This is a genomic window from Paenibacillus sp. 102 (assembly GCF_039549175.1).
Lineage (GTDB): Bacteria > Bacillota > Bacilli > Bacillales > Bacillaceae_G > Bacillus_A.
Map to the genome: position 1 here is coordinate 1 of NZ_JBCGHT010000019.1, position 57,671 is coordinate 57,671.

Genomic DNA, 57,671 nt, shown 5'->3' on the forward strand with positions numbered 1-57,671 from the left:
GTGGAGCAATGCAAACAAATTGGCAGTCAATTAACGGTGCTTGGTATTACTTCAATGGAAGTGGAGCAATGCAAACAAATTGGCAGTCAATTAACGGTGCTTGGTATTACTTCAATGGAAGTGGAGCAATGCAAACAAATTGGCAGTCAATTAACGGTGCTTGGTATTACTTCAATGGAAGTGGAGCAATGCAAACAAATTGGCAGTCAATTAACGGTGCTTGGTATTACTTCAATGGAAGTGGAGCAATGCAAGCAGGATGGCTACAAGAAGGAAGTACATGGTATTATTTACAAACGAATGGTGTTATGCAAATAGGATTTGTCTTTATTAATGGAACAAAGTACTATTTTGATGAAAACGGTAGTTGGATTCCTGAAAATAATATTACCGCTACGTCATACATAAATCTTGATTTAACATATGCTTCAAATGTTACTGGTAAAGAAATTGATGCTGAAATTAAAAAGTATCATCCAGATAGTCCATTAATTGGACATGGTGATGATTTTGTTGCAGCTCAAGCTCAGCATGGTGTTAACGCGCTTTCTTTAGCTGCACATGCTATTTTAGAATCAGGGTATGGTAAATCTGAAATAGCATATCGCAAGCATAATTTATTTGGTTTACGAGCTTATGATGAGGATCCGTTTAAATATGCAAAATTCTTACCAACTTTCGGTGAAAGTATTGCATATAATGCAAATTATGTAAGGGAAAAATATTTAGAGGAAAATGGTTCGTATTATTATGGTCCAACATTAGAGGGCATGAATGTTATGTATTCAACAGATAAAGAATGGGCCAATAAAATTGCAAATATTATGGAACGTATTAAGCCTTTCAAAGAAGAAGACTATAAGTTTGCGAAAAAATTACCAAAAAATTCAAAAACTTCAAATGTTGATGTACTCTCAAGTAATATTCCTTATAAAACATATCCACAGGGAACGAAAAAAACTGTTAAACTAGCTGCATCCTATTACGTTGTACCATATCCATTTGATGGTACAATTAAAAGTCAGGCTGTTACAGAAAACTTCCAAGGTACCTTACCATTAGGTGAATCAGTATTTGTTTATCGCGAAGATCCAAACGGATGGATTGAATTCTCGTTTACAAATACAGGAGAGAAATACTGGGTATTAAAGACTAAATTGAACATGTAAACGGTACAGCCCTTTTAAATGAAAACTAAAAGGGCTGTTTTCATTTAAAGTAATCGTTTTTTATTAAACAGGTTATCAAGACGGAGGAAGACACCTGATGGGTCTTTTTTTTATATTCATCATGTACTTTCGTTTTGAAGAAAAAACAACCAATAGCAAAAGACCACCTATTTCCGTAGATGATCTCTGCCTCTTCAGCTTTATTGTACACATTTAAATTATACTGCTAATCGCATGCTAGATTTATATGCAATTGTGCATTAATACTATTTTTATTATAGTAATAGTGAAAAATATCTATACTAAATTTTAGGAATATTCCACATAAACATTATCAATTCACTGTATATTCTGTTAATGTTAAGCTTTAAGTGTAATATATATCTGTTTAAACCATGTCCCCTAATACAAGGTTTGAATAGTTATCTCAATACGCGAGTACAAACAGAGGAGAGGCATCTTAGGGTGTCTTTTCTTTAAAAAAATGAAACTTCAACACTTAGTTTACTTCCTCCAGTTGTCATTATTTTTAGCCTCAAAAAATAAACTACTATAGCTTGACAAGATAGAGAATCATAAAAACGTAGGTTGTCTACTTTCGAGATGACATGTTTACCAATAATAGATGAATTTACAGTACTTTTCTTGTCGAATAAGTGTTATTAAACGCCAATCCTTTGTCAACAGTGAAACTAGCTTTGGCCAACAACATATTGTTATCGATGTCGCATCACGGTTGTTGAATGATGTGTTTGGTAATATAGGTCAGCATACTCGTACACCAGTAGGTGTTAATTAACTTCCTATGAAATATTTAAAGAAAGACACTCGTGAGAGTGTCTTTTCTTTATGAAAAATTCCCACGCTAGATTTAGCGACTAAGCATAGTAATTTCTAGTATTTAAACACCTATGAATAAGGTTTATTGCCTATTCTAGTGTCTATAAGTGAAAAATGTTTGAAGTTGTCACTTTCCTGTAACAAAACAAGGATATTATACGTGTCTAACATAAAATATCAGAAAGAGGGAGAAGTTGTGAAAAAGATCTTATCAATAGTTGCATTAATAGGCATGATGGGTTTTGGCCTGCAAGAAAAGAATGTGCAGGCGGAAACTTATAAAAGTGTTGATTCTAAAATTGATTTTTGGAATTCTAAGAGAAAAGGTACTAATTTTATGAATAGTACTTCTCTACCTGAGAACTATAGAAGTGCGAAGGAAGCTAATATTGAATATGTTCGACTAGCACCTGATAAATGGGCAAAAGATAAAGATTTCTTGTTTGAAGACAAACCTGACAATTCGGGGAAAGATTTTCTTATAGGTAATGCAGACAACTATCAAGGATTAGTAAAAGAAGATGTTGTGAAATTAAAAGCAGACTTAGATGCAGCGCAATCACAAGGAATAAAAATTGTACTTACTATGCTTTCATTACCTGGTGATCGTTGGCGCCAATTTAATAATAATCAGAATGATGATCGAATTTGGGAAGAAGAGAAATATCAAGAGCAAGCAAGCCAATTTTGGAAGGATTTTGCTTCAGAATTAAAAAATCATCCTGCTGTGTTTGGTTACAATATTATAAATGAGCCACATCCAGAAACAGCTAAGAGTAATAGATATAATGATTTTTGGACAGAAGATTATGGGGAATGGTATTCAAAAGTGAAGAATACGACGGCAGATCTTAATAAATTTTACCAAAAAGTTGTGACCTCTATTCGTGAAGTAGACAAAGAGACACCAATTATTTTAGATTCAGGTTTATACGCTACCCCTTGGGCTTTTAAATATCTTAAACCTGTTAAAGATAATAAAACATTATATGCATTTCATATGTATGAGCCTTATCAATTAACAAATCAACGTGAAAAGCAAAATAAAGAGTATCAATATCCTGGAATTGTAAAAGTAGGGGATTTAGAGAAACCTGTGATGTGGAATAAAGGCGGATTAAATCAATTTTTACAGCCCGTTAAAGATTGGTCTAAGAAAAATCATATCCCATCTAACCGAATCATTGCTGAGAAATTTGGGATTAACCGTACTGTTCCAGGAGCACCTCAATATTTACAAGATTTAATTGATATATTCAATCAAAAAGGGTGGCACCAAGCATTCTATGCATACCGTGAAGATACTTGGACAGGGATGAATTATGAACTAGGGACAGGAAAAATTAAATGGGATGAAGAAGGCAAACCAATGCGTCAAGATAGCTTAATCTGGAATGTGTTAAAAAAAGATTTAGAATTTAACAAGAAGTAGGCGATATTTTGTAGAATTACAGATGTTCCGAACGAGAAAGCTCACTACAACTAATTATATGAAACAAAACTAAAATAAGTAAGGATTAGGCTTAAACAGCCTAGTTCTTTTTTCATATGGTGGTGATATAAGTATAGAATTTAGTTAGTTTTGTAAGCTTCAAATAGGGTTAATTCTATAAATTTGAATTGGATATTCACTACCTATGATATAAGTATGTTCTGCCATTAAAGAAATTTTCTAAGATTCTAGCTAGAAAAAGTGTTCTTTAATTTTGTTTGACAGGGAAATTTTCATTTGTATAATTAAGAAATGAGTTTATCTTGGTATTGCAATTTTATTTTTTATTTGATTTATAATGGTTTTTATTGTTTCTAACAACTCCAAATACTCCGGTATTTGGAGTTGTATTATCGTTAATTGTAAAATATAATAAGTAGCTGATGATTTTTTTATGAGAAATATATTGACTTTAATAAGCTTAGTATTTCTAATTACATTTAAAAATGTATTATTATAATATGTTGTATTTAAGAGGAGAATGAAATGAAGCAAAAAAAGAAAACTAAAAAAAGTAAGATTCCCTTTAGATTGAATATACTGTTTTTCTGCGTGTTTTTACTATTTTCAGCTATTATTATTCAGCTAGGAAAAGTACAAATCGTAGATGGAGAGAGTTATAAAAATCTAGCAGAAAAACAAGGGAATTCTACAATTAGTATTCCCGTTCCACGTGGACAAATTTTTGATAGAGAAGGGGAAAAAGTTGTTAACAACAATGCTATTCGTACTATTACATATACAAGGATGAAGGGTGTAAATTCAGAAGAAATTCTAAAAACAGCTAGAGATCTAGCAAATGTAATTGTAATGACGGAAGAAGACATAAATAAGTTAACTGAAACAGATAAAAAGGATTTTTGGATACAGCTAAATAAGGAAAAGGCTCAAAACAAGGTTACGAAACAAGATGAGGAAAAATTCCGTGCCAAAAATCTTGAAGGGAGAGAGCTTGATAAAAAAATAGAGCAATTAAGACGAGACCGTATCACAGCTGAAGAATTAAGTGAATTAACACTAAAAGATTTAAACATATTAGCTATTAAAAGTAAAATGAGTTCGGGCTTTTCCATGACACCTCAAGTTATAAAGAAAAATGTTCCTGAGAAAGAATACACAATTATTAGTGAAAATTTGGCTAGATACCCAGGTGTAGATACAACAGTTGAATGGGAACGTAATTATGTAAATGGTGATTTATTTCGTTCGATATTAGGTAATATAACAAGTTCTGAAGAAGGACTGCCAAAAGAGAACCTAGACTCTTATATGGTACGTGGTTACAGTCGTAATGATCGCGTAGGAAAAAGTTATATTGAACAACGATATGAAGATGTATTACATGGAACAAAAGCAGAAGTAAAAAATATTACTGATAAAGACGGAAACATTATTCGAACGGAAACTGTGTCTAAAGGGAAAAGTGGAAACAATTTAACGTTAACAATAGACATGAGATTACAGAAACAGGTAGAAGAGATTATTGAAAAGCATTTAAAAGCTTTTAAAGGTTCAGAACGCTTATTAGATCGGGCATTTGTTGTTATGATGGATCCAAAAACAGGACAGCTTTTATCTATGGCAGGGAAAAAATTAGTCAAAAAAGATGGGAATATAGAAGTAGAAGATTATGCTTTAGGTACAATGACAAGTACCTATGAGCTTGGATCCACTGTAAAAGGAGCAACACTTTTAACAGGATATGAAACAGGTGCTATAACACCAGGAACATATTTTTATGATGCACCAATGAAATTTAAAGGAACAAGTAAAGCTAAGAAATCTTGGAAAGACTTTGGAACTATTGATGATGTAAGAGCATTACAAGTTTCATCTAATGTGTACATGTTTAATACAGCTTTAAAAATTGCAGGCATAAATTATGTACCGAACAGCTCGTTGGATATTAAAGCGGCTACATTTGATAAGATGAGATATTATTTTGGGCAATTTGGATTAGGAGTTTCGACTGGAATTGATTTACCAAATGAAGCATTGGGACAAAAAGTAACGAAAAATTATCAACCAGGTTTCTTACTAGATTTAGCTATTGGTCAGTTTGATACATATACGCCTTTGCAACTTGCACAGTATGTTTCTACCATTGCAAATGGCGGATACCGAATGAAACCACAGATTGTACGAGAAATTCGAGAGCAAACAATGAAAAAAGAAGATATTGGTAAAGTTGTACAAACTATGGATCCTGTTGTGCTGAATCGCGTAGATATGAAAAAGGAATATATCGATCGAATACAAGAAGGCTTTAGGCAAGTGTTCCAAGAAGGTGATGGTACTGGTGTAAAAACCTTCAAAAATGCGCCTTATAAACCAGCTGGTAAAACAGGAACAGCACAAACAGTTTATGGAGGCGAGGATCCAATTGGTAGAGATTCAGAAGGGAATCGTATTCCTTGTTACAATTTAACTTTAGCAGGATATGCCCCATATGATAATCCAGAAGTCGCATTTTCTGTTGTTGTACCATGGGTAAATGATGATAAAGGCGGAATTAATTCAATGATCGGTAAAGATATTTTAGATGCATATTTCGCTTTAAAAAATAATCAAGGAAATAACGTTTCATCATAAACAAATTAATTGAATGCTACAAGTAAATATATATAAACGCCCCTACATTTAAATTTTGTAGAGGCGTTTTTTATGAAAATAATCAATAAGGAATGGAAAAACATGAAGCAAAACACACCCAAATACTGGCGTAATATAACATTGTTTTTATTGATTACAGTGATGTTTGTCATAATAAGTTTAAATTTTTTATTATGTAAAGTAGAAGGTAAATCTATGTATCCTACTTTACAAAACGAAGAATATATACTAGTTAATAGAGCAGGTTCAGCAATCTTTCCATTACGTCATGGAGAGATTGTTATTATAAAAAAAAATAATGACCCTAAGTATTATGTGAAAAGAATAATTGGGCTGCCAAAAGACAAAGTAAAAATGGAAAATGATATTCTGTATATTAATGGAAAGGAGAAAAAAGAAAACTATATTTATAAAGATTTAAGTAATACATCTAAATATCTTGCTAATTTTGAAGAAAGAGAAATACCTCCAAATAAATTATTTGTAATGGGGGATAACCGTTACCACAGTAAAGATAGTCGAAATGGTCTGGGATATATTGATACATCTAGTATAGTAGGAACAATAACATTTCAATTTTAATGAATTATCTGAAAGAATTCTCCTTCCTCAAGCGTGTGCAGGGCGATAGGTGGGAGATGAATTTCGGTTTGGCGTAGCTAAAAAGCACTTAACTTTGCTTTTTATTTTTTTGCTCTGATATAATCAGTCTTATAAAATAGAAAGGTTGGTATAACAGTGAAATTAGATAGTAATAATCATTCAGTATTCCTATTGTATTATCACCTTGTATTAATCGTGAAATACAGAAGAAAAGTATTTGATGATGATATGTCAGACTATGCAAAAGGCATGTTTGTACGGTTATCTGAGAAGTACAATATGACATTGGTAGAATGGAATCATGATATTGATCATGTACATATCTTGTTCAGGGCACATCCTAATACAGAAATGACAAAGTTCATCAATGCATATAAGAGTGCAAGTTCTCGATTAATAAAGAGGGACTTTCCTCAAGTGAAAAAGAAGCTTTGGAAAGAAATGTTTTGGTCAAGAAGTTTTTGTTTGATTACTACAGGTGGATCACCACTAGGCGTAGTAAAGAAATATATTGAAAATCAAGGCGAAAAGTGAGGTGTAGAAAATGTTGAAAGCATACAAATATCGTATCTATCCAAATAAAGAACAACGAATGTTTTTTACAAAAACTTTCGGATGTGTTCGGTTTGTATATAACAAGATGCTTACTGATAGAATCGAATCTTATCAAGAATCACAAGATAAACCTGATAAATCTATCAAATTAGCCTTTCTGCAACGCTCTTTATCACGCAAAAAGAAGGGTTCAAACAATCGAAACAAAGTTAGGTTACAAGTCGCAAGACTTCATGAGAAGGTTGCTAATCAACGTAATGACTTTCTTCACAAGATAAGTAATGAAATCACAAACGAAAATCAAGTAATTGTGATTGAGGACTTGAAAGTGAAGAATATGAAAAGGAATCACAAGTTAGCCAAAGCACTCAGCGAAGTATCTTGGTCTAAATTCAGAGAATACCTTGACTATAAAGCAAAATGGAAAGGGCGTGATTTGATAATCGCACCTAAGAATTATGCAAGTAGTCAACTATGTTCTGGCTGTGGCTATAAAAACAAGGAAGTCCAGAATCTAAACCTTAGAGAATGGACTTGTCCTGAATGTAATAGTCATCATGATAGAGATGTAAACGCAAGTATCAACTTACTAAAACTAGCCATGTAATTGGTATTTTCTTTAGGGGCAGGGACTGCCCTTATAGCTTGGTAAATATAGATAGCTAATAAAAGTATCTACTTCCCAAGAAGCCCCCACTTCAAACAGTCCGTAAGGACGTTAAGTTGCGGGTAGTTCACATTTGTGAGTTGAAATTATGGAAGACGAGGAAAAACGCGAAATATTGAAAAGAAACAGTTACAATAATAGATATTCAAAATCATGAGGAATAGATAAAAATACTTTACAATACTTGATGAATAGTAAAAAGCCCTAGCTAGGTGCAAGGCTAGGGCTTACAGGTTAATTAGATTGCCGACTACTGACTATCTAATTATTAAGTATAACATGGAATATTTTAAATTTTAATAAATGAATTTTACAAAATAATGAACAAAAAGGACTGTATAAGTCAAAAAAATTCCTTCATTCAAGCCGATGAATGAAGGGAAAAATCCATATGATTAAGGGTATGCATGAACTTGGTGTACCAATTGAAACATTAGTAAAAACAAGTGATTTAAGAGCAGAAGAAATAGAATGGATTCTTTAAGTATCAAAAAAATCTCCATTAGAGGTCTTGGTAGGCGGAGAAAAAACGATTTTAAAGAAGTATCAATCTGGTGGAGTGTGTTCTGTCACAGGAGAAATTTTAAACTGCTAGTAGATGAGACGGAAAGGTTACGATAAGCCAAAAGGTGCAGAGTGCTTAGTAGAGGGATTAAAATAGCACTTAATAGAATAATCAGCGTCTTTAAGTTTTCTTAGATCAAATTAAATAATTTCACGTACCTTATTTATTAATAAAATAAAAAAATATTAAATAGGGAAATTATCTTATCACCATCTAGCTAAGATTATGTTGGTTTAATTCTAAGCGAGATTCTTCTTCTTTCTACAAACCTCTTGTAGATTGTTTGAAAATTTTGCGCCAGAGCCTTAAATAATTTGTCTTGTTCTATATCAATTAAAATTGTGTTTTCACCTCTATGTAAGGTAAGCAGGTGGAAATTATGTTTGAACACTATGTTTGTAATAAGCAATTCGATCAATCGGATCTTAATTAGTAAATTATTAACCTCTAATTATGTAATTTTGCATAATATTACATAAATTTTATATTTTCTCTTTTTTTCGACATAAATAGACAGTATAATTTTTATAAGTTAAACATTTCAGAAAATTATACGAGGTGAAAAACATGAAAAACAAAAAAACAATAGCTACAGTTGCATTAACAACAGGATTAGCTTTATCAACTGTAGTGCCAAATGGAGTAGCTCATGCAGAGGAAAAAGATCAATTACAAGTTCAAATTCAGGAGGACTCGTTCCGCACAGGTGAACTTACACAACCATCACAAAAATCACCAGAGAATGTAGTGAAAGATGCTCTTAAGGAGAAAACAGAGCAAGCTTTATCTCCAAAACAAGTTAATGGAGAAATAGGAGTAGATTATAAGGTCCTTCAAAAGCGTGGCTCTTATGATGGGACAACACTTGTGCGTATGCAACAAACATATGAAGGAAAAGAAGTATATGGGCATCAATTGACAGCACACGTTGATAAAAAGGGTGTTATTAAAAGTGTATCAGGAGATAGCGCCCAAAATTTACAACAAGAAGATTTAAAGAAGTCTATTAATATATCAAAAGAAGAAGCGAAACAATATATTTATACAAAGTATGGGAACGGTATCAATTTTATTTCTGAGCCAGAAGTAAAGGAAGTTATTTTTGTTGATGAAAATAATGGCCAAGCCAGCAATGCATACCAGGTTACATTTGCTGCTGCAACACCAAAATATGTATCAGGGACTTATTTAGTGAATGCTAATAATGGTGAAATGTTAAAAAATATGGTACAAGAATCAGATTTAAAAGCAAGTGAAAAGCTTGTTGGGGCTTTAAAGGAGAGTAGAAAAAGCAATCTTACATCAATAACTGGAACAGGAAAAGATGATTTAGGTATATCTCGTACATTTGGTATTTCTAAACAAAGTAATGGGAAATATGTACTTGCTGATTACACAAGAGGGCAAGGAATTGAAACGTATGATGTGAATTACAAAGATATTACTACAGAGGAAAGCTATTACCCTGGTACACTAGCAAGTAGCACTTCAACAACATTTAATGATCCAAAGGCGGTAAGTGCTCATTACTTAGCAACAAAAGTATATGATTTTTATAAGAATAAATACAAGCGTAATAGTTTTGATAATAAAGGGCAAAAAGTAGTATCAGTTGTACATGCTTGGGATTCTGGAGATACAAATGACCCGAAAGATTGGCAGAATGCAGCAAGTTATAATAATGGCAGCATGCTTGTATATGGAGATCCTATTGTAAAGGCATTTGACGTAGCAGGGCATGAATTTACACATGCGGTTACATCTAGCGAATCTAATCTTGAATACTCAGGAGAATCCGGTGCGATTAACGAGGCATTATCGGATATTATGGGAACAGCTATTGAGAAATACGTAAACACTGGGAAATTTAACTGGACAATGGGAGAACAAACTGGATCAGTGTTCCGTGATATGGCAAATCCATCTTCAATCACTTCTTCAGCTGGTGTACCTTATCCGGATGATTATAGTGAATTTAACAATTTTAATGGATGGGATAATGGAGGAGTTCATTTCAATTCAAGTATTATTAATAAAGTTGCGTATCTAATCGCAAAAGGTGGTACTCATAACAGTGTAACTGTAAAAGGTATTGGCGAGGATAAAATGTTTGATATTTTCCACTATGCAAACACTGATGAATTAAACATGACTTCTGATTTCTCAGAATTGAGATCGGCATGCCTTCGAGTTGCAACAAATAAATATGGGGCAAACTCAACTGAAGTTCAAGCAGTTCAAAAGGCTTTTGATGCAGCGAAAATTAAGTAAACAGAAAGTCTAGGCCTTATTCCTATTAATGAACTCAATGCATGATAGTTGTATAAATAAGAGGTAGGATATGCTCTTCTATTCTTTTGATTAAAATATGGAAAGTGGAATGGTGCATTAATTATTATCTCAATTTGAATAAAATAAAACATGAAAAATTCGATTCTTTTGATAGTGATTTTATTTGAGTTCGAACGAAATCTTCATACGATAAAAGAAATTAATAATCCATAAAACAGGATCAGTACCAACGTAACTACGATTAGGGGCAAAGTAATACTTTGCTACAAAAATAATTAGGTCATAGTAGCCATGATACTGTATTATTGAGATAATCAACTTGTAGATACAATGATTAAAGATAGTCTGGAAAAGGTAGGGAAAATGAAATAGAAAAGGCGTATTCCATAAACAGGATACGCCTTTTCTATTTCATTGCTTATATAATATAAACAATTCCTTATCATTAGTTAAATTTAGAAAGAGCGAATTTAGCCGTAAAATTCATTTTCTTCATAAATGAAGAATTTACTCCCGCTTGAAATTGTACAGAAATATTACCGTCTTTTTGTGCTTTGAATACGCGTCCATAAGGTGAATTAGCATTGTATGTACCAATTACTTGATTATCTGCATCAAAGACTGTATAAGAAATCGGGAATCCTGAATTAGTTACAAAGACTGCAAGTTCTTCTCCTTTTCTAAGATTAAAAGATTCTTTTTGAGATATTTCGTATGAAATCAAAGAATAATGTTTAGTAACCTCTTGAATTTCTAACTCCATAGTTGCTGCACTAGCTGTTGGTGCTTCTAATCCTGGTAAATTCATACCCGAAAGTACTGCAATTCCTAATGCTCCTGCTAAAATAACTTTTTTCATAATTATAAATCCTCCTTTAATATTTTTTCATAAAAAGGCATCAACAAGTTTTAAATTTACTTGTTGAAACCATTATAGTTACAATGAGAATAATTATCAATATAAAATAGTATGCAATTTTGCATACATAGGGTATCACTACATCGCTATCAAGTTAACAAAATAAAATCCCTCAAAATAATTTCATCTAAGTTTGATAAAATTCCCCTACAAAAGTAGTAGAAATTTCATTTGAATTTGCTATCATAATCGGAGTTGTTATATTTTAATGTAATATTTAATAGATGTAAAATCTCCTCTTAAATGACGTAATTCTACGACGAGTTTGCTTGTTGAAGTTTCATATATAATCTTGGTTCAACTAATTGTCAAGAATGTTTGAAAATTTCCTGATTATTAGAAATAAAGGAAATGATTTTACTGGATGTTGCATCAATCTAAGACGATGCATACGAAAGATTCTTGCCGCAAAAGATAGTTAATGACGAAAGGAAGTGACTCGCAATGATTACCAAACCAAAAGACCGAATTAGGACTTCGCAAGCGGTTGTTGTCGTTGTTAATTTTATACTCGGAACAGGCGTTCTCACCCTGCCTAGGGCAGCTGCCGAAAAAGTGAAAACACCAGATGGTTGGATAAGTGTAATTTTAGGTGGGATAGTTGCGATGATTGCAGGAGTAATTATTGTCAAACTAGGGCAGCATTTTCCACAAAAAACTTTTTATCAATACAACCAAGAAATTGTAGGGAAATGGATAGGGAGGTTACTTAGTTTACTTGTCGTGTGTTATTTTCTTACAACTTCTGGGTTTCAAATCCGTTCAATGACAGAAGTAACTGGCTTTTATTTGTTGGAAGGAACTCCTATGTGGGCCATTATTATGCCGTTTATGTGGATAGGCCTCTATTTAATTATGGGCGGTATCAACTCAATTGTCCGGCTGTTTGAAATCATATTACCTATTACGATTTTAGTTTTTTTACTAATTACATTGATGAGTCTCGGAATATTTGAGATAGATAATCTCCGGCCCGTACTAGGGGGAGGAGTTATGCCAGTGCTAAATGGGGTAAAGACAACAATTCTCGCATATACAGGTCCTGAAGTCATGTTGATTCTTTTAATGTTTATGGAACAACCAAATAAAGCAGTAAAAGTCATTCTAGTTGGAATATCTATTCCATTAATCTTTTACGTAATAACTATTGTAATGGTCATGGGCGTATTTTCCGTCGATGGGGTTGTAGTAAGAACCTGGCCGACAATTGATCTCATGCGCAGTTTTGAAATACCCGGTTTGATATTTGAACGTTTTGAGTCTTTGTTGCTTGTAATATGGATTATGCAGATATTTGCTACCTTTACGATTTCCTATTATGCTGCTGCTATGGGATTGGCGCAACTTTTCAATAGGAGCATCTATCCTTTTATGTTTAGCTTGCTTCCGATTATTTATATTATTGCTATGACTTCAAAAAATACCAATGACCTATTTAAATTCGGAGATATGCTTGGAAATACTGCGTTGTTTTTATTTGGTTTACTACCACTGCTTCTTTTCGTTGTCATGAGATTAAAGAGCAAAAAGCATAAAATAAAGCCTTAATTACTCTATATTCTTCTCTATTTGCTTCGGATATATCAAAAACTAAAAATAACAATTCAATTTGAGATATTTTCATAAATTGATTAGAAGTAGCGCCATATTGCAATTAAGCTATTATTTTGAAGTGCTCCTAAAATAAAAATTTTATTATTTTACAGTTATTTATGTGTACGCAAATAATAAAAAGAAGCTCTGACAGGACGTTAGAGCTTCATACATCTATGGTATCTGATTATCAGATCAGATGAATCGACTTAGAAATAGTAACATAAATTTATTGATATTATTATACATAGATGTTACGAAATGATGAACAGAGGGAGAAATGAGAATTGAAGAAAACGACATGTGAGTTAAGTGAAGAGTTAATAAAACGTAAAGGAATTATTTCATTGAACCTGAATCCGTATGAAGAATGCGTAATGACAACTAGCAGCACTGCTTAAGACGGCTCATGTTGAGGAAGTTGAGGAATGTATTGGTGGAGTTAGATCGACTGGATTGAATTAATACCAAATTTGAGTTTTACTCAGGATGAAAATTTAATGCCATAAAAAATAATGAATAAAAGAAAAAATCCCTGGGGGACAGGGATTCGATAAGGGAGATATTGTTGTCGTACAGTGTCGAAAATTGGCATATTCAACATATTAATATTATCATGAATTTTCAGGGGATTGTGATAGTGGATGTGTCAAAAATGTGTACGGGTTTCATTTGAACTACTCACCACTTAACGTCTTACAGTCCATAAGGGCGTTAAGTGGTGAGTAGTTCGAAATTGCTTTAATATTTATGGGTAGTGCAACAACCTTAAAAGAACAAAAGAAAATAAGAGTGTTATTCTTTTTTTTGTAAGAATCATTAAAATAATGTTTTTTAAGAGATTTAGGAAAAATATCTAGTTTTTGAAAGGGAAATTAATTATTAACCGGAGAATATGAATAAATAGAAAATAGGATTTATTTATCGGAAAGTATTTTTATTGTTAAATAGGCATGTTAAAGTGCCCAGGAATATATTTCTCAATGATGAAATGAGCTAATCATATGAAATATTAAAAAGGATTTGTTTATAATAGACTCTAAAGTGAACTACACAACACTCAGCGAAGCTTGAAGTGGGTGCTTCTTGGGAAGTAGATACTTTTATTAGCTATCTATATTTACTAAGCTATCCCCGTCGCACCGACGGTTAGTATTTGCAGCACAAAAAATACCAATTTTAGTTCTTGGTAAGAACCCACCGCATTTGAGCGATTATGACTGTTTTATCCATATCAACGTCATGGCTTGGTTTTCGCTATTTTGATATGGTGACGAGTTGATTGAAGATTTTACGATACGAATCTTTTCTCATATCAACCTCATATCTTCAGTTTTCAAAGAACAATCTGTATGTAATGAGTTTACTACAATCTTTTGGCTAGTGCCAAACCGAAATTCATCTCCCACCTACCGTTGAGCTATCGCCTGCACAAACTTGAGGAAGGAGACTTCTTTCGGAAAACGTTAAAAAGCCAATCAAATATTAATTTAACTTTGTTAATGATTTTGAAAGGAGAGAGTATTATGGCGAATGTACTTGTAATAAATTTTCCTGGAGAGGGTCATATCAACCCGACATTAGCAGTTGTAAGTGAATTAGTACACAGAGGAGAAAAAGTTGTTTCGTATTGTGTAGAGGACTATAGAAATAAAATTGAAGCAACCGATGTTGAATTTCGAGCATATGAAAATTTTCTCCCACAAATCAATATTATGAATAGAATTAATGAAGGCAATAGTCCTGTCGAAATGTTGTCCAATATGATTGCAGCAACAGATCGTATTGTAAACCAGATTCTAGAGGAAATAAAGGAAGAACAATATGATTATATTATATATGATAATCATTTCGCAGTAGGTCGCATTATAGCAACTGTTTTACAGTTACCTAAAGTTTCTTCTTGTACAACATTTGCTTTTAATAATTACATTACTTTTAATGATGAATCCGAATCGAGAAAAGTAGATGAAAGTTCTCCATTATATCAATCCTGTTTATTAGGAATGAAGCGATGGGAAGAAAAATATGGGATTAAGTGTAATAACTTGTATGATATTATGAACCATCCTGGAGATATAACGATAGTATATACATCTAAGGAATATCAGCCATTTTCTCAAGTATTTAATAATTCTTTTAAATTCGTTGGGCCATCAATTGGAGTGCGTAAAGAGATAGGAAGCTTTCCAGTAGACATTTTAAAAAAGAAAGTTATTTTCGTTTCTATGGGGACAGTCTTTAATGAACAACCGGATTTATATGAGAAATGTTTTGAAGCCTTTAGAAATATGAATGCAATGGTTGTGTTAGTGGTCGGAAAAAAAATAAATATCAGCCAATTTGAAAATATTCCTGAGAATTTTAAAGTGTTTAATTATGTACCTCAATTAGAAGTATTACAGCATACAGATGTATTTGTTACACATGGTGGTATGAATAGTTCTAGTGAAGCGTTATATTATGGCGTCCCGTTAGTTGTTATTCCCGTTACAGGGGATCAGCCATTAGTCGCAAAACGAGTAACTGAGGTGGGAGCTGGAGTTCAGCTTGACCGTAGAGCATTAACTCCTGAAATGTTGCGTAAGGCAGTAGAAAAGGTAATGAATGATAAGGTATTTAAAGAAAATAGTCGTAGGATTGGAAAGTCCTTACGTGATGCTGGTGGTTATAAACAGGCGGTTGAGGAGATTGTAAAGTTCACTTCCAATTGTCATGTATAAACACTAAAGTAACTATAAACTTAAAATGACAACTGGAAATCTGCTCTAATAAAAATATATAGAAATGGAGAGGTTTTTTATGTCAAAAGTGTTAGTTATAAATTTTCCTGCAGAGGGTCATATCAATCCTACAATTGGTCTTGTTAATGAGTTAGTGAATAGGGGAGAAGAAGTTATTTATTATTGCGAGGAAGAATATCGTCATAAATTACAGAATATAGATGTTGAATTTCGAAACTATGGAGATTACTTAAAAGACATTAATTTGAAAAATAGAATGAAGGATATGTTTCACCCTTTGCAAATGATGTATAGGTTTTTAAGGGTAACAGAGAATGCTCTTCCTTTTCTTTTTGAAGAAATTACTCGTGAAAAGTATGATTATATGATCTATGATCAGCATTTTCTTTTAGGCAGAATTCTTGCTGAAATGTTACCTATACCTACAGTTGCATCCTGTACAACATTTGCTATGAATAAAGAAATGTTAGAGGAAATTCCACTGGGAAACATCGAATCTAATCCTACTTTACCATTAGTTGAGGAATGTAAAATGATTGTAAATAGAATTAGTAATCGTTATAGGGTGAACGTTGAATCATTAGAGCAACTTTTTCATTATGAAAGTGACATGACATTAGTTTTTACTTCTAAATATTTTCAACCTCACGCTCATTATTTTAATCATACTTTTAAGTTTATAGGTCCTTCTATCAATTTGCGGCAGGAAATAGTAGAATTTCCTCTTTATAGGTTAGATGGAAAAGAGGTTATTTACATTTCGATGGGAACAGAGTTAAATAAACAGCCGGAATTTTATAAGAAATGTTTGCATGCATTTAAAGAGTTTAATGGAATAGTTGTAATCTCTGTAGGTAAGGAAACAGAGATGGGACGATTTCCTAATGTTCTACCCCATTTCATTATTCGTCCTTATGTTCCACAGTTAGAGGTTTTAAAATATACGGATGTCTTTATTACACATGGTGGTATGAATAGTGTAAGCGAAGGATTATATTATGACACGCCTCTTGTTGTTTTACCAATTACAAATGATCAACCTTTTGTAGCAAAAAGAGTCGAGGATTTAAATGCTGGTTTGACTTTGGATTATACAAAAATTACATCTGATTTATTAAAAGAAACGGTAAGGAATGTACTTAATAACAAAACTTATAGGGAAGGAAGCAAAATAATTGGTCAGAGTTTACGTGAAGCAGGTGGATGTAAGAAAGCAGTTGATGAAATATTTCAGTTTAAAAGAGAATTTTTGTCTAGTTCCCTTGATAAATGAATTGACGATAAGTACTTTGAGCTCTACTCATTAATAAATAAAGATAATTTGTGTTTTGGGTACATTTCCATAAAAAGCAGGTTACTATTTTCTTATGTTAATGAGAAAATAGTAACCTGACTGAATTTTTAAAATAATCTTAATATGTAAGGTGATGAATGTGGGGAAATACACCATGCAAATCAATCTGAAAAGTTTACCCCGAAAATGATAAAGATGAATTTTCTTTCTATCACAGACAAAGTTTTTTACTTTAATAATATTTTAATTTAATGGTGGTTAAGTGTTCTCCTCTTTGTAAAAGTATGAGTAATTAATATAGATATTTTGTCTAGAGACTTCGACTGCTAGGTAAAGAAAAGTGCGAAAAATTCAATGAATTTATCATTGTAATCAAGAAGCCCCACTCCTTTAGAGGGAGTAGGGATAGTGAGCAATTAGTTTTCATCTGTGTTCTGTAAATAACACTCATATAAGTGCTTTTCGACAATACTTTGCTTATCTTGTAGTTTTTTAAATTGTTCAATGAATTCTTCGAAATTACTATCTTCTTTTGTAATTCGATTCAGAGTATAAAAAGCATCGTGGAGAATTTTAGACTCCTGATGAGCATCACAGTAGTCCATATAGGCTTTAAATTCTGGTGGAAGATAAAGATAAGGAACGTTAGAAAAAGAACCTTTTAGTCCTGCTGAAGTAGAAAATAGGAGTATATCTTTGTCTTGTATATATTCCGTTTCACTATTTTTGTGATATTGATAAGAGAGGTTTGCTATATACTTTGTATCATAATCAGTTTTCACTTCAATTATAGTTACAAAATCATTAATTTTTAAAGTGCCACCTTGGTATGTAAACTTCTTTGCTTCTTTAACGTGTGCATTATTATATGATAATTCTTTTATAGATTGAATTTCAAATGTACTATGACCATTTGCCTTATCATTTTTATTAAGATAAGTACTACAAATAAGGACAAAGTCATTTTGAAATTTTTTTGTTTTAGAATTATAGGGTAAACATTTTATTTCTATTATTGAATACTCACACATACTGTTAATGTTATTGGGGAAAGTCATTATTTTTATAATTCTCCTTTATGTTGATTTCGGGTAAAGAGCAGTTACTCTTCATTACCTTTATTTTAAATAAATTATAGATTAATAGTAACCCATAATCCTAAAAATGTATAAGGAATCATAAAAAAACGCTTCAATTACTAATATCCCGTCTAAAATGAATTTATAACATTTCTATACAATATTTATGCTTAACTATAGTTAATATATTAATATAACCATATGATCTACGACCATTAATTATAATGGATACTTTTTTCTAAAAGGGATAAGTTGAGTAATGGAATAAGATTCTTGCTATCAAAGGCTAAATACATTTCTGTTATCGTTAACTTATAAGAAAAGATGAGAATACAGTACCTGTGGTGTTTTCTCTATATTTAACCCTAGCTTCCTGACCATATTTTAGTATGTTCCATTGTAAAAAACAATTTTTTCGTGACTAAAATCCTATATTAGTTTTCCTATATCGTAATATGTATAAAACGGTAATGCTATTTTAGAAATTAGGCTCTTCTTTTATGAAATACATTCAAAAAGAAGAGCCTAATCTAGTATAATTGTATTTTTCATACTTTATTACGTGAATGGGGAAGTAGCCCTCGATGAAACTGAGAGCTACTAAGGAATCCTATGAAATGAATTTTATACAACTTTTTACAGTCGTACACACGCAATGTTGCCTTAAGTAAAAAAAATTTACTTAAGGAAATTTTATGTTTATTTCTATTTTAGGTCAATACAAATAAATATTTATCAATATTAATAAGTAAAAACAAATTTAATTTCCATTCCTATTTGTTTAGTAGGACTAAGATGTTACGATTATTTAAAAATGTTTGCGGTAAGTATACACTTATATTAATGCTGAAGTATAGAGAACTCTTATCTCTAAAGCTGGTTAAATTAAACAATCAGCTACTGGATTTACATAAAGATAGCAGGTGAGTGAATTCACTTTAGTTAATTTCTTTAGAATGAATTTTGGAGATGTTGCTTGAGAATAAAAAATTGTAGCTGTTTTTATAATTTTTTGATATAATTTCGTTGAATTGATTTATTATGAAATATAAATATTAATGGGTAGGTAAAGAATTATATGCAAGATATAAAGTTAACAAGATCACAAGAAGAATTAACCATTGAATGGCAATCTGCAGAAATCAATATTCTATTGGAGGAAATTATTGAGATTATTGAAGATAGCAACTATGTTCCTGAAAAGGACAAAATAGTAAAGATAGGTATACGTAATGACGAATCAGACTGTATATTAATTAGAACTAAAAAATTAAATTATGCATTATTTACACTTGATAAGAATTCACTTTTAAATAAAATTAGACTATAAGCATTTCGTGAACTACCCGCCACTTAAATTCTAACGAATTTTGAAGTAGGGGATTCTCAGTTCCACGACGAAATCAGCCTTTTGTCTTCCTGAGCGTTACTTCGGGCTATTAGATGCCCAAAACTTGAGCATTATTTTTTTCGGTGGATATTTTTCGCAGGGACTGAACGGCTTGGTTATTGCACTGTATTTTCTGCCTGCAGCCCTATATATCAAGTTATCAAAGAACTATATGTGCTTTTGGAATTAATGATGAAGGTGAATTTTGCAAGATTTCTCATTATGATTGGGACGCTTATTTAAATGAAGAGTGTTAAAATGAACAAGTAAAGGAGCTTAAATTGCTCCTTTTATATTATTGGTAATGTTATTTTCCTTGCCGATTTTTATTGTTTCTACCCATTAATAGAAGCAGTTAAAATAATCTAGGAATCTATAAATTTTATATTAACATTAACAATGTTATATATAAATATAACGAATTAAATTATAGAGCTTTCATTTTTTAGACATTTTTCTGCGCTCTTTTGCAATAATGCAAGACATTTGGCTTTGCTTCATCATACGAACAATTAATATATCTAGCTCTTGGCTAAATTCTAGTACTTTAGGATGATGAAAACCATTGTGTTTAGCAAGTTCAATTAATTCTCTTTTTCTTTTTTCGATTAAATTATGTAAATTTCTCATCTCCATATTCTATTATAAACTCCTCTATTCCCATAATATTACTTAGAAAATTATAGACTAATTTCTTGAATAAGGAAATAGTATAATTAAACAAATTTAAACATTTTTATGAAATTTCATATACAGATGGTTTAAAGGTGGTTTTTGTCTAAATTTTGCGAAAATATAAATTTAAATTACTAGACTTATATCATATCTATAAAAAAGAGTCATACACTTTACAAAGAAAAACTTTGAAAGGGTGAGAGTATGATTTCATTGTATTTAGTAAGATATATTCTAGTAACAGGAAATACTTTTATAAAAAAGGTGGCCAAGGTATATGCGTCCTCTGAAATCTTCGCTGTTGAAAAAATAAGAAAAGAATTAGAGAGACGTTTTTCACGGCCTACAAAAATAGAGGTTTATCCTGCATAATAATATTTAAAAGACCAAAATCAAAGAACGGCTTGGACCCTTAATATTGATTTACAAGATTTTTTTGTTATTTAATATATAATTATTATACAATAAGAATCAAATTATTTTTTCTGTTTCTTATTTCCTCTTAAGAAGGAGTTACCATATCAAAATCCTATATAACAATCCCTACATGATATAGATACCCCTCAGGTAATCAATAACGTATATGTTTCACTATATTTAAAGTTTTATATACAATCTTAGTTACCGTATTCTACTTAGCAATATTATAAAAATCTATAAAAGGTTCTTTCAGAACATCGCGTCTTTTTTATAACCGCCTTAACTTAGATAAAGAGAATAGGTAAGGTGCACTTTGTGGAACCTGTCTAACGTTTTTAAAAAAGGTAAAGAATATTTAAACGCCAAATAGCATACAGAAAGCTATCATTTTTAATAGTTCAATTAAAGTGATAGCTTTCTCTTAATTCCAATTTACTTTTTTAATGACTCCATATAACTTCTCATTGCTTGAAGTAAGAACTCTTCCTGACCCAGTCCAGCTTCTGAAGCCATTTGTATTACTTTTTGTTTAAATTCATGATCCGCATGAAAAGTTAAAGGTTCTACATTGCTCTTAAAGTAAATACCCTCAACATGTGGTAGTATTGAGCCGGTTTTCATATGAGAATGCAAGTACTTAATCTCCTCTTGTAAATTCAATGGATCCACTTTTAGGATATATGGCTTAATTTCTACATGGATTGTGTCCTGTATAACGGTTACTCGCATATTTGTAACACTAATCTCTTTATATAATAAGTTAATTAGATTATAAGTGATTGAATGAAATAATTGAGGTCTTTTGAAAGTAAAAGACAAATACCCGCGTTTTGTAATGACTGCTTTTTTTTCAAAATACTCTGCTGTGTAGCCGCGATCTTTGTATTCGGATAAAGAGAAGATTTCTTCATCTTCTGTTATTACTTTCCCATCATTCCCATTTATCTCTATCACACGAGCAATTTTCCCTGTCTCTTGATGTGTAAGTAATTGATATAAGTAGATTTCAGTATCTTGGATCTTGCTGATAAAAGTTTTTCGTTCTTTCTTAGTTGTTTTTTCATAATTAAGCTGAAAAATTTCTAAATCTTCTTCATCAATGACATACACTTGTTTTCCGCGCTTTTCCATCATTGTTGCTGGTAATTTTCCTGATTTAATATAAGTAAATATGGTAGATGGTGCCACATTTAAAAGTTTAGCTACTTTTTTTGTACTTAAACCTTTCGTTTCTTCTTTATTCATTAATCGTTCAATATCTTCTAAGTAAAATATTTTGCTTCCAAATTGTTTCCAATTATCTTTATATACACATTCAAGTAGGCCTTCTTTTTCTTTCTTTAGAATGGTTTGTACGGTAACACCCATTAAATCAGCTGCTTCTTTTGTAGTAACCGTTGGCTTTGTAATAAACAATAAATCTTGTGTCATGAAAGTACTACCTCCGTGCTTAATTTCAATAATCTACAAGCTATAAATATAGTATATCAAAGTGTTATGGACATATAAAACCTGATTTAAATATATTTTAAATTTTATATGCAATGTACATTTTAAGATGATTTAATACTAAATTCTAATTTGATTTAAATTTGAATATGTATTTAAGTGTATTTCCAATGTTATATGAGATTTAATGTCTTTAAAAATATATATAATTAATAATAATTTATTAAAAATTATATGTATAGTCTAATGGAGAAGAAGAAGATAAAATTAAACAATTATTTTAAACATTGTTTGATTGTTCAGACGGTGTTATACGTGTTTATAGCGTAGAAATTAAACAGCTTTATTATCATTACACAACAGGAAGAAACAAAACAACACCTATTTGATTAGGTGTTGTTTTGTATTATTTTATCATTCTCCGACAGAAGACTCCCTCCTCAATTTGCGTGAAGGTGCGATAGTACCAGCAATGGGAGATGAATGTTGGTTGGCCTAAGCCAACACGTTTGCTACTATATACTTGTACAGATTGCTCTTTGAAAACTGAAGATATGAGGTTCATTGCAGAAAAATCGTTGCAATCGTAAAATCTTCAACGTTCTATCGCCCCACCCTTGCCGAAGTTGCGAAAACCAAGCTAAAGTAGGAAGCATGGTGAGTCAACGTACAAGATACTTAAGTTCTCACCGTAGGAACTACGGGCAGAGCCTGCTAAGATAACTGGTGAATACATCGGTGTTCGCAGGATCTCCCACTTCAAACAGACTGCAAGGTCGTTAAGTGGGGGTAGTTCAAGAAAGCTAACCTTGGACTGAATTTGAACTCTTCCTTATAAATCGCTTCACGCCTAATATGAAGAGTGACATAATGATGCCCCCAATAATAATCATACCGACAGCAACAAATAATCCACCAAGTCCGAGCACTGAGTCGTGGTAGGTTACAATTTTGGGAACATCATATCCATTTTGGAAGATAACAAATCTGGCAACCTCTAGGTATGTAAGGTGAAAACCAATTGCTGTCCAAAGACTCCCAGTCCAGAGCCGAAGCAACTGCAAACATATCCCAAAGCATAAAATTAATATGATATAAGAAAGGTCAATAGAGTTTCCAGGAGCGAGTCCAACGATAGCTTGAATCTGGTTAACTACTATAGGGATAGATAAAAATAACAAAGTTTGAAATAATACTGCTAGCCAAGCGACGAAACGATGGCGTAATACATCATATATCAACCCCCGTAATGCCAATTCCTCCGGCAAAGCTTCATAAAAAAAGGCAATGAATATATTTATCAATAGCGCTGTAAACCAATAATTTGGTGCATGCCATTGTTCAATGACGATCCATCCTTTGAAAGAAGTAATTATAAATCCTAACGAAGCGAGTACAGTGGCCAGAAGTGCTCCTGTTATAAAGTGATAGGCATTTTTCCATGAATAGACCAGCTTTTTTGGTTTTGTACCCGTGAGCAGGTAGACACGCTGATATAAATACAGAATAGCCGGAACCACCAGTCCACTCATTACGATTCCCTGAATTAACAATTTGATATTTCTAGATAAGTTGAATTGTTGTTCAGCAATTGTACCAGAAAGAGAACCTAAGAACAGACCGGCAGTTAATGTTATCCATCCTGCGATTAAAAGAAGTATCCATCTCATATACTGTTTGCCTCTTATATAGTGATTTACCTCTTGGACCTAATTAAGAATAGCGATTTTTCTTGATAATCATATATCCCTTCGCAGCGCCCACCGTTTTCATAAGTTCAAACTGATATTTTAATAAGGTAACTTCTTTAACTAAATTCATATTCTCCCCCCCATATTTTCCTATATTAACCATCCTATCACATCTATGTTTATCTCAAAATATGAAGATTCATCATGTAGAATCTATACAATTTTAGTTAACATAAAACTACTTATTGGTACCTAGGGCAGTAACGCCATAATTACACAAAAAGAATCCCTTGTGGTTTATTTTTTGATTTGAAATTTACTCACACAAATGATCTGCACATCAATTCAGCTTTGATATACAGTTCATTTTTACTCTTAAGTTGATGGGTCAAATTGTTATAAGTAACTATAGTTAAAAGTTTTCGTTTAAGGGGCACTTCATAACCTGAGCTTGATAGAGATGGATCTGTACCCCTAAAAAATACTTATTGGTAAATAACGTATCATTGTAATCTAATTTTACACGTATCTCGGCTAAACCCAGCGCAAATAAAAATTTTTCTTTCTTTACAGCTAGCAATTTATAAGAGCACATCTTATTTAAAGCTTTATTCGGATATGCAATTTTGCATATCTAAATAAAAGAGATTAATATGCAGAGTATGATTAAATTATATTAAACAATAATTAAATATTATTAAATATCACTTATTGATTAAAATTATTATTTTTTAATCAGATATATCAAGTTGTAACTATTATAATTACTTAAATGATATTAAATAATAACTATATAAGTATAATATTTCTTCTAACATTAATACGCAATAAATAAATTATTAAATATAATCGACAAAATTCTACTATTTACGCATTAAAAGTTTAATGTTTTAATAAAGGTGTAATTGGTAGGACCACTAAGGGGAGGAGAAAGTTGTAATAATAAAAGTACAATAAAGCTGCAAGTAACATTATGTCAAATTAATTTTCGTAATAATCAGTTAATTAAGTTTGGTAATAATCTAGAATCAAAAAAGTATCACATTTGTAAAAAATAGAATTCAAAGTCTCTACAAAGCAAGAATAATCTTATTTTATTCTGAGGTGAAAGTATAAGCAATGTACAGCATAATTTTATCTTTTGTAATCTTGTAGGGATCTTGCTGACAAAACTAAGAGGGATATTATGAAATTACTATCAAAAAAGTCATGGCAGGGTTAGCTGTAGGAGCAATGGGTTTATCTATCTGAGCTCCTGCAAGTCAAGCAGCAACTCCAGAGAAAAATAAATATTCTATTTTTCATTTGACTGCTAATTCAAATATAAGTGATGAGATTTTATTGTTTACTTGTAAAAACATAGTGTTAAATGAAGGGATAGTAAGGTTCTTACATTCTAAAGGAAGTAAGTAATAACGAGAGTTTCACACTCTATCCAAAAGTATTCTCCTTCCTCATGAGTGTGAAAGAAAAGAGCCTAGCGTTAGGTCCTTTAAGATGTATGAATAAGATTGTAAACAGACAATAGTGAAGGAGTGTACGGAATGAAAAATAAAATAATTAAAGGATTTTTAATAACATCCATTGTTACTGGGGCGACTATTCCTATCAATACTCTCGCAACACCAATCGTTCAAGCAGAAACGCAACAGGAAAACACGGATATTTCTTCATCATTACGAAAATTAGGTGCACAATCGAAATTAATCCAAACATATATAGATCAGGCTTTAATGAGCCCTAATGTACAACTAGAGGAAGTTCCAGCTTTAAATACAAACCAATCCCTAATCAAGCAAGAGATGAAAGAATGGTCATCAGAACTTTATCCAAATTTAATTCTATTAAATTCAAAAAGTAAAGGATTTGTGACTAAATTTAATAGCTATTATCCAACATTAAAAACGTTTGTAGACACTAAAGAAGATAAAGAGGGATTTTTGGATAGACTAGAAGTTCTTCAAGATATGGCTATGACGAACCAAGAAAACGTACAACGTCAGATTAATGAATTAACAGATCTTAAATTCCAGCTTGATAAAAAACTTCAAGATCTCGATACTGATGTGACAAAAGCGCAGGGTATCCTAAGTTCAGATGGAACAGGGAAAATAGATCAGCTAAAAAATGAATTATTAAATACCCAAAAATCAATTCAAAATGATTTACAACAAATCGCATTGTTACCAGGAGCTTTAAATGAACAAGGGTTTGTTATATTCAAAGAAGTCTATAACCTTTCAAAAGATATCATTGAACCTGCTGCTCAAACAGCGGTGGCAGCGTATAACAAAGGCAAAGAAATTAACAACTCTATTTTAGAAGCAGAGAAAAAAGCAGAGCAAGAAGCGAAAGAAAAGGGTAAATCTGCTCTAGAGATTGAAGCTGCCAAAAAAGAAGCTCGTGATGCAATTGAGAAAAGCAAACAAGCTGAAATAGCTGCAGCTGCAGTTACACAAACAAAAGAGTATGACCTTACGAAAGTTATTGACCCTGAACAAGTTAAGAAAACATATAGTGCCTTCGCTGAGGTAAATAAACTAACAGCAGAACAGCGAGCACATTTAGCAGATTTAGAGACACAAAACCAAAAATTTTATGATTTAACAAAGAACCTAAAAATAGCAGATTTACAAAAATCAATGCTTCTTATTATGCAAAATGATTTACATACATTTGCAAATCAAGTAAATGTAGAACTTGACCTACTAAAACGCTATAAAGAAGATTTGGATCTAATAAAAAATAGTATTACAAAATTATCTACTAATGTTGATACAACTAACCAGCAGTCTCAAAAAGATACATTAAGACAATTAAAAAATGTAACAAGTTATCTTGAAGAACAAGTTTATAAATTTTAATATTATGTTTTTAAAGATATGCAAAGATTATAAGAATCTATCGAAAGACTAAGGAGGAGAATAGATATGAAGAAATTTCCATTTAAAGTGTTGACTTTGGCCACTCTGGCAACGGTTATCACTGCTACTACCGGTAACACTATTCATGCATTTGCACAAGAAACGACCGCTCAAGAACAAAAAGTAGGGAATTATGAATTAGGGCCTGAAGGGCTGAAGAAAGCATTAGCTGGAACAGGATCTCATATTCTTGTAATGGATTTGTACGCAAAAACTATGATTAAACAACCAAATGTAAATTTATCCAATATTGATTTAGGTTCAGAAGGAGCAGAATTAATTAAAAATATTCACCTTAATCAGGAACTGTCACGAATCAATGCGAATTATTGGTTAGATACAGCGAAGCCGAAGATTCAAAAAACAGCACGTAATATTGTAAATTACGATGAACAATTTAAAAATTATTACGATATATTGGAAGCTGCTGTACAAAAGAAAGATAAAGCAGAGTTAAAAGAGGGCATAAATGATTTAATCACTACAATTAATACAAATTCAAAAGAAGTCACAGAAGTAATTAAGATGTTAAAAGACTTCAAAACAAAACTGTATGACAATTCTATAGGATTTAAAAATAATGTTGGTGGCCCAGATGGGCAAGGTGGATTAACGGCACTATTAGCTGGAAATAATGCACTGATTCCACAACTTCAAGCTGAAATTGAGAAGCTACATTCTACTCAGACAGAGCATTTTAACAATGTATTAGCATGGTCAATTGGTGGTGGATTGGGAGCATTCATTTTAGTTGCTGCAGCCATTGCAGGAGGAGTAGTAATTGTTGTAACTGGCGGTACAGCAACACCAGCAGTTGTTGGTGGCCTTGCAGCTCTCGGTGCAGCTGGTATCGGTTTAGGAACAGCATCTGGTGTCACGGCGTCTAAGCATATGGACTCCTATAACGAAATTTCTAAAAAAATCGGTGAACTAAGTACGAAAGCCGATCTTGCTAGCCAAGCAGTTATTTCGCTTACTAACGCAAAAGCAACTTTGACAGATCTGTATCAAACAGTGGATCAAGCGATACTGTCTCTAACAAATATCCAACAACAATGGAATAAAATGGGGGCCAATTATACAGATTTACATGATAATATCGACTCTATGCAAGAACATAAATTCTCTTTAATACTTGATGATTTAAAAGCTGCTAAACAAAGTTGGAGTGATATTCATAAAGATGCAGAATTCATTTCGAAAGACATCGCTTTTACACAAGAAGCAAAAAACTAAAAATCAAACCCTATATAGGAGGAATATGAAATGATGAAAAAAATCCCTTACAAATTAATCGTTGCATCGGCGCTTTTAACTATGACAACAACTTCTGTAGTCTCACCAGTAGCAACTTATGCAAGTGAAATTGAACAAACTAACAATGGAGATACATCTCTTTCAGCAAATGAAGTGAAGATGAAAGAAACATTGCAAAAGACTGGGTTATTTGCAAAATCTATGAATGCTTATTCTTATATGTTAATTAAGAACCCAGATGTGAACTTTGAAGGAATTACTATTAATGGGTATGAAGATTTACCTGGTAAAATTGTACAAGATCAAAAGAATGCAAGAGCACATGCTGTTACATGGGATACGCAAGTGAAAAAACAGCTTTTAGATACATTGACAGGCATTATTGAATACGATACAACATTTGACAATTATTATGAAACAATAGTAGATGCGATTAATACAGGGGATGGAGATACTTTAAAAGAAGGAATTACAGATTTACGAGGTGAAATTCAACAAAACCAAAAGGTTGCACAAAATTTAATAGCAGAATTAACTAAGTTAAGAGACGCTATTGGACAAGATGTTAGAGCATTTGGAAGCAATAAAGATCAGTTGAAGTCGATTTTAAAAAACCAAGGTGCTGATGTTGAGGCCGATGAAAAGCGCCTAAATGAAGTTTTAGACTCAGTAAACTATTATAAAAAATTAGAATCTGATGGATTTAATGTAATGAAGGGTGCCATTTTAGGCCTACCGATAATTGGTGGTATCATAGTGGGTGTAGCAAGAGATAATTTAGGGAAATTAGAGCCCTTATTAGCAGAATTACGTAAGACTGTAGATAATAAAACAACATTAAATCGTGTAGTTGGAGTTGCGCATAGTAATATTAATGAGATGCATAAGGCGCTTGATGATGCTATTAATGCTCTTACTTATATGTCCACGCAATGGCATGATTTAGATTCTCAATATTCGGGAGTACTTGGACATATTGAGACTGCATCTCAAAAAGCTGATCAAAATAAATTTAAATTCTTAAAACCTAACTTGAATGCTGCTAAAGACAGTTGGAAAACATTAAGAACGGATGCTGTCACATTAAAAGAAGGGATTAAAGAATTAAAAGTGGAACCTGTTACTCCACAACAATAGGGAATACAAATTTGTTCAAAACATAGAGAATCTATGGTTACATTGTTAAATATTCATACAATAATTAAAAATTCCTTATATACAGAAAAGGCGAAGTTTGATTCAAGACTTCGCCTTTCACTATAAATTCTCTTTAATACTTGATGATTTAAAAACTACTATTCATACATATGCTGAACCAATTTCACTTTTAAAGAAGAATAGAACTTACAATCAAAACCTATATTGGAGGAATATGAAATGATAAAAAAAATCCCTTACAAACTACTTGTTGCATCGGCGCTTTTAACTATGACAACAATTTCTGTAGTCTCACCAGTAGCAGCTTTTGCAAGTGAAATGGAACAAACTAATACTGAAAACGTGTCTCTTTCAGCAAATGAAGAAAAGATGAAAAAAGCTTTGCAAGATGCTGGGGTATTTGCAAAGTTTATGAATGACTATTCTTATTTGTTAATTAATAATCCAGATGTGAGTTTTGAAGGGATTACTATTAATGGGTATGCAGATTTACCTGGTAAAATTGTACAAGATCAAAAGAATGCAAGAGAACATGCTGTTAAATGGGATACGCAAGTAAAAAAACAGCTTTTAGATACATTGACAGGCATTATCGAATACGATACAAAATTTGAAAATTATTATGGAACATTAGTAGAGGCGATTAATACAGGGAATGGAGATGCTTTAAAAAAAGGGATTACAGATTTACGAAGTGAAATTCAACAAAACGAAGAGTATGCACAAAAATTAATACAAGAATTAACTAAGTTAAAAGACGATATTGGACAAGATGTTAGAGCATTTGGAGGCAATAAAGATCTCTTGCAATCGATTTTAAAAAACCAAGGTGCTGATGTAGAGGCTGATCAAAAGCGTCTAAATGAAGTTTTAGCAGAAATAAACTATCAGAAAGACATAGAATCTAAGGGATTGACAATGGTAAAAATCCCCTTTCCTCCCGTAATGATTTCTGGGGGTATAATGATAGGTGATGCAAGAAGTAAGTTATCAACTTTAGAGCCGAAATTAGCACAATTACGTCAGACTGTAGATTATAAAATAACGTTAAATCGTGTAGTTGGAGTTGCATTTAATAATATTAGTGAGATGCATAGTGCGATTGATAATGCTATTAAGAATCTTGCTTATATGTCCGACCAATGGCATGATTTAGATTCGAAATACTTGGGAGTACTGGGACATGTTGATAATGCGTCTCAAAAGGCTGATCAAAATAAATTTAAATTCTTAATACCTAACTTGAATGCAGCTAAAGGCAGTTGGAAAACATTAAAAACAGATGCGGTTACATTAAAGGAAGGGATAAAAGAATTAAAAATGCAACCCGTCACACCACAAAAATAAGGAAATATCGGTACCTTTTTAAAGCTATTGAACAAACATGACAAACTTAAGTTTCTACTATGGTGAACTACACACCACTTAGCGAAGCTTGAAGTGGGTGCTTCTTGGGAAGTAGATACTTTTATTAGCTATCTATATTTACCAAGCTATCCCCGTCGCACCGACGGTTCGTATTTGTAGCGCAAAAAATACCAATTTTAGTTCTTGGTAAGAACCCACCGCATTTTAGCGATTATGACTGTTTTATCCATATCAACGTCATGGCTTGGTTTTCGCTATTTTGATATGGTGACGAGTTGATTGAAGATTTTACGATACGAATCTTTTCTCGTATCAACCTCATATCTTCAGTTTTCAAAGAACAATCTGTATGTAATGAGTTTACTACAATCTTTTGGCTAGTGCCAAACCGAAATTCATCTCCCACCTATCGCCCTGCACACACTTGAGGAAGGAGACTTCTTTCGGAAAACGTTAAACAATTTTGTGATCTGTGGTATATGGGGGGGAGTAATGGAACAGAAGCAGCAATAATACTCCAAACCCCCTATATATTGTATTCCTCTTCAATTTTTATCGTTTTCTGACATTCATCTCCCACCTAAAAGGGGGGGGCACAGCTTCACATTTTTGAGTAAGGAGTCTTCTGGCGGAAAATGATAAAACATGCACCACATTTGTCTATAGAAAGTAATACTATTTCATGATATTTTTGAAAGGGTTTTGTTACATTTTCGAAAGAAATATGCAAGATATCTAAATTAAAATAAACTCACGAACTAAAAATACTAGCAATTAGAAAAAACATTTTACAATACTATAAGTGAATCCGAAAAAGATTTTTTATTATTGATAAAGGAACAGAGGAGATTTTATGTATGAAAACAAGAATTGCAATTATAGAGGATGAAGCTAATATCCTCGAAATATGCAAACGGTACTTAGAAAGAGAAGGATATGAAGTATACACCGCTGTAAACGGAGAAGAAGGCTGGAATTTATTTCAGCAATATCAACCAGATATCATTATTTTAGATTTAATGATGCCGAAAAAAGATGGATGGGAACTATGTGAGGAAATTCGCCAACACTCTAATGTTCCTATTATTATTTTGACTGCAAGGGGAGAAGAAAGAGATCGAATTTTGGGATTAACAATGGGCGCGGATGATTATGTAACAAAGCCATTTTCGCCTCGCGAATTAGTATTAAGGGTACAAATTGTACTACGAAGAGGCATTCAAGCAACAATACAAATGCAAAAACCAGTATCAGAAATAATAGGATTCCAAGATTTAGAGATTCACCCAACGAAAAGACGTGTATTTGTTTGTGGGTATGAAATTGAGTTAACAGTGAAAGAATTTGAGGTACTTCATATAATGGCAAAACATCCAAGACAAGTATTTTCACGATCCCAACTTCTTGAACAAATTTGGGATTTTGAGTATGAAGGGTGCACAAATGCAGTAACAGTTTTAGTAAGTCGCCTACGTGAGAAATTAGAGAAACATACAACAAAGAATCGTTGGATTCATACAGTTTGGGGCATAGGTTATTGCTTTGAGCCAGATGGAGGAAATGAAATATGAAGTTACGTTATCAATTGTTATTGATGAATTTACTAAGTACGGGTATCATGTTAATCTCTATCTGGTATAGTGAAAGACAAATGTTATTAAGACCAGAACAAACACGGTTATTTATAGTAATCGTGATGGTGGCACTAATTATTTCAACGATTATTTACTGGCTAATGACACGTCCAATTATGAAATCAATCCAAAATTTAATTGGATTAACCAAACAATTTAGTGATAGACATTTTGAAACAATGTACATAATTGGGAAAGAACCGGAAGAGTTTAAAGAATTAGCCACAGCTTTTCAAGAAATGGCAAAAAAATTAGAAGAAAGCTTTACTAAGTTAGAAAAAGGAGAAAAAGAACGTACGGAGCTAATTGCTAATATTTCACATGACTTACGAACTCCTCTTGCTAGCATACAATTGATGATAGAAGCGTTACAGGATGACTTAATTGAAGATGCTGAAATGAAAAAGCAATATCTAACGACAATTCTAAACGAAATACAGCGATTAAGCGGATTGATTAATAATTTGTTTGAACTTTCTAAGTTAGAACTTGGACAAGAAGTGTTTCAACCGATTTTAGTACATATAGATAGCATTCTATTAAAGGTAATAGATTCACATGCTATCTTATTGAAGGAAAGAGAGCTTGATTTGCAATTACGTGTTTCGGATACATTGCCAAAACTTTGGATTATGCCATGTAAAATAGCACGAGTAATTAATAATTTGTTACATAATGCGATTCGTCATTCTCCTACATGTGGCACAATCGAGTTAATTGTAGAGGAAAATACACAGAAACAGCAAGTCCAATTCACCTTGCGTGATGAAGGGGAAGGGATTTCCTACGATGAACAATTACGGATATTTGAACGTTTCTTCAGAACAGACCCATCAAGAAGTTCACAATCTGGAGGGTCTGGACTTGGACTTGCCATTGCAAAATCACTAGTTGAAATGCATAAAGGAGAAATTGGTGTCCGTGACCGCCCAGATGGGAAACAAGGGTGTGAATTTTGGTTTACTCTACCCGTTGAAAAGCAATAATGCGGTTGAAAGATTTTTTACCAGCAATCAATGTATCTAGAAATGAAAAAACCTTCGGAACATTTGAAGTTTTTTCATTTACATAAGCGGCAAAGATGTCAATCATGCAAATAGAAAAAAGAATTCCTTATTTCTTTTAGAATTCTTTTTGGGGTTTAAAGTTTGCTCACACAAATGATTTGTACATCAATTCATCTTTGATATATAGATCATTTGTGTGATAATTTTTATAAATAATTGTGAAATAACGAGCTTACATTACTGCTTTTAAAAGTTCTGCTACTAATGGATACAAATTTTAACACTGCCATTGCGATTGTCATTTTATTTCCTCCTTTCTTTGATTATTAAGATGTGTTTAATCCGTCTGCTTCTAATTTAGTAAGCGTTTATATTATTATCAATGAAATTAAACATATAATTATTATTTTATCTATACATATTAATAAAATAATATAAGTGGTGAACATGCAGGGTTCCCTTTTTGTTTATTTGTTTCATCTGCGAAGAAGTCCGACCTTCGAAAGACTTTTGTAACATTTATGAAAGTAAATTGAAAGATATATATACTAAGATAAATATATTGCAGGTGATTTTATTTTAATCTGAAGTAAATAGTATAAGCAATGTACAGTATAATTTCATCTTTTGAAATCTTCTAGAAATGATGAAAGAAAGGGAGAGGTTGCATAAATCTAATTTAAGAAAAACATACGATTGCCCAGTAAGTATTTTATTAACTCTTACATCTAATTAAAAAACAGAAAAATTAAGCTCAATTTCATTATTAGTAGCATATAGAAATCTCTATTATTACTTTGGTAGATTCTCACACAGATTTAATATTGTGGATTTATGTTACTACAATGAACCTGTCTACACTAAATCTATAGGATCAAATATTTTATAAAAGGCTCAAATGATTTACAAAATGTTTTTCCTTTAGCGTATTCAAGTTAAACCGTAAAAAAGCACTCACTCGACACTCATTAGAGTGCTTTTTTGTATTTAAATTGCATCAAAAGGTATCAAGTTTTTTTAATATGGTATTCCTGCGTATAGAGGTATGCAAAGTAATATGAATTACTTTATATCAAATTATAATAATATATTGTTATATAAAATTTTAAAACGGGGGAAATGTTATGAACAAGAAATCAAAATTTACTCAAATGATGCTTGGCATTAGTACAATGGCTTTATCATTTGGAAGTATTCAAACACAAGTATCAGCAGAAGAAAGCACACCTTATAATGTGTTACAAAAGAAAGCAATTGGGATCGAAACTTCAACAGATGAACTTGCACATTCTACAAAAGCAGACGAAACATTGTCTTATGAAGAACGTTTAAAAGTGAACGATTTTTCACAACGACCAGCTCCGGCTGTGAAACAAGCAGAGACAAAACAATACCAGCAAAAGTATTCTGTGGCAGAGTTGAATAGAATGAGTAATGACGAATTCATCGATATATTGGCAAATGTTAGTTGGGATCAAATCATAGATTTAGGTCAATTTAATCAAGAAACAAAAGCGTTTTATCAAAATAAAGAGCGAATACAGGTTATTATTGATGAATTAGGCCGTCGTGGAAGTACATTTACAAAAGATGATACAAAAGGGATTGAGACGTTTGTTGAAGTTATATATTGCGGTTTTTATTTAGGCTTTAATAATAAAGAATTAAACTATTTAAATGAGCGAAGCTTCCATGATAAATGTTTACCGGCATTAAAAGCAATTGCAAAAAATCCGAATTTTAAACTTGGTACAAATAAACAGGATAAAGTGGTATTTGCATACGGTAAATTAATTAGAAATGCTTCTTGTGATGCTGAAACAGTTCAATATGCAGGGAATATATTAAAACAGTATAACGATAATATTTCTACATATGTAAGTGACCGGAATAAAGGGGACGCCTTGTATAATCTCATCCAAGCGATTGATGATGATATACAGTCTTACGTGAATGGTACAGGGAAAAAAGCGGATGAAACAATATGGTATGGGAAAATTGATGGTTTTATAAATGAAATCAGTCGACTGGCTCTTCTGAATGATATAACACTAGAAAACACCTGGTTAATTAATAATGGTGTTTATTATACTGGTCGTTTCGGTAAATTCCATGGTAATCCAAATAAACCTTTAGAAGTACTTACACAAGCAATGCGTATGTACCCTCGTTTTAGTGAAGCTTATTTTAATGCTGTAGAGCAAATTTCAACAAACTACGGTGGAAAAGATTATAATGGAAATACAGTAGATTTAAAGAAAATCCGTGAAGAAGGCCAAAAGCAGTACTTACCAAAAACGTATACATTCGATGACGGTTCTATTGTATTTAAAACAGGAGATAAAGTAACAGAAGAAAAGGTTAAGAGACTATATTGGGCTGCTAAAGAAGTAAAAGCGCAGTATCATCGTGTAATTGGAAAAGATGGAGCGTTAGAATCAGGGAAAGCTGATGATGTACTGACAATCGTCATTTATAATAATCCAGATGAATATAAACGAAATAGCCAACTATATGGATATGATACGAATAATGGTGGAATTTACATTGAAGGAATCGGAACGTTCTTTACATTTGAGCGTACACCGCAGCAAAGTCGTTATAGTTTGGAAGAATTGTTCCGTCATGAATTTACACACTATTTACAGGGAAGATACGAAGTTCCAGGATCATGGGGACAAGGAGAAATGTATCAAGATCAACGTTTGACTTGGTTTGAAGAAGGAAATGCAGAATTTTTTGCGGGATCTACTCGTACGAATAATGTTGTTCCACGCAAAAGTATAATTAGTGGATTATCATCTGATCCTGCGAAACGTTATACAGCAGAACGAACATTATTTTCGAAATATGGAGAAGGACCAGAGCAATGGGACTTTTATAATTATTCTTTTGCACTGCAGTCTTACTTATATACTCATCAATTTGAAACTTTCGATAAGATTCAAAATTTCATTCGTGCAAATGATGTGAAGAATTATGATGCATATCGTGAAGCTTTAAGTAAGGATTCAAATTTAAATAAAGAATACCAAGACTATATGAAGCAGTTAATTGATAATCGAGATACATATAATACCCCGCAAGTATCAGATGATTATTTAGCTGAACATGCACCAAAACCACTAGCTGATGTAAAGAAAGACATTACAGATGTAGCAAAGATAAAAGATGCAACAATTACAAAGCATAAGTCTCAATGTTTTGATACATTTACATTAGAAGGAACATATACAGGCGGCGTAACAAAAGGAGAATCTGAAGATTGGAAAACGATGAGCAAGAAAATCAATCAATCTTTAGAACAGTTAGCGCAAAAAGAATGGAGCGGCTACAAAACAGTTACTGCGTATTTTGTCAATTATCGTGTGAATGCGAAAAATCAATTTGAATACGATGTTGTATTCCATGGTATTGCAACAGGAGAAGAAGAAAAACAGACGATTAAAGTAAACATGAATGGACCATACAATGAGATGTTAAATGAAAAAGTCGAGTTTCATAGCGATGGCACAGAAAGCACAGGTGGAAAAATTGTTTCTTATCTTTGGGATTTTGGTGATGGTACAACAAGTACAGAAGCAAATCCTACTCATGTATATGGAAAAGAGGGAACATATACTGCAAAGCTAACAGTGAAAGATAATAAAGGAAAAGTGAGCCGAGGACAAACAACGGTTACCGTAAAAAAGGATGAGCCAGCAGGTCATAACTATCAAGATGCAAAGGTAATTCGTTTTAATAAGCTTTCAAAAGGAAATATAGATCGTCCTAATATGGCGTATATGCACACATTCAATGTTACATCTCCAAAAGAAATAGATATTTCTTTTATAGATGAACAGGGTATTGGGATAAAATGGGATGTGTATCACGAATCAGATCTAGGAAATCCTGTCATTACGGGCCAAGCGGATGGAAATAATATAAAAGGGAAATTTGAAGCGAAACCTGGGAAGTATTACTTAGTTTCATTTTTTGAAGAAGAAAACAGAAATGGGACATATTCATTATTAGTAAAATAAATCTATTCTAATGTATATATAAATTAAAATTTTTATTTGAAATTTTTCATTGTATAGATATACGATATGATGGTTGTTTTTAAGGAGTCTATCTTGTAATGTTTTCTTTCGTCCATTTCACTGTAAGTGGTTAAACAGACGAAGAATTTTTGATAGTTCCTGTGGTTGATTTGGAATAAAGTTCAATTATAATCTTGCTACAAATGTTCATTTTACAATAGAAGAAACCCACCCATTTTGAAAAAAGATTGATCAAAATGGGTGGGGATAATTTTGTAAAGAAGTTATTTTTTATAAAAAAGTTTGATTATTTCTATGATCCATATGTCAATAAAACCCCGTTGATTAAAGAAGGATGGAACTATCTCCACCATTCTTTAACAGTAATTTTATATGATTTCTCATTTTTATCTATAATCTCTACAAGACAATCATATTTTTCTAGTTGAGCACCAGAAACACGAATGTATGGATCTTCTAAATTAAAAATTATGCTTGCTGTTGCAGAAAAAACATTGTCTAAGGGGATATTTTCACCTTTTAAAAGACGTTCGAAGTCTTTCAATAAATCATCTAAAGACTCCTTTATTACTGGAATTTCAAAAGCTTTGGGTTTAACACTTCTTCCTAAAACGGGAACTTGCTTCTTATATGCAATATTGCATATAAGAATGTATTGCTAAAAATGTAAGCGCTTACTATAATGAAAATATAAAGATAAATCGCATCTTAGTAGCAACAAAAGAGGAGGAAATAATATGACAATCGCAATGACAATTTTAAAATTTGTAGGTGGAGCACTTCCATTAGTTCAAGAACTTTTAAAAGCATTTATGTAAGTTCACTATTAAGCAATGATTTATAAATAATTATCATACCTTAATTTAAAAAAAGGAAGGAGTTGATTTTTTTGAAAATCACGAAAAATACAAGGGGACTAAAATTACTAGCATGTTTATCAATTGGCTTATGCACTATTAATTATTCTTCTATTTCCTTCGCTGAAACAAAAACAAGTAATTCAGCTGATGCAACAAAAAATGCTAGTGGCATTGATACTGGCATAGCAAATCTTAAGTATAATAATCAAGAGATTTTAGCAGTAAATGGTGATAAAGTGGAGAGTTTTGTCCCGAAAGAAAGTACAAATTCAAATGGTAAATTTGTAGTAGTTGAACGTGAGAAAAAATCACTTACAACTTCACCAGTCGATATTTCGATTATTGATTCTGTAGCTAATCGTACATATCCAGGAGCAGTACAACTTGCAAATAAAGCTTTTGCAGATAATCAACCTAGTTTGTTAGTAGCTAAGAGAAAACCTTTGAATATTAGTATAGACTTACCTGGCATGAGAAAAGACAATACAATTACTGTCCAAAACCCTACATATGGTAATGTGTCTGGAGCAGTAGATGAATTAGTATCTACTTGGAATGAAAAGTATTCAAAAACACATACGTTACCTGCAAGAATGCAGTATACAGAATCTATGGTTTATAGTAAATCTCAAATAGCAAGTGCTCTTAATGTTAACGCTAAATATCTTGACAATTCACTGAACATTGATTTTAAAGCGATTGCAGATGGAGAGAAAAAAGTGATGGTTGCGGCATATAAGCAAATCTTTTATACCGTAAGTTCAGAACTACCTAACAATCCATCAGATCTTTTTGATAATAGTGTTACTTTTGATGAGTTAACTCGTAAAGGGGTAAGTAATGCGGCTCCGCCTGTTATAGTGTCAAATGTAGCTTATGGTAGAACAGTTTATGTGAAATTAGAAACATCATCTAAGAGCAAAGATGTACAAGCTGCTTTTAAAGCCTTAATTAAGGGTCAAGGCGTTGAAGCGAGTGGACAGTACAAAGATATTTTTGAAGACAGTACCTTTACCGCTGTAGTATTAGGTGGAGATGCGAAAGAGCATAACAAGGTTGTTACAAAAGATTTTGATGAAATCCGAAATATCATTAAAGATAATGCAGAATTAAGTCCTAAAAATCCAGCATACCCAATTTCATATACAAGCACTTTCTTAAAAGATAACGCAACTGCTGCTGTTCATAACAATACAGATTATATTGAGACTACAACTACAGAATATTCTCGTGCTAAAATGACACTTGATCATACTGGTGGATATGTTGCTCAATTTGATGTATCTTGGGATGAATTCTCATATGATAAAAATGGAAAAGAAGTACTAACCCATAAAACTTGGGAAGGAAATGGCAGAGATAGAACTGCTCATTTCAATACAGTCATACCACTTCCGCCGAATTCAAAAAATGTAAAAGTCGTAGCAAGAGAATGTACAGGTCTTGCATGGGAATGGTGGAGAACAATTATTAATGAACAAAATGTTCCATTAACAAATGAAATTAACGTTTCAATTGGAGGAACAACATTATATCCAAGTGCTAATATTAGTCATTAGGTAAAAGTGAAGCGCTCTGTTTACAGGGCGCTTTTTTATTTGGCCGCAAGTCTATCGGTGCGGTGCTTTTTCAAATATATCATACTCCTCTAATTGAAGATTATTATAGAAAGAGATATTATTTTATATAATCAATCTAAGTAAATTAATATTCATTGTATAAAAAAATATAAGATAAATTATTATAAATCTATACAGATAAAGGATTATTGATTGTATAGATAACAGAAATGAAAAAGAAATTATAACTACTAAATATAGCAAATTAATAATATATAGACTAACTATTACCAATATTCAATTAAAATAGTGTTTGAAAAGAAAAGACACCCTAAGGTGTCTTCCTTCGACTTGATAACCACTCTAATTTTAATAAAATATATTTGGACTCCCATCCGATTATATTTTACCATATTTATCTAAATTTGTTGTTGAGAAATTGAACTCAAACCAGCATTTTGTTTGGAATTATTTTTCTCTTAAACTCGTCTCATATTCTTTTACTTCATCCAGCGTTCTAAATACTACTACAGTGAACTACCCGCCACTTAGTAACTCTTACGAGTTTACTTGAAGTGGAGGCTTCTCGGTTAGTCGTTCCTTTTGACAGCTAACGAATTCGTCCTAAGACAGCCGAGCTAACTCCCTTGTTCCAAAGGTTATTTTGTTGTGATTTATGCTAATGCTACTAGGCGTATTGCTTCATGTTTGATATTGATTGCTGAGTTATAATCTCTATCAAGATTTACACCACATGTACAAGAATATACTCGTTCAGACAATGGCATATCTCTCACACTTCCACAACTGCTACATGTTTTTGTGGAAGGAAACCATTTATCTATTTTCACAAGTTGTTTGCCTTGTTCGTGTAGTTTATAAGCTAAAAAAGAAGTGAACATACCCCAACTATTGTCAGCTACACTTTTTCCAAAATGAAGTGCTTGCGACATTCCTTTCATGTTTAGGTCTTCAATCGCTACAACATCAAAATGAGTAGCTAATTTTTTAGACTTATGATGAAGGAAATTCTTACGTTGGTTAGCTACTTTTTCGTGTAACTTCGCTACACGAATACGTTGTTTATTCCAACGTTCAGAACCTTTCGTACGTCTTGATAATACTCGTTGTGCCTTTAATCGGTCTAACATTTCACGATAGAACTTAGGATAATTGGCTTTCTCACCCTCAGAACTAACGTATAATCCATCCATCGCAAAGTCTAATCCAACAACTGTTTCTACTTCTTTTTGTACAATCTTTTTCTCATATTCAGTCAAGATGGACACATCATGAAATGGATACACAAATCACGAAGGCGGAAAAAGAAGCGCAACTTCAAGCTGAAAAAGAAATGAAGAAAAAGCAAGAGGAATGGGCGAAAAATCATCCAGTGGAGGCCTGGCTTCAAAACCTTTCCAATAGTGCCGGTGAGAAATGGGATGTATTGAGAAAGGGTACAAAATGGGTAGGGGAAAACATTCCTTTCCTGAAAGACCTTTCTGATTCTGCCTTGGTGTTAGAAGGTTTTATAGGCGCTGCAGGTTCCGCTATTAGTGGGATAGCGATAGGCGCAACGAAGCTAGGGAGCCTAATTTGGGAGCTTGGTGAGTGGGGTTATAACTCGATACGCGTCGTAGAAACAGAACAATGGAAACTGGACGATATATATGGGGCAGGTAATACGCTGAAAAATCTTGGACAAGCTATCATCAGCTGGCAAGATTATCCTAAGTATGGTGTGACACTATTTAACACAGTGAAAGGTTATGTAGAAAAAGCCCTGACTGACCCTTATGCTCTTGGTGGCGCGATATTTGATATTGGTAGTTGTTTTGTCGGCGTCGGTGAAGTAACCGCCGCAGTGAAAGGAACAGCTGCATTCGGAAAATTCGCAGAGGGTACAAAAGTCTTTCAGGTAGCCGCGAAAAATAGTAAAATAGTTGGTAAGTTGGAAGAAGTAACTGCATTAATGAATAAGTTGCCGGATAGTATCGTGGAGAAGATTAAAAATATTGAGATCCCGAATGTATTCCCTGAACCTGCACTAGCAGGTATAGGGAAATCAGGAGGCGGAGGATTAGACTCTCTGAAAGATGCTTATCAGTTTATGAAGGAGACTGGGGAGAAGGTTTTTGGTAAGGGTACCGGTAAACTTTCAAAAACGGATTTTGATAAGGAAGTAGATAAAGCAATGGGAGAGGCTGGACGAAATCAACCAGAGTATAATAGAAAACCCATCCAGCCAAGGGACTACAAAAAAATGGAAATTAATGAAGATGGAACGACAACTTATACCGTGGTTTCTAAAAGTAACGGTAAAGAATACAAAGTTACGTATGACAAAAATGGACATCCAATATTTAATGATCAATTCGATACAACGTTGCCTGAATCAAAATATTTATCCAGTGATTCAGAACAATTTACTTTCTGTAATAAAGACCTGTTCGATAAGGCGATGAAGGATCCGGAGTTAAAATCAAAATTTACAGTGGAAGAGTTAGAGTTGTTCAAGAAAGGTAAAAAGCCAAGTAACTATACATGGCATCATCATCAAGACATAGGTAAAATGCAATTAGTCGACTACTTTGAGCATGAAGCAGCGAAACATACTGGAGGTAGAGCATATTGGGGTGGAGGAAAGAATGGAAGAAATGGTAAAATAAAGAGAGACATAGCAAATCGAATTAGGGAGTTGTTTTCATGAGAAGAATAAAATGGGAGCGTACACATGACCCTATTACCGAGCAGATAATTTCAGAAGTTGAAGATAAGTTTAATGTGATTTTTCCTCAAGATTACAAAAATTGTGTAATGAAATATAACGGTGGTCATCCAGTACCGAATATATTTTTCTTTGAAGATGGAGGAGAAGGAGTTTTTGATTGCCTACTAAGCTACACGAATGAATATATTAGCATAACAGTTACTTATGATATTATCTCGCCATACATCCCAAAGGGAATAATACCCTTTGCTACGGATCCATTCGGTAATAAAATATGTTTTGATTTTAGAAATGATAAACACTCACCAACAATAGTTTTTTATGATAGCGATGAGTGTGATGAACAAGCAATTGAATATATTTGCAGTACTTTTACAAATTTAATAGATTCGTTGCATTTTAGTGAAAACGAATGAGTCGGAGGTCGATGAATTATGAATCTTAATTTTGAATATACTTTCAAACAAATTAAAGCCAAAGATATAGAAATCTTTGAAAGACTTAATGGATTAGAACTACCAGAGGACTATAAGAGTTTCTTATTAAGAGATAATGGTGGTAAATCTAATAGAAGAAGATTTACTACGAAAGATGATGTAGTTACGTCATCAATTATGATGTTCTTTCCACTATCAGAGGAAACAGAAAATAATCTACAAAATTCCTTGAATTATTATATTAAGGGAAATAAATTGCCTTCTAGACTTATTCCAATAGGAAAAGATCCAGCTGATAACATTATATGTATGTCAATCCATGGTAGCGATATAGGTAGTGTTTATCACTGTCATACCTATCAGATAAAAAATGAAGCGGAATTAGAAGCAAAGTTTATTAGGGAAATAGCTTCTAGTTTTACAGAATTTATTAATAAACTTTCTGAGAAATAGAATTGTATTGTCAGGGGGGCGAATTTGTAAAATACCCACATTAGGTACCGTTGGTTGAGTAGGTAGAAAAAGAGCAGTGACGGATTGTACAATCCATTATTTGAATGAAAGTTAAACAACGTTATCGAATGAACCCATCACTCAACCAATAACACATATAGCCTCTTTGTAAAGTACAGAAAAAATAGACCGGACTTATATCAAGACAACAAGAACATACAATCAACAAATCAAACCCTTTATAATTTGATAAACACGCTTGCTAAGCTTTCAAAGGCTCATTCCAACTGAACGATGAGAAGGAATGAGCTTTTTTTCATGACTAAAAACAAAGGAAGGAAATTTGACTTGGGCACCAAATGCTGTAATAGGACAACACAGTTTTGATGCTTTGGAGGAAGTAGTGAGTTGGTTAAGAGTTATTGAAGCAATAGACGGTGACTTTGATGATATTGTTGAAACTCTTAAAGATTTAGGAGACATAGCTAGTACAAGATAGTAGAGATACAGGGGGTAATGTTATGGATGAAAAAAGTTTAAATAAAACAATAAGGAATGCAATTAAAATTGGTGATATTAATGAAGTAAAACGTTTAATAAGAGGTAATCCAGAATCTTTACATTCAATGACACCATTTGGTACGTGGTTACATGTTGCAGCAAAGAAAGGGCATTTTGGAATAGTGGAATATTTAATCCATAAAGGAATCGATGTTAATACAAAAGGTGATATATTTGATGCCTCCCCTTTAAGATTGGCAGCAGGAGCGGGGCATTTGGAGATGGTAAAGTATTTAATTGAGGCTGGCACAGAATTAGATGTGAGCTTAGCAAAAAGAAATCCATTATTTGGTGCGATTTATGGTGGACATAAAGAAGTAGTTGAGTTTCTAGTTGAAAAAGGAATAGATATTTCAATTAGATACACTGGGGAAAATATTAAGAATATGAATGCTTATGAATATGCTAGAGAACTTGGGCAAACAGAAATTGCTGAATATTTAAAGCAGAAGATGGATGAAAAAGAATAGGCTGTTAATAAGTACATACTCCATGATGGTTGTACCATCATAGAGTATTATGTGTAATGCTAGAATAGAAAACGAAGTACAAGCTTAGGCGAGATGACGAATTACTAGGCGATGAATATTAATACATGGAATCTATATGAAACTAACCAACTCGTACAAGCTCGTAAGTTTTAACGTATTACTTGTCACGATTTATAAAAGGTGTCATACTGTTACTACAAGACTTACAGAATTAACGATACTTAAAAACAAATGAACTTAAAGCACTTAATTGTCTATGATAGGCAACAAGTGCTTTTTTTATTGATTGGTATGCTTTAACTTCACAAATAGTTGGTAAGTTGGAAGAAGTAGCGGCATTCACGAATAAGTTGCTGGGTAGTATGAAGAATGTCGTGGAGAAGATTAAAAATATTGAGATCCCGAATGTATTCCCGGAACCTTCGTTAGCTGGCATTGGGAATGGAGGAGAAAGAAACACACTTGGAGAATTATTTTCTGTTGCTAAGAGTGAAACTAAGGGGCAAGCGCAAAACGCGAATCGGTTATCTGGAGAGAAATTCGATAATCTTTCTCTTAATATAGAGAAGAAAACATCTGTAGGGAATCAACCTGTGTTTGAGAAAAAGCCAGCGCAGTTTTTTGATGGGTTGAATTTGAAGAGTGGTCAGAAAGTTCCTCCAGAGGGGTTAAGTAATGCTGAGCTAAATACCAGTGATAGTATTAAAAAACTTATTAATAATAGTGGGTATTCAGTAGATGAATTTGTTGAGTTGTTACATCCAGATAGGGTGTTAAATGCTAATGAAAAGACAGTAGTTGATGATATAGGAAATGAAATTGGAGTACCTGATGTTAGTACAAGGATGACAAAAGTAATCCCGCAAAGTGATATATATAAGTATTTATATGACGAAAACTATACAGGTGTAAGAGGATTTACTGCAGTTGATGAGCATAGTGCAAATTTAAAAACACTGTTTGAAAATTATGAAGGGGCTAGGCTTGACTATGATGGAACGATGTTTAAAGTAGATCATGGAGGAAATGGTGTATCAACACCAATTGGAGCACCAGATAAGTTTTATGGGGCTATTGAATATATAGAAAATGATCCATCAAAGTTGACGATTCCAAGGTGGGAAGCTAATGCCGATAATTATCCATTTACTGCAAGAGGATTCACAGGAAGTAAAAATATTGTATTACCGGAATTTTCATATGAAAGGGGTTATGCAAGAGCTTTCCAAGATGGAGATATATTGAATATTATAGATTCAGAAACTGGCAATGTAGCAACAAAATTTGAATTTAATAAAAAAATTGGATGGGTTATGGCTGATTAGGAAGGAAGTAAAATAAAGTATGAGTGACTACGCTATTTATAAAAATAATTTGTATAGATTAGATGTATCGGATAATAACCTAGAGCTTATAAGTAATTCAAATGAATCCATAAAATATGGATTTAAAGAATTAAAATTTGAACAAGGATTCGTTTCAAAAGTAATATATATAAAAGAGATTGATATTAATGAAGTAGAGATGGCTTATAAATTGAAATACAAAGTAATATATAAAGAAAAAGAATTTGTTCCATGGGCAATAGGTAAGTTTATATTAGAAATAAATAAAATTACGCTAGGTACAAGTGATGAAAAAGAAGCTAGAAATTATGGATTTGAAAAGATGGAACAATTTGTTTTTAAAAAAGATGTTCCAATAGAGGAAGTAGATGCTTTAATAGAAATTAAGGAGCCTATTTTGAAATTTCAAAATATAGATGAAAAGGTTACTAGAATCGAACAAAAGGATATAAGAAGTTATTTAAAGAACCTTTTAGAATAGATTATATTTAATTATATTGTATTAAAAGGAGAAAAAATGAAAATGAGTAGTGTATCTATACAAGAAAAAATAAATGAATTAAATAGAATAGAAAGAAGCTCAGAGCATTATTTAAATAAATATAATGAAATTTTAAGATCTATAGTAAGTTTAAAAGAAATATACACTGTAGTTAATAGAAATACAACAGATGAAGAAGTTAAATATAATAAAGGGAAAATATTCTTTGGATTAAATAATAACATGCCTACAATGTGGCTTTTTTCAGAAGAAAAAATAGCAAAGGAATATGCAGAGTATTACCAATTTAAGAGAAATGACATATATTTAGTAAAAAAAGTTGAATTCCAAGAGTTACTAATAAGTTCTTATTATGCAATGTTCTCTGGTATATACCAAGTCATTATTGATGAAGGAAGAGATTTCTTAATCTGCAACATATATGATTTGGTAAATGAATGTTTTGTAAAACAAGGTCAACCTCCAGTCTTAGCTAAAAGTGAATATGCAATTATGAATGTATTAAATAGTGTAAGATTCTGCGATGATAAGTTGTGGATTGTTCCAAGTAAGGATACAATAGGTGAAGAAATAATACTAAATAAATTTGTCCCAGTGGTAGAAAAAGATTATATTAAAGTTTTTATTAGTGAAAAAGATTGCAAAAAGTATTCTAAAGAGCAAGGAAATACAAATGAAATTGCAATAGATATGAATATGAGTAGCTTGCAAAATATAATAAAAGTAACTATTGATAATAATATAAAAAATGTGAGGTTTTTAATTAATGGTAGTGAAGTTAAGATGAGTACTACTAAATTATACAATATATTACAACGGATGAATGGAACAGAGTAGTAGATAAAATTAAAGGTAATTTTAAGTTAATGAAATTAAAAAGTTTTAAAACATTTTGCCATTTAAATGACTTTTGCTCTAAATGAAAGATGTAATGAAAAGAAAAAATAGATTTTATATTATAACTAAGAATAGGACCAATGTTTCTAATGGAGGAAGCGTTGGTTCTATTTTTATGAAAAGAAATTGAAAGGAGTAATAACAATCTATCAAATAATTGAAGATTCTAAGATAAGTCTAATTGAGAATGATAAGTGTCCTAAAACAATTGAAAGCTATGTTGGTGACATTAAAGCTTTCATAGAATTTTTAGCAACTAAAGGAGTTGATTTCAATAATAATCTATAAAGATTCTACGTAACTATTCAATAATGGTATAATTTATCTAAGATATCCAAGACTTTTACATTGAAAAAGGGAAGATGGTATTTTTGTGCCACCGGACATTTGTTTGTAATTATCTAGTTAACATAAGAAATATTATCGGTAGTTGCGAAGAACAAAAAAACATCGACTCAAAATGAAAAGTAATGTTATGTTATTGAGATGGAAAAGAGAGTATTTTATGATATCTATTTGGAATCTGTAGTGATTCTTCATTTTTCCTTGTTGTATATCTCATATGTGTTATTTTCTTATTTGTATTGCCAGGTTTGATTTAAATTAACGGTTGTAGTGATGAGATAAAACGTCTCATATCTCAAAACAAAAAGAATTCTTAGTTTTTGAGATATGAGAAGAAAATGAAACATTCCCGTGAAATGTATATCTACTCCCTATCCGTTTTAAAATAAAATGGATTTTATCTTAATAAAAATGTGTGCATCAATAATGAAAATTAAGAAGAACCTTAATCAGAAGTATATATTGTAAGTACACAGATATCTTTATGACACATTTTATCCGACTACCTGTATGTTAATTACAAGATATGTTTTTCTCCTTATCAATAAATATGCCAAGAAAAAAGAACCTTAATAGGTTCATTTTTCTATCCTTTTTAGCTTATGTATTGTTCTGCCGCAATTTCAATTACCTGTTCTGGATTTATTATTTTTCCATCTACCAGTTATTTTTGCCCACCAGAATTCAGTTAACTTTTACTCTGTTCATTTACAATTAATGATTTCATATAAACACCATTTTCAACATTCAACGTATTTACCTCTTTGCCTTCGACATGAATCCCACCATTAATCTCGATTGTATTTGCTTTCGTACCTTTTAATAGACTCAGTCCATGAGCCGCAATCTTCTTAATAACACCTTGAACTAAAGAGTCTCCTATATTGCCATATGTAAAAATCCCATCATTAACTGTTAAATTTTCAATTTGAGTACTTGTTTGTATACCAGTTGCACCATCCCCATGCGTGATGATTTTTTTGAAATTCGCAGTACCAATTTCACCGGTGTATGCATTAAAACCACGAGCTCCTAAACCAAATGTTTCAATTGTACTTAGCACATTAAGTTTATCTATTTTACCAAAGTTGACAAATCCAACGCCACTTGGTCCATAAGAGGTAATAGAATCTTTTGCAATCCATTGTGATACGTCACCCCAATTATCTAGTACCATATCATTTGCACCATACGTTGTGATTTTCTCTCTATTAGTTAAATTATTTATTTTTGCACCATGTACTACAAATACACCACCAGAAATAACATCAGGTGTCCCAAATTTAATATTTCCTGTAGAGTGAATTTCGCTGGTATTAACAACATCGGCCGTTAAAATCCCATTATTATTTGGTAGAGCATTATGTCCATATCCACTTAAGAAAACACCACTTCCCAAAATTGGTTTTCCTTTTTCTCCAATACTTATCTCATCTAAGCGAACCGAAAGAACGGAATCTTTCGCCGATTGTTGGTTCCAAATAGTTAATGCTCCTTGGATAACTGATACACCAAAACCCATTGGCTTATCTATTCTATCTAGCACGTCCGCTTCAATGATATGTAAATTTTTAATATTTATATGTCCATTTTGAACTTTTGATTTCGCTAAAATTTGGATACTACCAATTGTTTCTACATTTTCAACTTTCAGTTTCCCTATCGAATTTTGATTATAAGAGTTATAAATCGCTCTATTTTTAGGGGACACTTCTATACGTAAATTAGAAATAGTATTATTATTTGTAACTTCGACACCATCAATTCCTGTTTGAAATATTAGCTTTGTATCCATTGAATTCCCTTTTATCGTTACATTATCTGGAATTGTGATTGTTTGATCGACAGTAAATGTTTGCATAATCTCGATAACACTAGTGTGTTTTTTCAAAGCCTCTAAAAGTTCGGCTTGATTCGATACTTTTAAGCATGTTTCTGCAGCCATAACTTTGTTTGTTTGTCCTATTTGGTAACCACTGAAATCTTGAAATGTAAGAATACTAGCTGCTGTAATCCCTATCACTAATAGTCTCTTGCTTCTCTTCATTTTCTCTTCCCCTTTATATGTAAGAATTAAAATCTTACATATAATTTTATAACTCTACTCAAAAACATGTAAGTATGTGTAATCTTTTTCTATAACAATTAGAATTTACTGAAAATTAATCCGGAGTGAGATGAACTCATCATTTAGCACATATGTCCAAGAAACGCTAAGCTGATAAAGCGAGCTAGCAATATTTTCTTTCCGAAATGATTTAAATTTAATTTCTATAATTTTATTATGTAAACTATATTGTTTGTATTACAAAATAGTCCACCCTACTCTTTTGTCTCTCCTGTTGAAAATTATCCCAAGTATACTAACTTAGGTATCAAATTTATCATTTCGATAATATCATCTTCTCTCAGTTTGAAAAATAATAGATTTTATTTTGTATTTTGAATTCGTAAAAAGCCATAAAAAATAGAGGGTGATACATAAATATATACCCAATATGTATCACCCTCTATGTCTAAAAAGTTATAAGTCTTCCTCCCCAATTCGCATGATGATACCTGACAAATGTTATTCTGTTTAAAGAAGTAAAAGATACATGAATAGTACCTGTGTCAGAAATGGAAGATGTAATTTACGATAATGGTTGGCGAGCAAGACCTACATTTTATACTGTGGGTTATACTGAAAATAAACAAAATGTTATAGATGTGTAGATAGGGTGCTAGTCCTAAAATTTTTAAAATCCTATTTAAAGGATTCGTTTTCATAAATTATATTTAAGTAAACCTATTTCTCTTTATTTGAACGAAAATTATATATAAACCTATGGGTGGACAGCATCAAGAAAATAGCTTATCGCTATAAACCCATATTTTCCTGATGTACCCAATGTCATTTTATATGTTTAATATTTATTGCCGGTCATGGTCATTCAATAATCATGTTATTATTCTTAGATATTTTTATATTTAATATATAATTTTTATACAATAAATCTTTTTTAACACTGATAAATTTAACTACCTTAGTGGGTTGCTTATTCTTAGCTGTATTAATAAATACATTCAATCTTGACAATATAGCTAATATTCAATATCTATTTTATACTACTAGTTTCCATTTAACATATCTGCAAAATTAGTACCTACATTATTCTTACGTTTCATATGCTTCTCTAAATATATCTTTGTTGTTTGTATATTTTCATGCCCTAAAGTTTGCATAAGATGATATAGGTCTGCATTCCCTTGCTCTACAGACATAATGGCAAAAGCATGACGAAATGTATGTGCGGTTACAGGATTTTCACGGTATTGTAAGAAATCTAGATTCGTCTTTTTGATCATATCGGTTACTTGATTGGATAACGTTTTGGGATTATAAAATGTACCTCTTTGTGTAACAAATAATGGGTTCTCATCACCCTGGTTCAATATAGTCTCAAATCCTCTTCTCTTTCTCGTTTCACAAATGCAATAATATAAATGCTCCGTAATAAATAATTCGCGCACTTTATCCCCTTTTCCAACTACTTTTAGCCAGTACTTCCCGTCATAATACATGTCTTTCACAGAAGCATTGCACACTTCACGAATACGTGCTCCAGTACTAGCTAATGCTAACAAAATTGTATAATTTACAAGATGCCCCTTGTTTTTATAAAACTCCAAGATTTTCATGACCTCTTCATAGGATAAATCACGGTTTGGTCGATCTTGCTCATTTACATTAGCACGCTGTAGTTCTTCATGAAGTGGTTTATCAATATAACCGTATTTGTGTACATGTTGTAAAAAGGATCGAATTATTACTGTTTTCTTCGCAAGTGTTGCAACTGAATAAGTTGATTCTTTCCGGCCATTTTTTACGTGTTTTAACCAATTATTAAATTTCCGAATATGCCAAGGTTTAAGTACTTTTAATAAGGAAGCTTTTTGCTGAACCTCTTCCCCATTCACTTCAAATTGATCGGCATGTTCTACCATACTTTGACAAAAAGATAAGATTTCAAACAAATAACTTTTCTTTGTATCCTCTTTTCTATTTTTCTTCTCATCCATATCTTTTTGTAAATGAACAAAATGATAAATGACTTCCAAATCACTTAAGTAAAAATATTTGTCTTTTCCCTCTTTTTCTGCTGTCTCCATTTTTTGCTCAACTTCATGTTTATAACTAGTATTATTCAACAAGGGAACTATATCTTGAATGTTATCTATATATGTATCAATAAAATGATTATAATCATTTTGAATTGTTGTAAGTTCGTTTCTTTCATTGTTATTCATACAATGATTCCTCCATTACATCTATATCATCAAAAAAATAGTTATTATATTTCATTATACTATGAAGTTTATTTTACTTATATAAACATATAAAATTATATTTTATCTTTTTTCTGTAAGAACGCTACATTCTTCTCTATTAGACTATACATGTAATTTTTAATAAATTATTATTAATTGTATATGTTTTTAAAGATGTTAAATTTTATGTAATGCAGTAAATGTACTTAAATATATATTTAAATTTAAATTGACTATGAGTTTAGTATTAAATTATCTTAAAATGTAGGTTTTAGATAAAATTTTAAATATATTTAAATCAGGTTTTATATGTTCATAACACTTTGATATACTATATTTATAGCTTATAGATTATTGAAATTAAGCACGGAGGTAGTACTTTCATGACACAAGATTTATTGTTTATTACAAAGCCAACAGTTACTACAAAAGAAGCAGCTGATTTAATGGGTGTTACCGTACAAACCATTCTAAAGAAAGAAAAAGAAGATCTACTTGAATGTGTATATAAAGATAATTGGAAACAATTTGAAAGCGGAATATTTTACTTAGAAGATATTGAACGATTAATGAATACAGAAGAAACGAAAGGTTTAAGTACAAAAGAAGTAGCTAAACTTTTAAATGTGGCACCATCTACCATATTTACTTATATTAAATCAGGAAAATTACCAGCAAAACAAGCTTCAGCAGCTACATTAGATAACTTTACTGTTGTATCCACAGCAAATTCATATTATCAAGGGCAAAGCTTTTTAGTGAACTACACACCACTTAGCGAAGCTTGAAGTGGGTGCTTTTTGGGAAGTAGATACTTTTATTAGCTATCTATATTTACCAAGCTATCCCCGTCGCACCGACGGTTCGTATTTGTAGCGCAAAAAATACCAATTTTAGTTCTTGGTAAGAACCCACCGCATTTTAGCGATTATGACTGTTTTATCCATATCAACGTCATGGCTTGGCTTTCGCTATTTTGATATGGTGACGAATTGATTGAAGATTTTACGATACGAATCTTTTCTCGTATCAACCTCATATCTTCAGTTTTCAAAGAACAATCTGTATGTAATGAGTTGACTACAATCTTTTGGCTAGTGCCAAACCGAAATTCATCTCCCACCTATCGTTGGGCTATCGCCCTGCACACACTTGAGGAAGGAGACTTCTTTCGGAAAACGTTAAAATATGACACAACGCATTCATTCTTTATAATCGTATTGGATGAGCACATTATAGTGCTCTTTTTTTATTGAACCAAATTGACATTTGAAGAGATAGTACTTCCACTTCTTTTTTCTTAAAATATCCTTAAATGTATCTAGATTTAAGAGTATAAAAAAATGAGAATGGTATAATTTTCTAAAATGGACTAAATAAAGTTGATTTTAGAAAAGGGGTAGAGGGAAAATGTTTCAGAAATTTAAATTTTATTTAATCAGCATTGTGGTCAGTTCGATATTAGGGGGAATTATCATAGGTGCTAATTTCTTGTTCCAAAACATATACGGATTAATTGCAGGTAAAGGATTTTATTTTAATATGTGGCCTTCTGTTATTATATTTTGCATAGTGTTTATTTCTAGTTTTGCATATATGTTGAGGCAGGGGCCAGATATACTTATTAATGATTAATTCGGTTCTGGTGCAATGATAAAGTAAAAAAGAATATAGCTCATATATTTCTAGCGGAATTCTATTTTATGCTGTAAGCCCAAACAATCGATGGATGAATTCTTTCTGTTTTTGGACAGACTGATCCCGTAAATCAATCTGTTGTTTTTTAATCATATGCATAGCTTCCACTCCTGCAAGAATGGATGTAGCTGTGCTAAAAGACTTGAATCCTAACATAGAACAAACATGTTTCTTAATAAAATGATGATCTTGTTCCACTATGTTATTGAGATTTCTAACTTGCCTTAGCTCTATGCCTTTAGGCATATGCTTTTCTTCTTTCAACGCTCGAATTGCTACAGGATAAACGGGGTGGTTCTGTTGCAAAGTTTTAAAAAGTAAGCTACACTTTTGCAAAATAGATTGAGGAGCATGACAAATGGGATATTTTAAAGGAAAACAATTTAAAAAAGATATTATTTTAACGAATTATCCGAAAGAATTCTCCTTCCTCAAACGTGTGCAGGGCGATAGGTGGGAGATGAATTTCGGTTTGGCGTAGCTAAAAAGCACTTAACTTTGCTTTTTATTTTTTTGTTCTGATATAATCAGTCTTATAAAATAGAAAGGTTGGTATTACAGTGAAATTAGATAGTAATAATCATTCAGTATTCCTATTGTATTATCACCTTGTATTAGTCGTGAAATACAGAAGAAAAGTATTTGATGATGATATGTCGGACTATGCAAAAGACATGTTTGTACGGTTATCTGGGAAGTATAATATAACATTGGTAGAATGGAATCATGATGTTGACCATGTACATATCTTGTTCAAGGCACACCCGAATACAGAAATGACAAAGTTCATCAATGCATATAAGAGTGCAAGTTCTCGATTAATAAAGAGAGACTTTCCTCAAGTGAAAAAGAAGCTTTGGAAAGAAATGTTTTGGTCAAGAAGTTTTTGTTTGATTACTACAGGTGGATCATCACTAGACGTAGTAAAAATATATATTGAAAATCAAGGCGAAAAGTGAGGTGTAGAAAATGTTGAAAGCATACAAATATCGTATCTATCCAAATAAAGAACAACGAATGTTTTTTGCAAAAACTTTCGGATGTGTTCGGTTTGTATATAACAAGATGCTTGCTGATAGAATCGAATCTTATCAAGAATCACAAGATAAACCTGATAAATCTATCAAATATCCTACTCCTGCACAGTATAAAGCTGATTTTCCGTTTCTAAAAGAAGTTGATAGCCTTGCGTTAGCGAATGCCCAACTGAATTTGAACAAAGCATATGCTAACTTTTTTCGTGATAAATCCGTTGGATTCCCTAAATTCAAAAGTAAGAAAGATAACCACCGTAGTTATACAACGAATAACCAAAAAGGAACAGTTTGCATTGAGAACGGTTATATCAAGCTGCCAAACTTAAAGACATTGGTAAAGATTAAACAACATAGACAATTCTTTGGATTCATTAATTCCGTTACAGTTTCTCAAACGCCTACTGGTAAGTACTTTGTATCGCCTTTGGTAGAAGAAAATGAAAAAACATTCCCAAAAATCGATACAAAAGTTGGTATTGACGTAGGATTGAAAGACTTCGCGATACTGTCTAATGGTATAAAATATGAAAACCCTAAATGGTTGAGAAAGCTTGAAAAAAGATTAGCCTTTCTGCAACGCTCTTTATCACGCAAAAAGAAGGGTTCAAACAATCGAAACAAAGTTAGATTACAAGTCGCAAGACTTCATGAGAAGATTGCTAATCAACGTAATGACTTTCTTCACAAGATAAGTAATGAAATCACAAACAAAAATCAAGTAATTGTGATTGAGGACTTAAAAGTGAAGAATATGAAAAGGAATCACAAGTTAGCCAAAGCAATCAGCGAAGTATCTTGGTCTAAATTCAGAGAATACCTTGACTATAAAGCAATATGGAAAGGGCGGGATTTGATAATCGCACCTAAGAATTATGCAAGTAGTCAACTATGTTCTGGCTGTGGCTATAAAAACAAGGAAGTCAAGAATCTAAACCTTAGAGAATGGACTTGTCCTGAATGTAATAGTCATCATGATAGAGATGTAAACGCAAGTATCAACTTACTAAAACTAGCCATGTAATTGGTATTTTCTTTAGGGGCAGGGACTGCCCTTATAGCTTGGTAAATATAGATAGCTAATAAAAGTATCTACTTCCCAAGAAGCCCCACTTCAAACAGTCCGTAAGGACGTTAAGTGGCGGGTAGTTCACTAGAATAAAATCTGAAATAGATACTGTGGAGGTGCATTAATTAAACCATGGACGAGAATGATAGCCCACACATTGCGATAACGCGTCCATAAGTATCCGAGGAATAGACCTACGATACCAAGGTTCGTAATGACTGTCGCTATATCAATATCCCAATGACCAGAGCCATGAATCGCAATATGCCAGCTCGCCCAAAGAATCGATATAAGAAATATCGCTGGCCAAGTGCCTAGTAATAATTCCAAACGAGTTTGTAACCAAACCCTGTAAAAAAACTCTTCTAGCACACTATTAATAAGAAATCCTGTGAGTAGAGAGATAATTAACATCGTTGGGTCTGTTATACCCGTCGAAACAAACGGTGTAGAGAATACAGAAAAGAAGTTTAAGTAAACCCATATTATGATGACAATAAGTGGTGCAAACCAATACCATCTATTATTCAAAGTTGATTTTATGGGTTTAAATCGTTCTCTTTTGGGGTTAACTTGGTAAAACAAAAGAAGCATTAGTGGAATGAACAATATAAAAATAAATTTAGTTAGCATGAACCACAATTGGAATTTCATTCCTTCAAAGTTTACTAAGAGAATGCAGATTGTGAATAGGAGTCCGCACAAGAATAAGGCAACTGATTGAATAATGATACGCCTTTGCTCAAAATTACGAAGTGGGTTGTATTTTTTATAATGAAACGGTATAAAATGGACGAGAAGTATACCAACAATTGCAGGAATCCACTTATTCCAAAAGGGAATCGTTCCCTCATGATCCCCACTATAACGAATGTTCATTTCTCCAACCCATATAATCCAGAGTGATGATATCAAAATAACAAGAATACTCATTACTGCAATTAACTTCCCGGTTTTAGGAAAATAAGTACTATAATAATTTTCCATGCTTTCCCGACCTTTCATCATACAATTGTGAAGCATTTAACCCCTGACTTCTGTTGTTGATTTTGAACTGTCAACATTTCGACATCAATTATGAACTTGTTTCCCATCGTTCTTGGAAATGAACAAGAACTGCTATATGATTCTAAAATCTCTTAACATATCTACATTTACTTTTCTCAAAAGTTTCGTGTCTTTTTTAGAAAGGTTGTAACTTTATTTTAAATCCACAATTACATTACTTATCCTCACACAGAAATGGAATATAATTACATATAAATCTGTATTTATGTTATATTATATATAAGTAAATGAAATTCATGTTATCGTTGACTATAATTCTTAATTACGTTTAGACAGTGAATTTTGTTAGGTGCTGGACGTATATTGCTATCAAATCCATAAAAAGACCGATGTCTCTCGATCTCTTTGATTGTTCTGTAGTCTGGAAAGTTATAATCTATGTCTACATGTATTAAACAAACATTTGATTCAAGTACCATAATGAAACTTTAATAAGTATATTTAAAATATTGCAAATACTGAAAAGATAACAACTTGTTAGCTTTTCAATAGAGTACACTCTATTGAAAAGGTTAAATATGCAATTTTGCATTTTATTAATTTTTTCATTATATAAATATATTGATTCGTATATAATTTTAGGGTTATAAGGATAGCATGCCATCCCTATCAAGTTAAGGTATTAAAGTAGCTTCTAAACAAAAAGTTTAGTATTTTACAGTTATTTATGAGAATTCAACTCTTTTGTTCGTTTTAGGAAACAACCCATTTCTTAAGTTGATTGGTATGTATGGTGAGTCCTATCTTAGTCTAAGTACATTATAACATTCTAACTATTATGGAGCGTGTATTATAATGAAAAAGATTTTATTATCGGTTATAACATTAGGAATACTTATAGGATGTGAAAAATCTGATTCGTGTG

Annotated in this window: 40 protein-coding genes and 7 pseudogenes; 35 read left to right on the forward strand and 12 right to left on the reverse strand. The window is 32.1% G+C overall.

The window, feature by feature from the left end; genetic code table 11:
• Positions 1–1,169, forward strand: a 1,169-nt coding sequence (locus AAIE21_RS24685; protein WP_343269184.1) for a glucosaminidase domain-containing protein, incomplete at its 5' end; no start/stop codon positions are given.
• Between the two features lie 562 nt (positions 1,170–1,731).
• On the opposite strand, the pseudogene AAIE21_RS24690 reads toward AAIE21_RS24685, so the two are convergent.
• Positions 1,732–1,822: pseudogene (locus AAIE21_RS24690) on the reverse strand (N-acetylmuramoyl-L-alanine amidase); the annotation flags it as partial.
• A 383-nt stretch (positions 1,823–2,205) separates the two neighbouring features.
• On the opposite strand from AAIE21_RS24690, the gene AAIE21_RS24695 reads away from it, so the two are divergent.
• The 8 genes and pseudogenes from AAIE21_RS24695 to AAIE21_RS24720 all read left to right on the forward strand — a co-directional run bounded on the left by AAIE21_RS24695 (position 2,206) and on the right by AAIE21_RS24720 (position 10,775).
• Positions 2,206–3,441: a glycoside hydrolase family 5 protein gene (locus AAIE21_RS24695; RefSeq protein WP_343269185.1), complete on the forward strand. Its 1,236-nt coding sequence runs from the start codon at positions 2,206–2,208 to the stop codon at positions 3,439–3,441.
• A gap of 546 nt (positions 3,442–3,987) precedes the next feature.
• A complete protein-coding gene (locus AAIE21_RS24700) occupies positions 3,988–6,093 on the forward strand; it encodes a peptidoglycan D,D-transpeptidase FtsI family protein (RefSeq protein ID WP_343269186.1) in 2,106 nt (701 codons plus the stop codon).
• Positions 6,094–6,195: 102 nt separating this feature from the next.
• Positions 6,196–6,696 (forward strand): signal peptidase I, encoded by a 501-nt coding sequence (gene lepB, locus AAIE21_RS24705; protein WP_481858712.1) that lies wholly within the window; start codon positions 6,196–6,198, stop codon positions 6,694–6,696.
• Positions 6,697–6,852: 156 nt separating this feature from the next.
• Positions 6,853–7,251 (forward strand): IS200/IS605 family transposase, encoded by a 399-nt coding sequence (tnpA, locus tag AAIE21_RS24710; RefSeq protein WP_343269188.1) that lies wholly within the window; start codon positions 6,853–6,855, stop codon positions 7,249–7,251.
• A gap of 10 nt (positions 7,252–7,261) precedes the next feature.
• Positions 7,262–7,384: pseudogene (locus tag AAIE21_RS29675) on the forward strand (helix-turn-helix domain-containing protein); the annotation flags it as partial.
• A 33-nt stretch (positions 7,385–7,417) separates the two neighbouring features.
• A pseudogene (locus AAIE21_RS24715) lies at positions 7,418–7,879 on the forward strand (RNA-guided endonuclease TnpB family protein); the annotation flags it as partial.
• A 436-nt stretch (positions 7,880–8,315) separates the two neighbouring features.
• A pseudogene (locus AAIE21_RS29680) lies at positions 8,316–8,423 on the forward strand (Rpn family recombination-promoting nuclease/putative transposase); the annotation flags it as partial.
• A gap of 648 nt (positions 8,424–9,071) precedes the next feature.
• Entirely contained in the window at positions 9,072–10,775 is a 1,704-nt protein-coding gene (locus tag AAIE21_RS24720; protein WP_343269190.1) for a M4 family metallopeptidase, read from the forward strand.
• A 466-nt stretch (positions 10,776–11,241) separates the two neighbouring features.
• On the opposite strand, the gene AAIE21_RS24725 is transcribed toward AAIE21_RS24720, so the two are convergent.
• Complete coding sequence (locus AAIE21_RS24725; protein ID WP_343269191.1) at positions 11,242–11,655, reverse strand: hypothetical protein; 414 nt, start codon at positions 11,653–11,655, stop codon at positions 11,242–11,244.
• A 504-nt stretch (positions 11,656–12,159) separates the two neighbouring features.
• On the opposite strand from AAIE21_RS24725, the gene AAIE21_RS24730 reads away from it, so the two are divergent.
• The 4 genes from AAIE21_RS24730 (at position 12,160) to AAIE21_RS24745 (ending at position 17,325) form a co-directional block, all read left to right on the forward strand.
• Positions 12,160–13,263 (forward strand): spore germination protein, encoded by a 1,104-nt coding sequence (locus AAIE21_RS24730; protein ID WP_343269192.1) that lies wholly within the window; start codon positions 12,160–12,162, stop codon positions 13,261–13,263.
• A gap of 332 nt (positions 13,264–13,595) precedes the next feature.
• A complete protein-coding gene (locus tag AAIE21_RS24735) occupies positions 13,596–13,709 on the forward strand; it encodes a BC1881 family protein (RefSeq protein WP_343269193.1) in 114 nt (37 codons plus the stop codon).
• A gap of 1,125 nt (positions 13,710–14,834) precedes the next feature.
• Positions 14,835–16,031 carry a macrolide family glycosyltransferase gene (locus tag AAIE21_RS24740; protein WP_343269194.1) on the forward strand — a complete coding sequence of 399 codons (1,197 nt, stop codon included), beginning with the start codon at positions 14,835–14,837 and terminating at the stop codon, positions 16,029–16,031.
• 79 nt (positions 16,032–16,110) lie between these two features.
• Entirely contained in the window at positions 16,111–17,325 is a 1,215-nt protein-coding gene (locus tag AAIE21_RS24745; protein WP_343269195.1) for a macrolide family glycosyltransferase, read from the forward strand.
• A 437-nt stretch (positions 17,326–17,762) separates the two neighbouring features.
• Here AAIE21_RS24745 and AAIE21_RS24750 read toward each other — a convergent pair whose 3' ends face one another.
• Positions 17,763–18,404, reverse strand: a complete 642-nt coding sequence (locus tag AAIE21_RS24750; RefSeq protein ID WP_343269196.1) for a hypothetical protein — start codon at positions 18,402–18,404, stop codon at positions 17,763–17,765.
• 1,099 nt (positions 18,405–19,503) lie between these two features.
• Here AAIE21_RS24750 and AAIE21_RS24755 point away from each other — a divergent pair.
• Complete coding sequence (locus AAIE21_RS24755; RefSeq protein ID WP_343269197.1) at positions 19,504–19,755, forward strand: SunI/YnzG family protein; 252 nt, start codon at positions 19,504–19,506, stop codon at positions 19,753–19,755.
• A gap of 498 nt (positions 19,756–20,253) precedes the next feature.
• On the opposite strand, the gene AAIE21_RS24760 is transcribed toward AAIE21_RS24755, so the two are convergent.
• The 3 genes from AAIE21_RS24760 to AAIE21_RS24770 all read right to left on the reverse strand — a co-directional run bounded on the left by AAIE21_RS24760 (position 20,254) and on the right by AAIE21_RS24770 (position 23,891).
• Positions 20,254–20,451, reverse strand: coding sequence for an aspartyl-phosphate phosphatase Spo0E family protein (locus AAIE21_RS24760; RefSeq protein ID WP_343269198.1), 198 nt, complete (start codon positions 20,449–20,451; stop codon positions 20,254–20,256).
• Between the two features lie 891 nt (positions 20,452–21,342).
• Positions 21,343–22,341 carry a helix-turn-helix domain-containing protein gene (locus AAIE21_RS24765; protein WP_343269199.1) on the reverse strand — a complete coding sequence of 333 codons (999 nt, stop codon included), beginning with the start codon at positions 22,339–22,341 and terminating at the stop codon, positions 21,343–21,345.
• A gap of 821 nt (positions 22,342–23,162) precedes the next feature.
• The gene (locus AAIE21_RS24770) at positions 23,163–23,891 is read right to left on the reverse strand and encodes a CPBP family intramembrane glutamic endopeptidase (RefSeq protein WP_343269200.1); all 729 of its coding nucleotides are present in this window, start codon (positions 23,889–23,891) and stop codon (positions 23,163–23,165) included.
• A 1,703-nt stretch (positions 23,892–25,594) separates the two neighbouring features.
• Between AAIE21_RS24770 and hblC the strand changes: the two genes are divergently transcribed.
• The 7 genes from hblC to colA all read left to right on the forward strand — a co-directional run bounded on the left by hblC (position 25,595) and on the right by colA (position 37,423).
• Positions 25,595–26,914, forward strand: coding sequence for a hemolysin BL lytic component L2 (hblC, locus tag AAIE21_RS24775; RefSeq protein WP_343269201.1), 1,320 nt, complete (start codon positions 25,595–25,597; stop codon positions 26,912–26,914).
• A 66-nt stretch (positions 26,915–26,980) separates the two neighbouring features.
• Positions 26,981–28,210, forward strand: coding sequence for a hemolysin BL lytic component L1 (gene hblD, locus AAIE21_RS24780; RefSeq protein WP_343269202.1), 1,230 nt, complete (start codon positions 26,981–26,983; stop codon positions 28,208–28,210).
• Positions 28,211–28,240: 30 nt separating this feature from the next.
• Positions 28,241–29,368, forward strand: a complete 1,128-nt coding sequence (gene hblA, locus AAIE21_RS24785) for a hemolysin BL binding component B (protein ID WP_343269203.1) — start codon at positions 28,241–28,243, stop codon at positions 29,366–29,368.
• Between the two features lie 240 nt (positions 29,369–29,608).
• Positions 29,609–30,736 (forward strand): ClyA family alpha-helical pore-forming toxin, encoded by a 1,128-nt coding sequence (locus AAIE21_RS24790; RefSeq protein WP_343269204.1) that lies wholly within the window; start codon positions 29,609–29,611, stop codon positions 30,734–30,736.
• An 878-nt stretch (positions 30,737–31,614) separates the two neighbouring features.
• Positions 31,615–32,328 (forward strand): response regulator transcription factor, encoded by a 714-nt coding sequence (locus AAIE21_RS24795; RefSeq protein WP_343269205.1) that lies wholly within the window; start codon positions 31,615–31,617, stop codon positions 32,326–32,328.
• On the forward strand, positions 32,325–33,377 hold the full coding sequence (locus tag AAIE21_RS24800; protein ID WP_343269206.1) for a sensor histidine kinase: 1,053 nt from the start codon (positions 32,325–32,327) through the stop codon (positions 33,375–33,377). The genes AAIE21_RS24795 and AAIE21_RS24800 overlap by 4 nt, the downstream gene beginning before the upstream one ends.
• 1,145 nt (positions 33,378–34,522) lie before the next feature.
• On the forward strand, positions 34,523–37,423 hold the full coding sequence (gene colA, locus AAIE21_RS24805) for a collagenase ColA (RefSeq protein ID WP_343269207.1): 2,901 nt from the start codon (positions 34,523–34,525) through the stop codon (positions 37,421–37,423).
• 361 nt (positions 37,424–37,784) lie between these two features.
• Here colA and AAIE21_RS24810 read toward each other — a convergent pair whose 3' ends face one another.
• Positions 37,785–37,988, reverse strand: coding sequence for a hypothetical protein (locus AAIE21_RS24810; protein ID WP_343269208.1), 204 nt, complete (start codon positions 37,986–37,988; stop codon positions 37,785–37,787).
• Positions 37,989–38,324: 336 nt separating this feature from the next.
• Between AAIE21_RS24810 and AAIE21_RS24815 the strand changes: the two genes are divergently transcribed.
• Positions 38,325–39,863 (forward strand): thiol-activated cytolysin family protein, encoded by a 1,539-nt coding sequence (locus AAIE21_RS24815; protein WP_343269209.1) that lies wholly within the window; start codon positions 38,325–38,327, stop codon positions 39,861–39,863.
• A 674-nt stretch (positions 39,864–40,537) separates the two neighbouring features.
• On the opposite strand, the pseudogene AAIE21_RS24820 reads toward AAIE21_RS24815, so the two are convergent.
• Positions 40,538–41,152: pseudogene (locus tag AAIE21_RS24820) on the reverse strand (RNA-guided endonuclease InsQ/TnpB family protein); the annotation flags it as partial.
• A gap of 8 nt (positions 41,153–41,160) precedes the next feature.
• Here AAIE21_RS24820 and AAIE21_RS24825 point away from each other — a divergent pair.
• From AAIE21_RS24825 to AAIE21_RS24860, 8 genes are all read left to right on the forward strand, one after another.
• Entirely contained in the window at positions 41,161–42,573 is a 1,413-nt protein-coding gene (locus tag AAIE21_RS24825) for an HNH endonuclease (RefSeq protein ID WP_343269210.1), read from the forward strand.
• Positions 42,570–43,010, forward strand: coding sequence for an SMI1/KNR4 family protein (locus AAIE21_RS24830; protein WP_090814497.1), 441 nt, complete (start codon positions 42,570–42,572; stop codon positions 43,008–43,010). The genes AAIE21_RS24825 and AAIE21_RS24830 overlap by 4 nt, the downstream gene beginning before the upstream one ends.
• An 18-nt stretch (positions 43,011–43,028) precedes the next feature.
• Positions 43,029–43,484, forward strand: a complete 456-nt coding sequence (locus AAIE21_RS24835; protein WP_090814498.1) for an SMI1/KNR4 family protein — start codon at positions 43,029–43,031, stop codon at positions 43,482–43,484.
• A gap of 343 nt (positions 43,485–43,827) precedes the next feature.
• A complete protein-coding gene (locus AAIE21_RS24840) occupies positions 43,828–43,983 on the forward strand; it encodes a hypothetical protein (RefSeq protein WP_175472373.1) in 156 nt (51 codons plus the stop codon).
• 22 nt (positions 43,984–44,005) lie between these two features.
• A complete protein-coding gene (locus AAIE21_RS24845; RefSeq protein ID WP_343269211.1) occupies positions 44,006–44,515 on the forward strand; it encodes an ankyrin repeat domain-containing protein in 510 nt (169 codons plus the stop codon).
• A 383-nt stretch (positions 44,516–44,898) separates the two neighbouring features.
• Positions 44,899–45,861 carry a hypothetical protein gene (locus tag AAIE21_RS24850; protein WP_343269230.1) on the forward strand — a complete coding sequence of 321 codons (963 nt, stop codon included), beginning with the start codon at positions 44,899–44,901 and terminating at the stop codon, positions 45,859–45,861.
• A gap of 19 nt (positions 45,862–45,880) precedes the next feature.
• The gene (locus tag AAIE21_RS24855; RefSeq protein ID WP_343269212.1) at positions 45,881–46,363 is read left to right on the forward strand and encodes a hypothetical protein; all 483 of its coding nucleotides are present in this window, start codon (positions 45,881–45,883) and stop codon (positions 46,361–46,363) included.
• 36 nt (positions 46,364–46,399) lie between these two features.
• Entirely contained in the window at positions 46,400–47,221 is an 822-nt protein-coding gene (locus AAIE21_RS24860; protein ID WP_343269213.1) for a hypothetical protein, read from the forward strand.
• 1,093 nt (positions 47,222–48,314) lie between these two features.
• Here the strand turns inward: AAIE21_RS24860 and AAIE21_RS24865 are convergent.
• Positions 48,315–49,673 (reverse strand): hypothetical protein, encoded by a 1,359-nt coding sequence (locus AAIE21_RS24865; protein ID WP_343269214.1) that lies wholly within the window; start codon positions 49,671–49,673, stop codon positions 48,315–48,317.
• 1,064 nt (positions 49,674–50,737) lie between these two features.
• The gene (locus AAIE21_RS24870; protein ID WP_343269215.1) at positions 50,738–51,916 is read right to left on the reverse strand and encodes a tyrosine-type recombinase/integrase; all 1,179 of its coding nucleotides are present in this window, start codon (positions 51,914–51,916) and stop codon (positions 50,738–50,740) included.
• Positions 51,917–52,320: 404 nt separating this feature from the next.
• Between AAIE21_RS24870 and AAIE21_RS24875 the strand changes: the two are divergent.
• Positions 52,321–52,614, forward strand: a pseudogene (locus AAIE21_RS24875) (helix-turn-helix domain-containing protein); the annotation flags it as partial.
• A 733-nt stretch (positions 52,615–53,347) separates the two neighbouring features.
• A complete protein-coding gene (locus AAIE21_RS24880; RefSeq protein ID WP_098056872.1) occupies positions 53,348–53,572 on the forward strand; it encodes a hypothetical protein in 225 nt (74 codons plus the stop codon).
• 66 nt (positions 53,573–53,638) lie between these two features.
• Here AAIE21_RS24880 and AAIE21_RS24885 read toward each other — a convergent pair.
• Positions 53,639–53,929: pseudogene (locus AAIE21_RS24885) on the reverse strand (DDE-type integrase/transposase/recombinase); the annotation flags it as partial.
• Positions 53,930–53,993: 64 nt separating this feature from the next.
• Here AAIE21_RS24885 and AAIE21_RS24890 point away from each other — a divergent pair.
• The 3 genes from AAIE21_RS24890 to tnpB all read left to right on the forward strand — a co-directional run bounded on the left by AAIE21_RS24890 (position 53,994) and on the right by tnpB (position 55,693).
• Entirely contained in the window at positions 53,994–54,116 is a 123-nt protein-coding gene (locus AAIE21_RS24890) for a hypothetical protein (RefSeq protein ID WP_343269216.1), read from the forward strand.
• Positions 54,117–54,195: 79 nt separating this feature from the next.
• A complete protein-coding gene (tnpA, locus tag AAIE21_RS24895; protein WP_343269217.1) occupies positions 54,196–54,594 on the forward strand; it encodes an IS200/IS605 family transposase in 399 nt (132 codons plus the stop codon).
• 10 nt (positions 54,595–54,604) lie between these two features.
• Entirely contained in the window at positions 54,605–55,693 is a 1,089-nt protein-coding gene (tnpB, locus tag AAIE21_RS24900; protein ID WP_343269218.1) for an IS200/IS605 family element RNA-guided endonuclease TnpB, read from the forward strand.
• 129 nt (positions 55,694–55,822) lie between these two features.
• Here the strand turns inward: tnpB and AAIE21_RS24905 are convergent, their stop codons facing one another.
• Positions 55,823–56,743, reverse strand: a complete 921-nt coding sequence (locus tag AAIE21_RS24905) for a CPBP family intramembrane glutamic endopeptidase (protein ID WP_343269229.1) — start codon at positions 56,741–56,743, stop codon at positions 55,823–55,825.
• Positions 56,744–57,671 lie beyond the last annotated feature (928 nt).

Bases quoted from the DNA above. Each gene is read 5' to 3' on its own strand.
- AAIE21_RS24700 (WP_343269186.1), top strand. From the start codon at position 3,988: ATGAAGCAAAAAAAGAAAACTAAAAAAAGTAAGATTCCCTTTAGATTG.
- lepB (WP_481858712.1), top strand. From the start codon at position 6,196: ATGAAGCAAAACACACCCAAATACTGGCGTAATATAACATTGTTTTTA.
- AAIE21_RS24720 (WP_343269190.1), top strand. From the start codon at position 9,072: ATGAAAAACAAAAAAACAATAGCTACAGTTGCATTAACAACAGGATTA.
- AAIE21_RS24725 (WP_343269191.1), bottom strand. From the start codon at position 11,655: ATGAAAAAAGTTATTTTAGCAGGAGCATTAGGAATTGCAGTACTTTCG.
- AAIE21_RS24730 (WP_343269192.1), top strand. From the start codon at position 12,160: ATGATTACCAAACCAAAAGACCGAATTAGGACTTCGCAAGCGGTTGTT.
- AAIE21_RS24740 (WP_343269194.1), top strand. From the start codon at position 14,835: ATGGCGAATGTACTTGTAATAAATTTTCCTGGAGAGGGTCATATCAAC.
- AAIE21_RS24745 (WP_343269195.1), top strand. From the start codon at position 16,111: ATGTCAAAAGTGTTAGTTATAAATTTTCCTGCAGAGGGTCATATCAAT.
- AAIE21_RS24750 (WP_343269196.1), bottom strand. From the start codon at position 18,404: ATGACTTTCCCCAATAACATTAACAGTATGTGTGAGTATTCAATAATA.
- AAIE21_RS24755 (WP_343269197.1), top strand. From the start codon at position 19,504: ATGCAAGATATAAAGTTAACAAGATCACAAGAAGAATTAACCATTGAA.
- AAIE21_RS24760 (WP_343269198.1), bottom strand. From the start codon at position 20,451: ATGGAGATGAGAAATTTACATAATTTAATCGAAAAAAGAAAAAGAGAA.
- AAIE21_RS24765 (WP_343269199.1), bottom strand. From the start codon at position 22,341: ATGACACAAGATTTATTGTTTATTACAAAGCCAACGGTTACTACAAAA.
- AAIE21_RS24770 (WP_343269200.1), bottom strand. From the start codon at position 23,891: ATGAGTGGACTGGTGGTTCCGGCTATTCTGTATTTATATCAGCGTGTC.
- hblC (WP_343269201.1), top strand. From the start codon at position 25,595: ATGAAAAATAAAATAATTAAAGGATTTTTAATAACATCCATTGTTACT.
- hblD (WP_343269202.1), top strand. From the start codon at position 26,981: ATGAAGAAATTTCCATTTAAAGTGTTGACTTTGGCCACTCTGGCAACG.
- hblA (WP_343269203.1), top strand. From the start codon at position 28,241: ATGATGAAAAAAATCCCTTACAAATTAATCGTTGCATCGGCGCTTTTA.
- AAIE21_RS24790 (WP_343269204.1), top strand. From the start codon at position 29,609: ATGATAAAAAAAATCCCTTACAAACTACTTGTTGCATCGGCGCTTTTA.
- AAIE21_RS24795 (WP_343269205.1), top strand. From the start codon at position 31,615: ATGAAAACAAGAATTGCAATTATAGAGGATGAAGCTAATATCCTCGAA.
- AAIE21_RS24800 (WP_343269206.1), top strand. From the start codon at position 32,325: ATGAAGTTACGTTATCAATTGTTATTGATGAATTTACTAAGTACGGGT.
- colA (WP_343269207.1), top strand. From the start codon at position 34,523: ATGAACAAGAAATCAAAATTTACTCAAATGATGCTTGGCATTAGTACA.
- AAIE21_RS24825 (WP_343269210.1), top strand. From the start codon at position 41,161: ATGGATACACAAATCACGAAGGCGGAAAAAGAAGCGCAACTTCAAGCT.
- AAIE21_RS24830 (WP_090814497.1), top strand. From the start codon at position 42,570: ATGAGAAGAATAAAATGGGAGCGTACACATGACCCTATTACCGAGCAG.
- AAIE21_RS24835 (WP_090814498.1), top strand. From the start codon at position 43,029: ATGAATCTTAATTTTGAATATACTTTCAAACAAATTAAAGCCAAAGAT.
- AAIE21_RS24845 (WP_343269211.1), top strand. From the start codon at position 44,006: ATGGATGAAAAAAGTTTAAATAAAACAATAAGGAATGCAATTAAAATT.
- AAIE21_RS24850 (WP_343269230.1), top strand. From the start codon at position 44,899: ATGAAGAATGTCGTGGAGAAGATTAAAAATATTGAGATCCCGAATGTA.
- AAIE21_RS24855 (WP_343269212.1), top strand. From the start codon at position 45,881: ATGAGTGACTACGCTATTTATAAAAATAATTTGTATAGATTAGATGTA.
- AAIE21_RS24860 (WP_343269213.1), top strand. From the start codon at position 46,400: ATGAAAATGAGTAGTGTATCTATACAAGAAAAAATAAATGAATTAAAT.
- AAIE21_RS24865 (WP_343269214.1), bottom strand. From the start codon at position 49,673: ATGAAGAGAAGCAAGAGACTATTAGTGATAGGGATTACAGCAGCTAGT.
- AAIE21_RS24870 (WP_343269215.1), bottom strand. From the start codon at position 51,916: ATGAATAACAATGAAAGAAACGAACTTACAACAATTCAAAATGATTAT.
- AAIE21_RS24880 (WP_098056872.1), top strand. From the start codon at position 53,348: ATGTTTCAGAAATTTAAATTTTATTTAATCAGCATTGTGGTCAGTTCG.
- AAIE21_RS24890 (WP_343269216.1), top strand. From the start codon at position 53,994: ATGGGATATTTTAAAGGAAAACAATTTAAAAAAGATATTATTTTAACG.
- tnpB (WP_343269218.1), top strand. From the start codon at position 54,605: ATGTTGAAAGCATACAAATATCGTATCTATCCAAATAAAGAACAACGA.
- AAIE21_RS24905 (WP_343269229.1), bottom strand. From the start codon at position 56,743: ATGAAAGGTCGGGAAAGCATGGAAAATTATTATAGTACTTATTTTCCT.